This is a genomic window from Bacillus sp. ISL-78 (assembly GCF_018613455.1).
GTDB classification, from domain to species: domain Bacteria; phylum Bacillota; class Bacilli; order Bacillales; family DSM-1321; genus Peribacillus; species Peribacillus frigoritolerans.
In genome coordinates, this window is the sequence record NZ_JAGGQC010000010.1 from 1 (window position 1) to 57,671 (window position 57,671).

The 57,671-nt window shown below is 36.7% G+C and carries 60 protein-coding genes, 2 pseudogenes and 1 riboswitch (1 of these 63 running past the window's edge); of the genes and pseudogenes, 12 read left to right on the forward strand and 50 right to left on the reverse strand.

Annotated features, from left to right (window positions below):
• Window positions 1–211: 211 nt before the first annotated feature.
• The 19 genes and pseudogenes from J7I96_RS12435 to J7I96_RS12520 all read right to left on the reverse strand — a co-directional run bounded on the left by J7I96_RS12435 (window position 212) and on the right by J7I96_RS12520 (window position 16,718).
• Complete coding sequence (locus tag J7I96_RS12435; protein WP_214774819.1) at window positions 212–439, reverse strand: DUF3953 domain-containing protein; 228 nt, start codon at window positions 437–439, stop codon at window positions 212–214.
• A gap of 197 nt (window positions 440–636) precedes the next feature.
• Window positions 637–978: a hypothetical protein gene (locus J7I96_RS12440; protein WP_214774821.1), complete on the reverse strand. Its 342-nt coding sequence runs from the start codon at window positions 976–978 to the stop codon at window positions 637–639.
• Window positions 979–1,109: 131 nt separating this feature from the next.
• On the reverse strand, window positions 1,110–1,247 hold the full coding sequence (locus tag J7I96_RS12445) for a hypothetical protein (protein WP_187049253.1): 138 nt from the start codon (window positions 1,245–1,247) through the stop codon (window positions 1,110–1,112).
• A 181-nt stretch (window positions 1,248–1,428) separates the two neighbouring features.
• Complete coding sequence (locus J7I96_RS12450) at window positions 1,429–2,115, reverse strand: zf-HC2 domain-containing protein (protein ID WP_214925644.1); 687 nt, start codon at window positions 2,113–2,115, stop codon at window positions 1,429–1,431.
• Between the two features lie 2 nt (window positions 2,116–2,117).
• A complete protein-coding gene (locus J7I96_RS12455) occupies window positions 2,118–2,597 on the reverse strand; it encodes an RNA polymerase sigma factor (RefSeq protein WP_098186143.1) in 480 nt (159 codons plus the stop codon).
• A gap of 285 nt (window positions 2,598–2,882) precedes the next feature.
• A complete protein-coding gene (locus J7I96_RS12460) occupies window positions 2,883–3,251 on the reverse strand; it encodes a VOC family protein (RefSeq protein WP_048687544.1) in 369 nt (122 codons plus the stop codon).
• A gap of 245 nt (window positions 3,252–3,496) precedes the next feature.
• On the reverse strand, window positions 3,497–3,808 hold the full coding sequence (locus tag J7I96_RS28020) for a hypothetical protein (protein ID WP_251029158.1): 312 nt from the start codon (window positions 3,806–3,808) through the stop codon (window positions 3,497–3,499).
• A 391-nt stretch (window positions 3,809–4,199) separates the two neighbouring features.
• Window positions 4,200–4,472 carry a hypothetical protein gene (locus J7I96_RS12470; RefSeq protein WP_214925647.1) on the reverse strand — a complete coding sequence of 91 codons (273 nt, stop codon included), beginning with the start codon at window positions 4,470–4,472 and terminating at the stop codon, window positions 4,200–4,202.
• Window positions 4,473–4,618: 146 nt separating this feature from the next.
• Window positions 4,619–5,530 carry a DUF4240 domain-containing protein gene (locus J7I96_RS12475; protein WP_214774826.1) on the reverse strand — a complete coding sequence of 304 codons (912 nt, stop codon included), beginning with the start codon at window positions 5,528–5,530 and terminating at the stop codon, window positions 4,619–4,621.
• A gap of 216 nt (window positions 5,531–5,746) precedes the next feature.
• Window positions 5,747–6,205, reverse strand: coding sequence for a hypothetical protein (locus tag J7I96_RS12480; RefSeq protein ID WP_214925650.1), 459 nt, complete (start codon window positions 6,203–6,205; stop codon window positions 5,747–5,749).
• A 340-nt stretch (window positions 6,206–6,545) separates the two neighbouring features.
• Entirely contained in the window at window positions 6,546–6,659 is a 114-nt protein-coding gene (locus tag J7I96_RS28815; RefSeq protein WP_396020093.1) for a hypothetical protein, read from the reverse strand.
• 208 nt (window positions 6,660–6,867) lie between these two features.
• Entirely contained in the window at window positions 6,868–7,833 is a 966-nt protein-coding gene (locus J7I96_RS12490; protein ID WP_214925653.1) for a carbohydrate kinase family protein, read from the reverse strand.
• 116 nt (window positions 7,834–7,949) lie between these two features.
• Window positions 7,950–9,881, reverse strand: a complete 1,932-nt coding sequence (locus tag J7I96_RS28820; protein ID WP_396020098.1) for a glycoside hydrolase family 32 protein — start codon at window positions 9,879–9,881, stop codon at window positions 7,950–7,952.
• Window positions 9,882–9,959: 78 nt separating this feature from the next.
• Window positions 9,960–10,976, reverse strand: a pseudogene (locus J7I96_RS28825) (glycoside hydrolase family 32 protein); the annotation flags it as partial.
• Between the two features lie 74 nt (window positions 10,977–11,050).
• The gene (locus J7I96_RS12500) at window positions 11,051–11,953 is read right to left on the reverse strand and encodes an ABC transporter permease (RefSeq protein WP_225988884.1); all 903 of its coding nucleotides are present in this window, start codon (window positions 11,951–11,953) and stop codon (window positions 11,051–11,053) included.
• Window positions 11,954–12,033: 80 nt separating this feature from the next.
• Window positions 12,034–13,599 (reverse strand): sugar ABC transporter ATP-binding protein, encoded by a 1,566-nt coding sequence (locus tag J7I96_RS12505; protein ID WP_251025486.1) that lies wholly within the window; start codon window positions 13,597–13,599, stop codon window positions 12,034–12,036.
• 80 nt (window positions 13,600–13,679) lie between these two features.
• Entirely contained in the window at window positions 13,680–14,660 is a 981-nt protein-coding gene (locus J7I96_RS12510; RefSeq protein WP_251029159.1) for a substrate-binding domain-containing protein, read from the reverse strand.
• 555 nt (window positions 14,661–15,215) lie between these two features.
• A complete protein-coding gene (locus J7I96_RS12515; RefSeq protein ID WP_214774838.1) occupies window positions 15,216–15,968 on the reverse strand; it encodes a DeoR/GlpR family DNA-binding transcription regulator in 753 nt (250 codons plus the stop codon).
• A gap of 216 nt (window positions 15,969–16,184) precedes the next feature.
• Window positions 16,185–16,718 carry a DinB family protein gene (locus tag J7I96_RS12520; protein ID WP_214925659.1) on the reverse strand — a complete coding sequence of 178 codons (534 nt, stop codon included), beginning with the start codon at window positions 16,716–16,718 and terminating at the stop codon, window positions 16,185–16,187.
• A 308-nt stretch (window positions 16,719–17,026) separates the two neighbouring features.
• Here J7I96_RS12520 and J7I96_RS12525 point away from each other — a divergent pair, with 308 nt between their 5' ends.
• Genes J7I96_RS12525 through J7I96_RS12535 form a run of 3 tightly spaced genes read left to right on the forward strand, consistent with a single transcriptional unit; the run spans window position 17,027 to window position 19,249 of the window.
• Entirely contained in the window at window positions 17,027–17,569 is a 543-nt protein-coding gene (locus tag J7I96_RS12525; RefSeq protein WP_214774842.1) for a sigma-70 family RNA polymerase sigma factor, read from the forward strand.
• The gene (locus J7I96_RS12530) at window positions 17,559–17,978 is read left to right on the forward strand and encodes a PadR family transcriptional regulator (protein WP_214774844.1); all 420 of its coding nucleotides are present in this window, start codon (window positions 17,559–17,561) and stop codon (window positions 17,976–17,978) included. The genes J7I96_RS12525 and J7I96_RS12530 overlap by 11 nt, the downstream gene beginning before the upstream one ends.
• Window positions 17,975–19,249: an FtsW/RodA/SpoVE family cell cycle protein gene (locus J7I96_RS12535; protein ID WP_214774847.1), complete on the forward strand. Its 1,275-nt coding sequence runs from the start codon at window positions 17,975–17,977 to the stop codon at window positions 19,247–19,249. The genes J7I96_RS12530 and J7I96_RS12535 overlap by 4 nt, the downstream gene beginning before the upstream one ends.
• 343 nt (window positions 19,250–19,592) lie before the next feature.
• On the opposite strand, the gene J7I96_RS12540 is transcribed toward J7I96_RS12535, so the two are convergent.
• Window positions 19,593–20,384, reverse strand: coding sequence for a phosphotransferase (locus J7I96_RS12540; RefSeq protein ID WP_214925661.1), 792 nt, complete (start codon window positions 20,382–20,384; stop codon window positions 19,593–19,595).
• Window positions 20,385–20,584: 200 nt separating this feature from the next.
• Here J7I96_RS12540 and J7I96_RS12545 point away from each other — a divergent pair, with 200 nt between their 5' ends.
• The 3 genes from J7I96_RS12545 (at window position 20,585) to J7I96_RS12555 (ending at window position 23,855) form a co-directional block, all read left to right on the forward strand.
• Window positions 20,585–21,004, forward strand: a complete 420-nt coding sequence (locus tag J7I96_RS12545) for a hypothetical protein (protein ID WP_214774852.1) — start codon at window positions 20,585–20,587, stop codon at window positions 21,002–21,004.
• A gap of 551 nt (window positions 21,005–21,555) precedes the next feature.
• A riboswitch (Lysine riboswitch) is annotated at window positions 21,556–21,734 on the forward strand.
• 134 nt (window positions 21,735–21,868) lie between these two features.
• Window positions 21,869–22,765 carry a 4-hydroxy-tetrahydrodipicolinate synthase gene (dapA, locus tag J7I96_RS12550; protein ID WP_214774854.1) on the forward strand — a complete coding sequence of 299 codons (897 nt, stop codon included), beginning with the start codon at window positions 21,869–21,871 and terminating at the stop codon, window positions 22,763–22,765.
• Window positions 22,766–22,892: 127 nt separating this feature from the next.
• On the forward strand, window positions 22,893–23,855 hold the full coding sequence (locus tag J7I96_RS12555) for a D-2-hydroxyacid dehydrogenase (RefSeq protein WP_214925662.1): 963 nt from the start codon (window positions 22,893–22,895) through the stop codon (window positions 23,853–23,855).
• Between the two features lie 331 nt (window positions 23,856–24,186).
• On the opposite strand, the gene J7I96_RS12560 is transcribed toward J7I96_RS12555, so the two are convergent.
• The 8 genes from J7I96_RS12560 to uraD form a co-directional block, all read right to left on the reverse strand.
• Window positions 24,187–24,945 (reverse strand): carbon-nitrogen hydrolase family protein, encoded by a 759-nt coding sequence (locus J7I96_RS12560; RefSeq protein WP_214925664.1) that lies wholly within the window; start codon window positions 24,943–24,945, stop codon window positions 24,187–24,189.
• A gap of 223 nt (window positions 24,946–25,168) precedes the next feature.
• A complete protein-coding gene (locus J7I96_RS12565) occupies window positions 25,169–26,080 on the reverse strand; it encodes a VanW family protein (RefSeq protein ID WP_214925667.1) in 912 nt (303 codons plus the stop codon).
• A gap of 43 nt (window positions 26,081–26,123) precedes the next feature.
• The gene (locus tag J7I96_RS12570) at window positions 26,124–26,978 is read right to left on the reverse strand and encodes a hypothetical protein (RefSeq protein ID WP_214925670.1); all 855 of its coding nucleotides are present in this window, start codon (window positions 26,976–26,978) and stop codon (window positions 26,124–26,126) included.
• Window positions 26,979–27,255: 277 nt separating this feature from the next.
• Window positions 27,256–27,663 (reverse strand): DUF1259 domain-containing protein, encoded by a 408-nt coding sequence (locus tag J7I96_RS12575; RefSeq protein ID WP_214774862.1) that lies wholly within the window; start codon window positions 27,661–27,663, stop codon window positions 27,256–27,258.
• 769 nt (window positions 27,664–28,432) lie between these two features.
• Window positions 28,433–28,972 carry a thiol peroxidase gene (gene tpx, locus J7I96_RS12580; RefSeq protein ID WP_214774864.1) on the reverse strand — a complete coding sequence of 180 codons (540 nt, stop codon included), beginning with the start codon at window positions 28,970–28,972 and terminating at the stop codon, window positions 28,433–28,435.
• Between the two features lie 30 nt (window positions 28,973–29,002).
• Window positions 29,003–29,362, reverse strand: a complete 360-nt coding sequence (gene uraH, locus J7I96_RS12585) for a hydroxyisourate hydrolase (protein ID WP_214774866.1) — start codon at window positions 29,360–29,362, stop codon at window positions 29,003–29,005.
• Complete coding sequence (gene pucL / locus J7I96_RS12590; RefSeq protein ID WP_214774868.1) at window positions 29,362–30,345, reverse strand: factor-independent urate hydroxylase; 984 nt, start codon at window positions 30,343–30,345, stop codon at window positions 29,362–29,364. The genes uraH and pucL overlap by 1 nt, the downstream gene beginning before the upstream one ends.
• A gap of 1 nt (window position 30,346) precedes the next feature.
• Window positions 30,347–30,856 (reverse strand): 2-oxo-4-hydroxy-4-carboxy-5-ureidoimidazoline decarboxylase, encoded by a 510-nt coding sequence (gene uraD / locus J7I96_RS12595; protein WP_214925673.1) that lies wholly within the window; start codon window positions 30,854–30,856, stop codon window positions 30,347–30,349.
• Window positions 30,857–31,095: 239 nt separating this feature from the next.
• Here uraD and J7I96_RS12600 point away from each other — a divergent pair, with 239 nt between their 5' ends.
• Window positions 31,096–32,280 carry a PucR family transcriptional regulator gene (locus J7I96_RS12600; RefSeq protein WP_214925676.1) on the forward strand — a complete coding sequence of 395 codons (1,185 nt, stop codon included), beginning with the start codon at window positions 31,096–31,098 and terminating at the stop codon, window positions 32,278–32,280.
• A gap of 109 nt (window positions 32,281–32,389) precedes the next feature.
• Here J7I96_RS12600 and J7I96_RS12605 read toward each other — a convergent pair whose 3' ends face one another.
• Window positions 32,390–33,577: a PucR family transcriptional regulator gene (locus tag J7I96_RS12605; RefSeq protein WP_214925678.1), complete on the reverse strand. Its 1,188-nt coding sequence runs from the start codon at window positions 33,575–33,577 to the stop codon at window positions 32,390–32,392.
• A gap of 247 nt (window positions 33,578–33,824) precedes the next feature.
• Between J7I96_RS12605 and J7I96_RS12610 the strand changes: the two genes are divergently transcribed.
• Entirely contained in the window at window positions 33,825–35,165 is a 1,341-nt protein-coding gene (locus tag J7I96_RS12610; protein WP_214774876.1) for a nucleobase:cation symporter-2 family protein, read from the forward strand.
• Between the two features lie 267 nt (window positions 35,166–35,432).
• Here J7I96_RS12610 and J7I96_RS12615 read toward each other — a convergent pair.
• The 3 genes and pseudogenes from J7I96_RS12615 to J7I96_RS12625 form a co-directional block, all read right to left on the reverse strand.
• Window positions 35,433–36,302: pseudogene (locus J7I96_RS12615) on the reverse strand (CotS family spore coat protein); the annotation flags it as partial.
• A gap of 311 nt (window positions 36,303–36,613) precedes the next feature.
• The gene (locus tag J7I96_RS12620; protein ID WP_214925681.1) at window positions 36,614–36,997 is read right to left on the reverse strand and encodes a YkvA family protein; all 384 of its coding nucleotides are present in this window, start codon (window positions 36,995–36,997) and stop codon (window positions 36,614–36,616) included.
• Window positions 36,998–37,174: 177 nt separating this feature from the next.
• Entirely contained in the window at window positions 37,175–37,993 is an 819-nt protein-coding gene (locus tag J7I96_RS12625; RefSeq protein ID WP_214925683.1) for an alpha/beta fold hydrolase, read from the reverse strand.
• 273 nt (window positions 37,994–38,266) lie between these two features.
• Between J7I96_RS12625 and J7I96_RS12630 the strand changes: the two genes are divergently transcribed.
• Entirely contained in the window at window positions 38,267–38,776 is a 510-nt protein-coding gene (locus tag J7I96_RS12630; protein ID WP_214925686.1) for a DoxX family protein, read from the forward strand.
• Between the two features lie 269 nt (window positions 38,777–39,045).
• Here J7I96_RS12630 and J7I96_RS12635 read toward each other — a convergent pair whose 3' ends face one another.
• From J7I96_RS12635 to J7I96_RS28830, 4 genes are all read right to left on the reverse strand, one after another.
• Window positions 39,046–39,531: a DinB family protein gene (locus J7I96_RS12635; RefSeq protein WP_214925691.1), complete on the reverse strand. Its 486-nt coding sequence runs from the start codon at window positions 39,529–39,531 to the stop codon at window positions 39,046–39,048.
• A 407-nt stretch (window positions 39,532–39,938) separates the two neighbouring features.
• Window positions 39,939–41,210, reverse strand: coding sequence for an MFS transporter (locus J7I96_RS12640; protein WP_214925693.1), 1,272 nt, complete (start codon window positions 41,208–41,210; stop codon window positions 39,939–39,941).
• Between the two features lie 85 nt (window positions 41,211–41,295).
• Window positions 41,296–42,051, reverse strand: a complete 756-nt coding sequence (locus J7I96_RS12645) for a class I SAM-dependent methyltransferase (RefSeq protein WP_214925695.1) — start codon at window positions 42,049–42,051, stop codon at window positions 41,296–41,298.
• A gap of 106 nt (window positions 42,052–42,157) precedes the next feature.
• Window positions 42,158–42,454 carry a TIGR04104 family putative zinc finger protein gene (locus J7I96_RS28830; protein ID WP_214925698.1) on the reverse strand — a complete coding sequence of 99 codons (297 nt, stop codon included), beginning with the start codon at window positions 42,452–42,454 and terminating at the stop codon, window positions 42,158–42,160.
• A gap of 468 nt (window positions 42,455–42,922) precedes the next feature.
• On the opposite strand from J7I96_RS28830, the gene proC reads away from it, so the two are divergent.
• Both proC and J7I96_RS12660 read left to right on the forward strand, forming a co-directional pair.
• Window positions 42,923–43,822 carry a pyrroline-5-carboxylate reductase gene (gene proC, locus J7I96_RS12655; protein WP_214925701.1) on the forward strand — a complete coding sequence of 300 codons (900 nt, stop codon included), beginning with the start codon at window positions 42,923–42,925 and terminating at the stop codon, window positions 43,820–43,822.
• 88 nt (window positions 43,823–43,910) lie between these two features.
• Complete coding sequence (locus J7I96_RS12660) at window positions 43,911–44,969, forward strand: YkvI family membrane protein (protein ID WP_214925707.1); 1,059 nt, start codon at window positions 43,911–43,913, stop codon at window positions 44,967–44,969.
• A 132-nt stretch (window positions 44,970–45,101) separates the two neighbouring features.
• Here the strand turns inward: J7I96_RS12660 and J7I96_RS12665 are convergent, their stop codons facing one another.
• From J7I96_RS12665 to J7I96_RS12710, 11 genes are all read right to left on the reverse strand, one after another.
• The gene (locus J7I96_RS12665; RefSeq protein ID WP_214925709.1) at window positions 45,102–46,331 is read right to left on the reverse strand and encodes an NAD(P)/FAD-dependent oxidoreductase; all 1,230 of its coding nucleotides are present in this window, start codon (window positions 46,329–46,331) and stop codon (window positions 45,102–45,104) included.
• Between the two features lie 421 nt (window positions 46,332–46,752).
• Window positions 46,753–47,745 (reverse strand): NADP-dependent oxidoreductase, encoded by a 993-nt coding sequence (locus tag J7I96_RS12670; RefSeq protein ID WP_214925711.1) that lies wholly within the window; start codon window positions 47,743–47,745, stop codon window positions 46,753–46,755.
• Between the two features lie 104 nt (window positions 47,746–47,849).
• Window positions 47,850–48,908, reverse strand: a complete 1,059-nt coding sequence (locus tag J7I96_RS12675) for an alkene reductase (RefSeq protein ID WP_214925714.1) — start codon at window positions 48,906–48,908, stop codon at window positions 47,850–47,852.
• A 14-nt stretch (window positions 48,909–48,922) separates the two neighbouring features.
• Window positions 48,923–49,771 (reverse strand): alpha/beta fold hydrolase, encoded by an 849-nt coding sequence (locus J7I96_RS12680; RefSeq protein ID WP_214925717.1) that lies wholly within the window; start codon window positions 49,769–49,771, stop codon window positions 48,923–48,925.
• Window positions 49,772–49,883: 112 nt separating this feature from the next.
• Window positions 49,884–50,459 carry a TetR/AcrR family transcriptional regulator gene (locus tag J7I96_RS12685; RefSeq protein WP_057279053.1) on the reverse strand — a complete coding sequence of 192 codons (576 nt, stop codon included), beginning with the start codon at window positions 50,457–50,459 and terminating at the stop codon, window positions 49,884–49,886.
• A 445-nt stretch (window positions 50,460–50,904) separates the two neighbouring features.
• A complete protein-coding gene (locus tag J7I96_RS12690; protein ID WP_214925719.1) occupies window positions 50,905–51,393 on the reverse strand; it encodes a GNAT family N-acetyltransferase in 489 nt (162 codons plus the stop codon).
• A 113-nt stretch (window positions 51,394–51,506) separates the two neighbouring features.
• A complete protein-coding gene (locus J7I96_RS12695; RefSeq protein ID WP_214925722.1) occupies window positions 51,507–51,842 on the reverse strand; it encodes a hypothetical protein in 336 nt (111 codons plus the stop codon).
• Window positions 51,843–52,595: 753 nt separating this feature from the next.
• Complete coding sequence (locus tag J7I96_RS28025) at window positions 52,596–52,727, reverse strand: DUF6254 family protein (protein ID WP_251029160.1); 132 nt, start codon at window positions 52,725–52,727, stop codon at window positions 52,596–52,598.
• A gap of 68 nt (window positions 52,728–52,795) precedes the next feature.
• On the reverse strand, window positions 52,796–52,978 hold the full coding sequence (locus tag J7I96_RS12700) for a hypothetical protein (RefSeq protein ID WP_034310968.1): 183 nt from the start codon (window positions 52,976–52,978) through the stop codon (window positions 52,796–52,798).
• Between the two features lie 267 nt (window positions 52,979–53,245).
• Window positions 53,246–53,758 carry a spermidine/spermine N(1)-acetyltransferase gene (gene paiA / locus J7I96_RS12705; protein WP_214925725.1) on the reverse strand — a complete coding sequence of 171 codons (513 nt, stop codon included), beginning with the start codon at window positions 53,756–53,758 and terminating at the stop codon, window positions 53,246–53,248.
• A gap of 25 nt (window positions 53,759–53,783) precedes the next feature.
• On the reverse strand, window positions 53,784–54,236 hold the full coding sequence (locus J7I96_RS12710) for a MarR family winged helix-turn-helix transcriptional regulator (RefSeq protein WP_214925728.1): 453 nt from the start codon (window positions 54,234–54,236) through the stop codon (window positions 53,784–53,786).
• A 106-nt stretch (window positions 54,237–54,342) separates the two neighbouring features.
• Here J7I96_RS12710 and J7I96_RS12715 point away from each other — a divergent pair, with 106 nt between their 5' ends.
• Entirely contained in the window at window positions 54,343–54,990 is a 648-nt protein-coding gene (locus tag J7I96_RS12715; RefSeq protein WP_214925729.1) for a YczE/YyaS/YitT family protein, read from the forward strand.
• 80 nt (window positions 54,991–55,070) lie between these two features.
• On the opposite strand, the gene J7I96_RS12720 is transcribed toward J7I96_RS12715, so the two are convergent.
• The 3 genes in view from J7I96_RS12720 to J7I96_RS12730 are tightly spaced (at most 33 nt apart) and all read right to left on the reverse strand, a layout consistent with a single transcriptional unit that may run on beyond the window.
• Window positions 55,071–55,466, reverse strand: a complete 396-nt coding sequence (locus tag J7I96_RS12720; RefSeq protein WP_214925730.1) for a DUF6262 family protein — start codon at window positions 55,464–55,466, stop codon at window positions 55,071–55,073.
• A complete protein-coding gene (locus tag J7I96_RS12725) occupies window positions 55,459–57,591 on the reverse strand; it encodes a tyrosine-type recombinase/integrase (protein WP_214925731.1) in 2,133 nt (710 codons plus the stop codon). Before J7I96_RS12725 ends, J7I96_RS12720 begins: the two co-directional genes overlap by 8 nt.
• Before the next feature lie 33 nt (window positions 57,592–57,624).
• Window positions 57,625–57,671, reverse strand: the end of a protein-coding gene (locus J7I96_RS12730; RefSeq protein ID WP_214925736.1) for a tyrosine-type recombinase/integrase. It continues 1,132 nt past the right edge of the window; only the last 47 of its 1,179 coding nucleotides appear in the window; its start codon lies beyond the right edge, outside the window; it ends in the stop codon at window positions 57,625–57,627.

Consider the following 57,671-nt stretch of genomic DNA (forward strand, 5'->3'; position numbering starts at 1 on the left):
TGCTATTTACCAAATAGTGAGGTGTGGTTGATTTCCCCTCCAGATGCTCGCTTTCCGCGGGAGTCTCGCACTTCCGCTCCAATCAACCTTAAATCGTTTCGTTTTAAAAACAACAATCTTTACGAAAAGAGCCTAAAATTAAAAACAAGTATAGAGTTACACACGAAATGAGCCATTAACTATGAAGGATATATTTAACTAACCTGCCCCGTTAGTTCAATAAGAAACCCTGTATTGAAACAAAGAAAAGAAATATTGAGACAACTACGCACCCCAAAAATCCTCCTTTTCTATCTTTTTGAAGTTCGACTAATCCTGTTACCAACATAAGTGCCCCCACGATCAACATTAAATACGGCATTACAAAGGTTTCAGTTATTAGCTGATAGGCTGATAAAGCAAGAACAATTATTGCTAAAATAATTCTAACTATTTTCAAGAATATATTTCCCCCTAAAAATCAAGTTCTGTACAATTTTTTATTTAATCATACCATTTAACACCTTTTCATTTGTGTGGAAAATGGAATTCCTCATTCAACTAACCTGTCCCTTTAGTTGCATAAAGAAAAAGCTGCCATAAAGACAGCTCTGATCTTCAGCTAACGCACCCGTTAGTAGAATAAGGAGTTACCTTTTATTCCTCATTTAATTGCTTTAACCACTCTTTAAACCAATCTTGAGGTAACTTTACTTTTGAGAGGTCTAAATTCTGCAATTCTTTTAATGAGTAAGTATTTACCAAAAATAAATCCCATTGACATTCAATATCTCGTGCTATCCCAAAAGCTATTTCACCAAGTTCATTAGATGCTTCAGCTTCAGCTTCCTCAAAAGCCATTGTGAGGTTATCACACCACTTAATAAACTCAAATTGTGAAAATCTGTTTTCTTTTCTGCAAACGGTATTTAACAAGTTCTTTAAGTTTTCGGACGAGAATGGAAAATCTATAGTGGTTTCATTCCAGTTCCAATTCATATATACATCCCCTATTATCAATAGTAATTAATTACTATCCTCCTCACCTTCTATTCTCTAATTTAATGTTTTCTTATTCAACTAAACTGCCCCTTTACTACCATAGGAGAAAACTGTTAGTTAAAGAACGTTTATTTCTTATCTCTAATTTCTTCTAAAATTTCTATTACACGATTGTTTTGTTTTTCTATATTCTTTAATCTTTTTTCAATAATACTTGATGAAAAAAATACAATAAGTATAAGAGCTATTCCAATAAACAATTCCATATTTCCCCTCCGGTGAATTCAGTTTATGTTTAAGAGCATAACATTAATATCCTATATTTCCCAGGTCTGTTATGCAACTATCCTGCCCCTTTAGTTCCATAAAGAAAAAGCTGCCTTAAAGACAGCTCCGATCTTCAGCTAACGCACCCTTTAGTTGAATAAAAAAAAGACAAATTCTATTCTATTCAAATCCAAAGTATTTCTCTACTTCTTCACTTGCCTTTGGCAATTCCATTCCCTTTTCCCAAATTAAAATTTTATCCTTTGGCGTACCATAATAAATTCTCTTTATTTCCTTACCACGAAATTCTTCTTGTACTTTAATATCTATAAAATCATACCCTTTTTCTAATCCGTATGGAGGCTGTGCTTCTTTCTTTATTAAGGGGCGTAGTGGAGTCATATAAAAATTCCCTTCGCTATCCATATCGTATTTTATTGTATTTAAACTATATCCATCGTTTATATCCGCATAATATACGATTTTACCATCCTCCATTTCACTTATATCCCTAATTTTCACTACATCTGTAGAAACACTGTTGATTTCCCATTTAAACAAGCCAACATATCCTAAAATGATTATGCCTATTAATAATGCAGTTATTATTCCACCTTTAATAAAAGACTTTAACCGTAATCTTTTCCACGAAGTAGATATATTTTTTATGACATTACTATCCGTTCTATTTTCAATAATACTTTTTTCTGGAATATGAATTTCATCTTGAATTTTTTTAAATTCCACTTTGCAGTTATTACACACTGATAGATGTTCCTCTACCATTCTTTTGCTATCATCACTACATACACTGTCGTAATACAACGGAAGCATATCTTTAATTATTTCACAAGATACTTTTCTCAATTTCATTCCTCCCTTAACATTTCTTGTATTTTTTGTTTACCTCGGTAAAATGTGACTCTCGCCCAACTCTCCGTCCTCTCAAATAGTTCACTTATTTGTTTAAAGGAAAGTTCACCAAATATTCTAAGTGTAAATACCTCTTTATAAGGTTCGTCTAAGGAATGCAAAACTTTATGAATACGGAAAGTTTCTTCCTTTTTTAAAATCAACGTTTCGATTATATTTTCGCCGGTTATATCTTCTATCTCTTCTGTATCGTATCTTTTTTGTTTATTGAGATAGGTGAAATATGTATTTTTTGCAATTTGGCAAAGCCATACATTTATTTTGCAATACCCTTGAAATTTATCTATACCTTTTAAAGCCTTAAAAAACGTTTCTTGTGTTATTTCTTCTGCAATCTTTTCATTACGGCTTAATTTTAGAACAAATAAATAAACCTCCCGAAAGTATTGATTGTATATACTCTCAAATTCTGTCAATCTTCTACCTCCTTTCATATGTAAGACTATGATAGAAAGATTTCGTTACAAAAAATCAAAAAAATAGCAGCTCGTTAGTCTGCTTTTAAATCAACTATATATTAGCAAAATACAATACCAAAGTTACCTGCTTTACTATCATAAAAATTTATAATACTTGTTTAACTAACCTGCCCCGTTAGTGCCATAAGAAAAGAGCTGCCTTAAAGACAGCTCTGATCTTCAGCTAACGCACATGTTAGTTCTATAAGGCCTTGTATTGTACTCTATGTTTCAAAAAAGAACTTATAAGTTCAAATTTTGAATCATTTCTACCCTATTACCAAATGGGTCTCTAAATTCAAATCGTTCAAAATTTGGAATTGGAACACCATCAAGTATTTGTATATTCTCTTTTGTTAATCTATTTTTCCAATATGAGATGTCTTCTACTTCGTAAGCAATATGTGCTTTAGTTTTCAATCTATCAAAATCATCTTCTGTTCCTATATGTACATCTTTATCACCGACTTTTAACCAAAATCCTCCTCGTCCTTTAAGGGATTCGGGTTTTTCGATTTCTTGTAAACCTAAAATACCACAATAGAAATTTTTAGCCTTTTCTTCAGTCTCCTTTGGAATAGTTATCTGAACGTGATGTAATCCTTTAATCATTTTATCACCCCTATGAATTCAAATTTTTCCAAAAACTTCCCCTTTAACTAAAGGATACTAAACTTCCAAAGTAAATAAAACTTTATATTATTTATAAAAATACATAAGAATCTCTTATGGTTAATGTTTTATACTTATAGTTACATCTTCAATTAACCTGCCCCGATAGTTCTATAAGAAAAAGCTGCCTTAAAGACATCTCTCTAAAGCTAAAGCACCTGATAGTTGAATAATAATGGTTACATTCATGTTTCTTTATTCTGTAATAATAGTTTTTTAACAAAATTACAAAATTTTTCATTACCATGAACTTTAAAAATTATCTCATTCTCGAACTCAATTGATAACATCCATTCTTTATCCTTACCAATAAGTCCAGTATAAGAAGTACCGCCTTCACCAGCTGTGTTTTCAGTCAATAGGTAATACAATGGAAATAATACAGATGTTTTATCCTGTCTCTTTAAACTATAAGTTCCAATGCTTTCAATTACCCTTGAAATATTATCGTGAACATTAACATTAAAATAATTACACCCCTCATTTATCCCAAACATTCTACATCCTTCTAATAAAGATTCATTTAAATCTTCTGGAGAAAATTTTGCAGGTTTTAGATTATGAACAACTGAATGGAAAAGAGTAAGGTGATTATTCAAATCAACCGAATATAAAACTGTACTTGTTAAAAAAATTATCTTCAAGGAAATCGTTTGGAAATATGTATTGTTCTAACCATTTCCTTATTTCTTTAGATTCCTCATTATCTAATGCAGTAGCTAAGCGCACATTACTTCTCTCCTCATGTTAAAGAAAAATAGTCCTTCTTTTGTAATTCCATTATATAGATACATTATTACCTATAAAGTTGTTCAACTATCTGACCCGATAGTTGCATAAGGAACAAGCTGCCTTAAATACAGCTCCGATCTTCAGCTAACGCACCCGTTAGTTCATTAATATGTCTATCCCCATTCCACAAAACAATATCGTTAGGATGAACCAAAATATATATTCTCTTTTTTTAACAATGTAGTTTTCAATTCCTATTAGAAGGGTGATTATTCCTACAATTAGTCTTAAAATTCCAGAGTAAAAGTAATCTATACTGTCATAAGTTTGGAAATATAATATTATTGCAAAGAGTGTCAATACCCACTGTATAAACAGAATAGGTTTATTTCTATCATCCCAAAATTCTTTTCTCAAAAAAGAACGCATTATTTTATCTCCTCAATCCAAATCAAATTCTTCTCATATTATAAACTGTAATGAACTAACCTGCCCCGTTAGTTGCATAAAGAAAAAGCTGCCTTAAAGACAGCTCCGATCTTTAGCAACGCCCTCGTTGGATGAAGCTTGCAACATTATTTCCAACCATCAACATTTGAGAAAGTCTCATAATCACATCCAGTGATATACTGAAACTCTTTTCCTGTAAGCCTTTCATATGCTTCAGTTGCTATGGAAAGCAATGGTTCGAATGTATTCTCCTTAGGCATAAGTGCAGGGTATTCTAGAACCGCATTGAAAAAGCCTTCTCCTTTAGCAATTACTTCACACCGAAGGTATAAAAACACATCAGGTGAGAAGTAATCATCCTTGTTTTTACTGTATGAATATTCGCCTATGTTTTTTGCGTGTTCCTTTGTGTCTAATAAATAAAGTTTGTAGGACATGGCTTCTTCAAATTGCTTAATATTCCTTACTCCCATTTTCTCAAGTTCTCTAACAGCCACTTCTATAACTTCATCCTCATCATTAACTGACTCCCAATCTAGAAGAGATATTATGTACCAAAAGGATTCATCTGTCATCATCTTCCTTGGTTTCTGCGGTTCTTCCATTAGTTGTTCAATCTTTCGCTCTTCCTCTAGTATTTCTTTCTCAAAGTTATCTCTGTCATTGATCCAACGCCACTCATAAAAGGCTTCCATACCTGTTGTTTCATCCCAGGTGCCACCATAATTACTTAGTCTCATTTTTTTAGTCCCTTGAATGTTCCCAATGTAAAAAAAAATTCCAGGAATTTTACCATCAAACCAACAAATTGCAGGGGCGTTTTCAAAATAAAAACGGTTTTGCAGGAGAGTTTTACTTAAAACATTATTTTCAATCATTGGGATGGTCTCCCCTATATATGGGGTGGTAGCAAGAAGATAAGAGTTTCGATCACAGTTAACAATTCTTAATGCTCCATATCTCCCATCAGGGAGTTTTACCGCATATACATCCCCAATTGATACTTTTTGTTTTTTTATCTTTTTTTGATTCTCCAATTACTCTTCCTCCTGATTTACAAAAGATGAATTATATGAAGTAACAAATATTTATAAGAATCTTGATATGTGTATATCCATAGGTATATATTTCACCATTTAATTGGGGAATCCTTGTTGAACTAACCTGCCCCTTTAGTTCAATAAGAAAAAGCTGCCTTAAAGACAGCTCTGATCTTCAGCTAACGCACCCGTTAGTTCAACAAGAAAGGTACACTAATCCTTAAGTAAGATTTTTAAGACGTCTTCAATTTCAGTTTCTAAATTACACTTTGTTAAATTGTATATAGTTCCAAAAGCCTCACCTTTAATAACATCACTAAAATGCCATAACTCAATTGTGTCTGCATAAAAATCCTCATCGTATTGTGGACGATTATAATCTATCGCTATTTGAGAACGATACTCTAGTTCTAAGCATTTTTCAGAAGTAATGTCAGTTATTTCATCACCATCAATGTCCCTGCATATCCAAATCCTTAGATCCTGTTTTCCTTTGCTTTCGAATTTATTTGCATATTTCCTTTGAAGAACTTTACCTAACTCTTCTCCTAACCCTTCTAATTCAATTATATTTCTTTGTAACTCTTCGTTTACTGGAACAAAAACATACCTTTCTTCATCAACCTCATTCAGTTCTTCCTTTTTAAATAACCTTCTGATTTTATCAATCATATTTTCCCCACCCATTTATAGAAAGCATTATTTAATCTTTCGATTACTTCATCAATTATCCTGCCCCTTTAGTTCTATAAGAAAAGGAGCTGCTGATCAGCTCCTGGTAATGAAGTAAAGCACCTGTTAGTTTAAGTACAAGCTTTAACAATCTTTGTAAATTGAAGGAAATATCACTCCATTTAAATTACCTTTTATTATCTAACAATTCCTCCTCATCACATTTTATATTGATGAATTTAATTAAAAACGCAGTTACATACTTACCTTTTCGGTAAATGAATACTGTTTTGACTTTTCCGTATAGATTCGGTATTGAATGTTGTCTAATGATTCCGTTTTATATATGCTTTGTAATCACACTTTGTGGAAGCATACTTATACCCAGACCAGCTGCTACACAACCGATGATTCCATCTATAGTGCCAAATTCCATTATCTTATTGGGTATCATCTTCTCTTGGTATAGCCATTGTTCAAACTTTTCACGATAAGCACACCTGAATGAAATACAAGCAACGTCCTTGTTTGAATTTCTTTGATTGAAGAAGCTTTTGGAGGATGAACTGTATCTGTAATGAGCATCGAATACCTCTAAAAATCGCGATGCACCTAGCCCTCTTACCGCGATTTTTTCACAATGCAAAACAATACGATGTAGACTAAATTTTATATATATCTTCTTCGTTTGGTAGAGAAGAAATCGCTCCTACCTTCGTGCACACGACAGCACCTACTTTATTTGCAAAAAGAATGATCTCTTTAAGTTTACTAAAATCACTAAGAATTGTGTCATAGGACTCAAGATTTGCAAATTGAAATAAAGCAGCACCGACAAATGCATCACCAGCACCAGTTGAGTCAATTGAATTTACTTCGACGCTGTTTATTACACTCATTCCACTTCCATTTGAAAGAAGAGTGCCTTCCCATCCAAGGGTAACAGCCACTATTTTTGCCCCTAAATGATGGAGCATTGCTATTCCTTCATATTTATCCATTTTTCCCGTGATTAGTTCAAGCTCTACTTCGCTTACTTTTACAAAGTCAGCCATTGATATACCCTTTCTGGCTAAACTAATAAATTCAGCCACTCTATTTTTCCATAAATCATGTCGGAAGTTAGGGTCAAACGATAGAAATATCCCCCTATTTTGCGCAAATTCCATTGCTTTTAAATAAGTTGTTTTAAAAGGGTTTTCCAGAAATGCAGTTGCAGATCCAAAGTGAATGATCTTTGCACCACTTAATCTATCTAGGTATAAGTTATCCTCTGTTAAGTTTCGATCCGCTCCTCTATTGAATACAAAATCCCTTTCACCATTTGCTTGTAAAGAAACAAATGCTAAAGTAGTTGGTGCTAAATCATCAGTAACAATCATCGATGTATCAACCCCCACCTCTTTTATCGTTTCTATTAAAAATAATCCAAATGGGTCATTTCCTACTTTTCCAATAAGACTCGCTTCCCCACCTAGCTTTGAAATAGCAGCTGCGACATTCGCTGGTGCACCCCCGGCTTTCTTTAGAAAATGATTACCTTCCATTAAATTAACATCAATATCTGTACAATAAAAATCGATCAAAAGCTCCCCAACGCATATGACTGCGCGGTTTGTTTTATTCATTTACTTTACATCTCCATTCTGATTTAGGTAAAATGAAAGGCTATCGATCATTTTCGACAGCCTTCATAAACTCTTACTATCAACTCATCATTAATAAGATTGAAATTTAGTCTTTATCATTTCCATATACTCTTTAAAGGGTATATTTTCAAAGACTTTAATGTAACTTCTCCACCCTTGCTATAAATTTGTAATCCTTTACTTGATGGGTCCGGGAAAATTTGATCAGAAATAACCGTTTCACCTTTGTTTCCAAACACTTCTACAGCAGATCGGTCAATGAAAATATGCATTTTCACAGTCCCATTTAATGCATTTAACGGTCCGTCATGCTTACCGACTACATTGTTCCCATAATCAAAGCTTCCTGAATTTGAACGGTCTACGAATAATTGTCTGGTGGCAACATCATAGCCAATAGTCGTATATTCAGTTGCTCCTTTACGAACTTGAAAGCCGAATTCAGTTGCTTTTATATCATCTACATCAAACTCAGCTATCATTTCAAATGTATCTTCTGATAGTTTAGATAGGAGATTACTTTCACCAGATATGACTTTATTTTCATATGAAATTTTTTCACTCTTATCTCGAATGGTTTTTAAAGAAACTGGTGTTTGTTTTAAACGTAAACCTTCTTCTGTCTGAGTTAGCTCCATCTTTCTTGGCAATGTCGTTGAACTTCTCCAAGTCGAAGTTGGTGTATGATTTGCATATTGCCAATTACTCATCCAGCCAATCCAATATTTTTCGCCATTCTTCCCTTCAATTCCGCTCCAATCAACTGCGGCATAATAATCTGCCCCGTAGTCAGTCCATAACACTTGATTGGAAGGGTTTTCATTTTTAAACGTTTTCCCGTCAAAGGCACCTACAAAATATTGCATACCTGACCCGCCTGCAGGAGCGCCATCATTAATGCTTACCTGTAGTACCCATTTTGTTTTTGAAGGGTCACCATCAATAGGTAATTCGATGAGAGTAGGACATTCCCAAATCCCTCCGTTACTACCATGAGTAGAAGGTATCCACTCTCCGGAAACAGCAGACCAGTCTGTAAGGATGCCGCTTTCTTTCGAATCGCCTTTCTCAGGCTCTTTGGCAACTTGGTCTACTTCATTTGGCATGGCCCCTTCATTATAAACATTAACATCATCCATGTTTATATGACCCCAACCACCTGTAGCTTGGTCTACAGCTTTAATATATAACACTTCTCCAATGTATTTAGACGCATCCCAGACGTATTTTTGATATTTTTCTTCTTTAAATTTGGTATTGGCTTGTCGAATTAATTCTTGATCATCAGAGGCTCTCACTAACGAAACATAGCGGGTGTTGATATCATTACCACCGCCCAACAGAAAGTTGATTTCTCCAGAGCCACCTAGTTTAAAATATGAGGAGTGCAGTTCACCTGTTGCGTCATCTCCCTTTTGTAGATCAGTAAATCCCCATAAGTGGTAGTTTCCTTGGTGGCCGAAATCCCCTCCCCAGTATGATGGTACATTTGTCACATGATCTTTTGTGAAAGCATTACCTTCGATTGTACTCCACCCAGTTAGATCACCTGTCTCAAAATCATGATTAATAATTTCCTTCTCATCTGTCATGATGTTCTTACCAACTTGAACATTTTGGAATAACGTGGATGAATTCCAAACATTTAAGCCAAAATGCCCTGATGAAAAAGTTGAATCATTTACATCATGAATGAGATTTCCATCTAAAGAAATTTTAATATTTTTTCCATGGGTGCTTGCTTTTAAATGGTACCTTTTATCTGTATCTAGATTTATTGTTTTTTCAGCTAGAATGGATATGTCTCCATTTTCGATTTTCATGATTTTCATTGTATCGTTTAAAGCATCGATATTCGCCATATAACCGTTTGTTGCATTGGGATCTGCACGAAAAACGAGCGAGCCAGCTCCATTGCCGCCTTTTTCCCCAGATATCTCAATGTTTGCTTCATAAAAAAAGTTATCCCCTGTTTGATCGCTCATTACAAAAGCATCCGCCGTAGAGGTTCCACTTTTTCCATCCATCGTGTTCTCCCAGCTACCGTTTACATCTGTCCATTTTGATAAATTGGTTTCAAAGTTAGATGTATTCTTGAACTCCACATTTCGAAAGGCTGCCGTTGAATTCCACGCTGACAATCCATAGTATCCATAATCGAATTCTATATCTGTTACTTTTATAACGGATTGATCGTTTACAGAGACTTGAATTTGATCCCCATCTGTTTCCACCTTCACATGGTAGGTGGTTGAGGTTTTGAGGGTAAAAGGTTTTCTCGCAATTTCCTCGTTTGTTCCATCTACATTCTTACTTAATGTTATGACATCGTTTTTGGCATCCAAGCTAGCAACATAGCCGTTCTTTGCACTCCTGTCTGACCGAAAAACTAACCCGCCTGCCCCTTCTCTCCCATTCTTCTCATTAAGGGTAATATTTCCCTCATAGCTAAATGATTCACCTGTCTGGGATGACATGGTATAAGAAGTTCTGTCTAAGCTATTGGCTTGTATTCCACCATCTTCGCCGAATTCGCTTGCATACTCCCACTCTTTTAAATTAGGTGAGGTATAAAACATGATCTTATCCTTAGCCGCTAACGACATGACCCATTGGTTTGATTCTTCATGCCAAAATACTTTAGGATCGCGCCAATCTTGTAAAGGAGGGTCTGGCATTACGGGATTCCCTTTATACTTTTCCCAAGTTCTACCTTTATCTAAGCTATACGCTATACTTTGGACTTGCTTATCCCCTGAATGCGTAAAGATGGCAACCATTGCTTCTTTTCCAAAGCCAGCTGTATTGTTCCAATCAATAACAGCACTCCCCGAGAAAATCTGACCGTTTTCATCCGGCGATAGAGCAATCGGCAAATGCTCCCAATTAACAAGATCTTTACTGACAGCATGCCCCCAATGCATCGGTCCCCATGTCGTTCCATACGGATGATATTGATAAAACAAATGATATTCACCTTTATAAAAAACCATACCATTCGGATCATTCATCCAGTTAGCTTCAGGAGAAAAATGAAATTGATTACGGTATGGTTCATTATAATACCCAGGGTCCTCTGCATATGCACTATTAAATGGTAAACAAGTGACAGTTGAACATATTAATAGAGTACTAATAATCCTCTTCACCTTTATTTCACATCCCTTTTTTTAAAATATAAAATGACGTGTGATCGTTATGCTGGACTATTTCCGCGCAATCTATCTAATAGAACGGCTGCTACAATGACTCCACCTTTTACAACCAACTGCCAATAATAGTTGACATCCATTAGAGTTAACCCATTACTGATTACCCCCATAATTAAAACCCCAATAATTGTTCCTATTATTTTCCCTTTTCCACCTGTTAAACTTGTTCCTCCTAGAATAACAGCCGCAATTGCGTCTAATTCATACATTTGACCAGCAGTTGGCTGTCCAGAAAACAACCTACCCGCTAAAACGACTCCTCCTAAACCAGCTAGTAAACCACTAATCGAATACACATTGATTAAAGACTTTTCAACCTTAATTCCAGTTAACCGAGCTGCCTCTTCATTGCCACCAATCGCATAAATATGACGACCGAACATCGTATATTTAAGAACAAAAAACATCACGACATATACTAAAGACATGATATAAATAGGAGTGGGGATTCCGAAAATACTTCCGCCACCAATGAATTTAAATGTTTCGTTTTGTAAAACAATTGGATAACCGCCACTAATGACATAAGCGAGTCCACGAACATAGGTGAAGCTGCCCAGTGTAACAATAAATGCTGGTAACTTTGCTTTGGCTGTAAGAAACCCATTAATCAATCCTACTGCATACCCTACTAGTACGCCTGATAACATCGCAATAATAGGATTAACACCTGCAGAAGAGACCATGACTGAGATAACGCCAGATAAAGCAACTGTTGCACCAACTGATAAATCAATACCACCAGTTAAAATAACGATTGTCATCCCAGCAGCTAAAATAGCAATAATGGAAACTTGTTTTAATACATTCAATAAATTGGCTGTATCCAAAAAATTTGGTGCTGTGAATGAAAGTACTACACACAATAATAATAAAATCATGATCATGCCAAGCCTATTCCATAAAGAATAAAGGACATTTCCTATATTTAGGCGTTGTGAATGCGTAATAGTTTGCGTATTCCCTCTCATTTCTCTCTCCCCCCTTTGGTAGCTAAACGCATAATTGTTTCCTGTGTAGCTTCTTCCTTCGAAAGCTCGCCTGTTAACCTTCCTTCACTCATGACAAGTATTCGATCACTTACCCCCAATACTTCAGGAAGTTCAGATGATATCATTAAAACGGCCAATCCTTCATCTGCAAGCTTTGAAACAATCTTGTGGATTTCAGTCTTGGCACCTATATCGACCCCTCGTGTTGGCTCATCAAGTAGTAATACCTTTGGTGCAATTGATAGCCACCTAGCGATCACCACCTTTTGTTGATTCCCACCACTTAAGTTTGATACTTTCTGTTCTGGGGAAGCTATTTTTATATTTAAGTCTTCAATATATTGGTTAGCGCTTTCATTTGCTTGCTTCCAACTAACAATTCCTGCTTTAGCATGTTTTTTCAATTCAGCCATTATGATGTTCTCTTTTACGGACATTGATAAAAATAACCCTTGTTCTTTCCTGCTTTCAGGTACATGTGCAATCCTATTAGCAATAGCATCTATTGAGGATTTGATTCTAACAGATTGACCATCAACCAATATTTCGCCACTTTTCAACTCGGACAAACCGAAAATGGCCCTAACCAGTTCTGTTCTGCCAGCTCCAACAAGCCCCGCTAAGCCAACAATTTCACCTGGGTAAATTTTTAAAGATACATTCTTTACAATTGTGTTATCGGAAACATTTTTCAATTCAAGTACAGGTGCAACTTCCTTTGGACTTTTTGTGACAAAAGCTTTTGACCGATTAAACAAGTCCTTTAAATCCCTTCCTACCATCAGCTTTACGAGATGATCAGGATTTGTCTCTTCAATCGGCCCACTTGCAATCCATTCGCCGTCACGTAATACAGTGAACCTATTAGAAATTTTAAAGATTTCTTCCATTCTATGAGATATATATACAATAGCAACTCCCTGCTTTTTCAAACCATCAATAATTTCAAACAGCTTTTTTATTTCTTTATCTGTTAAAGAGGCGGTTGGTTCATCCATTATGAGTACCTCTGCATTAAAGGATAATGCTCGGGCGATCTCGACCATTTGTTGTTGAGCAACACTTAAGGTGGAAACCAATTGGCGTGGATTTAGATTCGACCCCATTGAATCTAACACCTCTTGGGCACGTTCATGGACCTTATCCCATTTCACCATTCCTAAACCATTTCTAGGAAAGGTGGAGCCCATTAAGATATTTTCACTTATTGTTAAATTAGGAGAAAGGTTTAACTCCTGATGAATAACACTAATTCCTTTGTTCCTTGCATCAGTAGGGTCCTTCCATAAAATTGGTTGACCTTTCAAGCAGATTTTCCCACCATTGTCATCAGGTGTATGGATGCCTGCGAGGATTTTCATGAAAGTTGACTTTCCAGCGCCATTCTCTCCCATTAATGCATGTACTTCACCTGGATAAAGTTCAATTCTCACATTGTTCAATACGGTTACACTCGAGAACGTCTTACTAATCCCTTCCATATTCAACAATGGCTTTTTTAGACTTTGTTGGCCTTTAAGGGACATTTGATTCATAGCCATATCTTTATCTCACCCCTTTTATTGATTTGAATAGGCTGATTAAAGGAGGAATCCTTATCAGCCTATTTATTGTAAGATTCTTACCAACCTTGGTAAGAATCTAATGTATCTTGAGTCACAATCTCAACTGGAACTTTAATAAGCTCCTCAACTTCTTCGCCAGTTTTCACTTTCATTCCGATTTCAACAGCTTTTTTGATCATGTTACTAGGTGACTGAGCTGAAGTTGCGGCAATTGTACTTCCTTCCTTTGCCATTGCTTCTGTGGCTTCAGGAGCACCGTCCACTCCGACAATGAAAAATTCATCTTTACGATTCGCTTGCTCTTGAGCAATTTCAACACCAATTGCTTCTGGATCATTAATCGCAAATACAGCGTCAATAGAGCCTGATGAATTAGCTTGTAAAATACTTTCCATCACCGTTAATGCCTTTTCGCGATTCCCTTCTCCATTTTGCTTCGCGATAACTTTAATTTCGGAATCCTTTATTGCATCTTCAAATCCTTGAATGCGATCAGATACAGCCGAAACAGGAGGTCCATCAATAATAACTATTTTTCCTTTTCCATCCAATTTTTCAATCACATATTCTCCGGCCAGTTTACCAGCTTGATAGTTGTCTGAAGTAACAGTGGCATCGACACCACCTTCAGCATTGGTATCTACAGCAACTACTGGAATATCAGCCGCTTTGGCCTGTTGAACAGCTGCCGCAATTCCTTTTGTATCAACAGCATTTAAAAGAATGATATCTACCTTTTTCGTAATGAAGTTTTCAATTTGAGCTGCTTGTTTGGCTAAATCATATTCAGCGCTTTCAACTAGAACTTCAGCACCTAATTCTTTTCCTGCTTCTTCAGCACCTTTAGCCATGGAGACGAAGAAAGGGTTTGCTAAACTACCCACCGCTACACCGATCGTTAATTGTTTGTTACCTTTTTGTCCTTCGTTACCGTCTGTTGATCCATTTGATGATTCACTAGCCCCGCTACATGCCGTCATCGTGGCAATTACAAACGCCAAAACTAGCATTCCTATTGCTTTTACATATTTCACCATATTAGTTAGTCCCCCTAGTTTTTGAAGATGAAAATAATTAGCTACAGAACGAGAAATTGTTACCGCTCTCAATCTCTTAAACTAGATCACCTCCTTAAATTTAAATGAATACTTTTGGTTGAAATAATGGAAGTATGGTTGATTTTGATAGTTTTTTCACATCGACTATTTATTGATAACGCTTTCATTCCTTGTAAAACAATATGATCACCCTTCACACATAAGAATTATAATTGATTGATTTTGGTTGTTTTTGATTGATTTTGATTATATTAAAGCTGTTTGTAATTGTCAACAGTTCCAATTATTACAAAAAATATATTGATAACATAAAATATTAAACGTTTCAAATGGAATGTTTAATACATGGAGCAGATTTTCCTTCATTGTTAATTGCCATATTACAATAAATCAAGCATTCTTTATTATATTGATAAAACAAAGGGGAAAATTCTCAATAAAACAATTTCAGAATTTTCAAAAAGCTGGTATTCAAACTGTCTGAATCAGACAGTTTGAATACCAGCTTTCCTTCAACGATAGCAAATTTAGTTTTTAGTCCCTCACAATAATTATCTCCGTTTTCTCCTTATATTTTCCTAACGTAATTGTACCTTCTTCATTCGTAATAACTTTTGTCTGGTATAAATCTGCAAACTTGGAAAATGAAACTTCTCCAAATTTTGTATGATCTGCCAATACAAAGGCCTCACGTGACAAAAAAATGGCTCTTTCTTTTATTTGCGCCTCTTCTGGATCTGGGGTAGTCAATCCAAAATTATAATGAATAGCGTTCGCACCCATGAAACACTTATCAAATCTGTATTTTTTTATACTTTCGTATGCATAACGTCCAACTGTTGCTTTGGTAATTCTTTTAACAAATCCACCAATAAAATATGTACAAATTTCATTTTCAAGTAATGCATCTAAATGATCAATTCCGTTTGTAATGACAACGATATCTTTTTGTCTTAAATGTTTGATCATCTGATACGTTGTTGTTCCAGCATCAAGATAAACACAGTCGCCGTCCAAAATTAGTTCTGCCGCATATTTTGCTATCTTAGCTTTTTCCTCAAGGTTCTGCGTTATTTTCTCAAACACACTTGGTTCGTCTCGTTTACTATGTAAAAGTGAAGCTCCACCATGTACACGTTTTAAGTAGTTCTGTTTTTCTAATTGATCTAGATCACGACGCAAAGTAGATTCTGAAGTATTTGTTAATTCTACTAGCTCATGAATCTTAACATTACCCTTTTCTTTTAACAGCTTTAAAATTAATTGATGCCGCTCCGTAATAAGCATGATATGATCCTCCTCGTATAACACTTCTATTTAAAGTTTCTTCGTGTATTCTAGTTTAATTAATTTTAGTATATAGAATTTTGCAGTGACATGTGAGAACTATAGGGTATCCCCATAAGAAAAAGGAGCTGTTGATCAGCTCCTGGTAATGAATTACGCACCTGTTTGTTGAATAAACAATTTAAAACCGGTCAATAAATGCTTCAACAATAAAGTTTACTTACTTACTTTTAAAAGAAACTGATCGATACGTTCTTTTTGCCGGAAGTGGTGACGGAAGTGCATTTCGATTAGCTGAAAATATTCCTTTGCATTTAAATATCCCATTCTCCGGTGCTGAACTTTCTGGCTGGCCGGAATGTCAGAGAGCTTTCTTTCTATCTCTTGCATTTTCTCAACGATTTGAAGCAGTCCTTCCTTTACTTCTTCTTTTCCTGTAGGATTTGGCGGTGTGAAATCCGGTGTATCCGGACTTTTTAACCTGATTGGAGGAAACGTCCCTTCTTTGAAAATCGATTCGCCTATTTCTGTTTTTTCACCGCCATCGGAAGTAGTGCCATTAACACATTGCTCAATGGCTTTCAAATGGAGACTAAGGGTACTCTTTATTAAATGATTGTACATTTGTCCTAATGACCATTCATCCTCAGAAGGCTTTCTCGTAAACTCATCCAGCGAATATTTACTTAACTCTTCAATATAGTATGCAACTACCTGTTCGAATCGCTTCAATACCTCTTTTGTATCCAATGGATCTCCCACTTTCTTTATAATTTTTCTTTCTCCTCAATGTTATTAACTTCGACTCACTTACAAATAATCCCTTCTCTCCCATTCAAGAAAGTAGTGATTTCGGTTTATCATGTTTATAAACGGTTTAACTTTTCTGATTGGCTGTGTCAGGCAAGGATATATTCTACTATTCCTGTTCTGATTCTTAAAATGTTTTCAAGATATTCATTTGTACTCTATAGTAAAAAAGGGATAATTTTAAAAAAAAGAAAACCTTCATATAAGTACTATCGTCTATATATCTAGGGAAGGAAGTGTGAACTGTTTTGGAGGAGTTTGTGTTGAAATGGTCTCAAATGAAAGATGACGAATCCTTACTTGATGAAATGATGTCCCTTTATGGACAGGATATTCTGCAATTGGTCTATTCCTATGTAAAAGATGCAGTTGTTGCAGAGGACCTGACACAGGAGATTTTCATCAAATGCTTTAAGGCTCTGCCCACGTATAACCAACAATCAAATATAAGGACGTGGCTTTGGAGAATTGCTATTAACCATTGTAAGGATTATAGGAAAAGCTGGTACTTCCGAAAAGTTTCAACTGCGGAAGAAGAGCAGGAATGGACTTCTTCCTATAATGTGGAAGAAGAGGTCATTCAGCAGGATGAAGACAGGCAGCTTGCTGTTGCAGTTATGGAGCTGCCCATCCAGTATCGCGAGCTTATTTATCTCCATTATTTTCAGGAAATGAAGCTCAAGGAAATTTCTGAAATTACCGGAGTCAAACTTGGAACGGTTAAGACCAGGATGCGCCAGGCGAAAAGAAGGTTAAAAACCTATTGGGAGGAATCCACCGATGGAAGATAAATTAGCGCGCTTGAAATCGGCTATGAAAAAGCATACATTTCGTGATTTAAAATTCACGGAAAACCATAGACACTCCATCCATACTGCTATAGAAAAGCAGGATGTGAGTAGGGAAGACATTTTGATGGGTATTTTCAGATCATTGGATGAGGAGAAAAGTGGTTATCAGATTAACGAATCTCTTTACCAGAAAGGCATCCGGAAATTTGAAAATAACGAAGGCTCCTTATATGCTGTCTTGCATGAGCTTGAGAAGGAAGGCTGGATCCAGTCTTTTTGGGAAACGGAAGAAAGAAAGCTCTATTCCTTGGATGAACGTGCGAAAAAGTGGCTAAAGAAAAAGGAGTCTAAAAGAGGTTCCGAATCTGCTCGTTGGCGGACAGCGTTTGAAGGAGGAGGAACCGATTGAGAAGCAATCATTTTTTAGATGAGGTTTCATCATATATTCGATCAAAAGAAGCAAAAAAATATATAGAAGCTGAATTAAAAGCCCATTTGCATCAAGCTAAAACTGAACTGGTCAAAAAAGGGTATACAGAAGATGAAGCAGAGGAACTGGCTGTCCGGGGTATGGGTAGCCCCTCTGATATCGGGCTGAGGATGGACAAGCTGCACAGGCCGAAGATTGATTGGAAGCTAATAAGCGTGTTTCTATTCATGTCAGCTACTGGTCTGTTTTTGTTTTGGTTCTTATTTAAGAATGGTAATTCCTTTTCCGTACTGAAACAGGTATATTCTGTCACAGGAAGTTTCATTTTGGCCTGTGTCCTTCTTTTTTTCGACTATCGCAAACTTCAAAGATGGGGCTGGGGTTTCTTTTCGATAGGATGTCTAATTCTTGTTAAGTTCCAATTTTCCAATATATTCGTGCATGGCAGTCCTCGAATTAATATTATGGGTCTTTTATCGGTCGATTCTATTGTGGTTCTGCCACTTTTTCTCCTAGCCTGGGCCGGAATGCTGCAATCAAAAAAGATGAATGTTTATTTGGCTGCCATTTTATACATTTGTTCTGCCTTTTTGTTTATGGTTACAGTCAACTTGCAGGCGGTGGCGCTTTATTCATTGATGGTCGCTGTCATGGTCTGGAAGAGCGGACTAAATAAAAGGAAAATCATTATCACTGCAGCCGTCCTGCTTAGTGCATGTGTTTCACTTCTGCTTATATCCTTGAAAGATATAAGGGCCTATCAATTTGAAAGGCTTTATGCGTTCGTTACGCCTGAAAGATTCGTTGAGACATCGGGGTATATGTATTTGAAACTAGAAAAGCTAATTGCGGATGCTGGTTGGATTGGCCATTTAAGTTCCCACAGGGAGATTGATTTTTCTAATGAAATGATGACGGATTTTATCTTTGTAACCATTACCTATACGCTTGGCTGGGCCGGGGCATTGCTCATTGGTATGCTGTTTTTATGGATAATCTGGCGAATTTCCCATATATTCCAAACAGTGAAAGACCCATTTGGGAAAATGCTTGTTTCCGGCATTTTTGCTATATTCACTGCACAGGTAACTGTCAGTATCGGAATGTCTCTCGGCTTATTACCAATAATAAGCATATCCCTGCCATTTATGAGTTATGGTGCTTTATCAGCAATGATCAACGCCTTCTTGTTTGGTCTGGTTTTAAGTGTGTATCACAAAAAAGATATTATACTGATGAAGAAAATATGAGAATATGGTTCTGTAGCTCATACTCTCTTTTCTAAAGAACCCAGGAAAGGACAAAGACATGAAGTTTTGAAAGATACGATGAATCATGAGGATAATTATCACGTGAAAAATATCCCCTAATAGTTGAATATATAGGAACTGATAAATGATCAGTAAGTCCATTTATAAAAAAAATAGAACTAATTAAGATCTAGAATCAAGACTAATCAAAATTCTCTCCAGAACCCCATATTAGCGTAAATAAAAAGAATCCATTTTGAAAAAAGTTTGATTGAAATGGATTCTTTTCTTGTGATTAAAACCATTCTTGAAGTAAATCATCCGTAAATTCAAAAAAACCACCTTACACCCAATCCTTTCCATGTTCCCGAATGAAGTTAATATCGCTTTGATAATGTTCAAGATGCCCTTCCTCTATCATCTTTTGAAAAGCAATGTCCCCTTCACTGGCTTTTCTTGTAATTGTTTTACATAACCCTTCTAACCGCAGCAATACCATTTCCAAATAATTTGTTTCTATTTCCCCACCGTAAGATTCAAAAAACAATCTGACTCTTTGTTTTATACGGCTACCATGCTGTAATGAATGGTAATAAACTTTCTCACCTGTTTCAGAAAGATGAAATCTGCTTAAGGGGACGCAAGTATAAAGAGTGTAAGCTATGTCCCAAAGTCTTGGACCAGGTCCAGCAACATCAAAATCAATAATACCCATTGGTTTTTTATGATTAAAAATAATGTTGTACATCGCAAAATCATTATGGCACAGCACCTCAGGTTGTTTTGGGGTGTTATCTATCGGTTGCCAGCTGTCATCAAATGAAAAATCACTGATAGAATCATGATAAAGACGGAGTATCTTCGCTATTTCCATTAAGACATCATCTGACCACATGTATTCCTTTAAAGGATAATTACCAGCTTCTCCTTCAATAAATGATAATATTTCTCTTCTATTATCATCAATACCTAAAAACTTTGGTGCATAATTGAAACCTTTATTCTCCAAATGCTTTAATAGCTTATGAATCTTGGGACTATCAGGCTTTAATTCCCGTCGCACAGTAGCTCCTGAACGATAAACATCGGAAACATTCCCTCCTGTTAGCATTTCTTCATTATCAAAGTTTGACATCCATGGATCCCTCCCTAATATGACTTTCTATAACACATAAAACAATTCCTGTTTGTAACTGCCTTATAGACAGTTACGATTCACGAAACATTACGTAGAAATATTCAAGGACGGATACGATAAAGGCAGGGAATTTAGTAAATTTGTACAAGCATGTTTTGTTTTATCTCATATATATAGTAGAAAAAGGAGTGATATTTATGAATTTAAGTAATGATATATTATGCCGTCATAATCCATTCTGCGGTCATAATTCATCCAGCCATGATAAATCATCCTGCTGTGATAAGTCATCCTGCTGCGATAAGTCATCCTGCTGTGATAAAGCAAAGCACAAGGGGCATAAACAAAGAATATTACCGTCATTCGGACAAGCATGTCAGACCCGACAACAAATAAGTGAGTTTTTAAGGAATTCTACCATAGGTTCAATCATTGGATTCACTACAACCGCTGAACCTTTTAAACCTATATTTGTAGAGTTACGAAGTTTTGATCCTGTTACCGGACAAGTGATAGTTACTGACAGAGCACTGGGTAATTTCACGATTAGCCTTTCATCTATTTGTTCCGTTAAAACGATTTGCCCTGTTACAACACAACCAATGTTTAATGCCTAAGACTTTATAAAGGATTGGGAAAAAAATTAAAAGCTCCCCTAAGGGAGACGGGGGGTCAGGAAGTTCTGAATGACTCCTTCATACTCTTCTCCATTCCAAGCAGAATAAAAAAGGCAATTAATTGAATAATTAATTGTCTACAGTTTTTTTGGTTTGTATACTTTGAATGTTGCCTCCAGGCACTCGCTTTCCCGGGCTGTCCGGGTGTGTGCGCCTGCGGGGTCTCTCCCCTGGACACACTTTCCCCGCAGGAGTCCCGCCCACCTGCTACCCATTTAACGACCAGCAGTATCAAACTCAATTAAGCCTTTGTCACCAAGTTCGCAACCGCGGAGCCTCAATGGCAAAACCTTTCAGGAATCAGGCCTATGGATCCCCACTTTATAGCTCATTCGGATTCCTTGAATAAAAGGATTCCTCTAGGATTTTCCTTGATACCAAAGCCAGTCCACAAGAAAAGGTTACATATAAAACAAATTGTCCTTGCAACAGAATGGATTCCCTGTTATATTACAATCAATTAAATATTTTCTTACTTCGAAATTTTTTGAAGTGAGGATAGAGGAGCAAAGACCATCAGTACACATTTTGAGGAGAATGAGATCCTATGACTATTGTGGAAAGGGGAATTTGCCGAAGCGGAAAGAATCTCATGTTCTTGAAGCTGGTTCTGCTATTGAATAAATACAGGACTGTCATATAGGAAACTATATGGAGGGCTATCTTATGCGCGGAAACATTTTTTTGGTAAATATTGTTTCTACTGCAGCAGCGAATCCTCGTTGTTGCTTTTTTGCGTTTACTCCTGAATGGCCCTAACCACCTCTGAATATTTTTAAAAATTATACTAAAGGGTGTGAAGTTATGAATTTTGGCCAAGTTTTAACCGCAATGGTTACCCCGTTCAATCATAATGATGAGGTTGATTTTAATGCTACAAGAACTCTAGTAAATTATTTGATTGCTAATGGTTCCGATGGATTAGTAATAGCTGGTACAACTGGAGAGTCCCCTACATTAACTCAAGAAGAGAAAGTGGAATTATTCAAATTTGTTGTTGAAGTTGTTGATGGAAGAGTTCCAGTCATAGCAGGAACCGGCTCAAATAACACGAGGGCTTCCATCAGCTTGACAAGGCAAGCGGAGGCAGCAGGAGTCGACGGAATCATGCTCGTCACCCCCTACTATAACAAACCTTCTCAAGAAGGATTATTTCAGCACTTTAGCGCTATTGCCCATTCAACCTCATTACCGGTAATGCTTTATAATATTCCAGGGCGAAGTGTTGTAAACATGTCAGTGGAGACGATTGTCAGCCTCTCAAAAATCAACAATATCGTGGCAGTAAAAGAAGCAAGCGGTGACTTGGATGCCATGGCACAAATCATAAGCAAAACAACTAGTGATTTTACTTTGTACAGCGGCGATGATGGGTTGACATTACCGGTTTTAGCCATCGGTGGAACAGGCGTTGTTTCGGTTTCTTCACACATAATTGGTAATGAAATGCAAGAAATGATCAATAGCTTTAAAAATGGTGATGTCCTTGGCGCTGCCGCTGCACATCGTACACTTCTTCCAATCATGAAAGCACTATTTGCTGCACCAAGCCCGGGACCAGTAAAATCAGCATTAAATATGCGGGGGTTACATGTTGGAGGTGTCCGCTTACCAATGGTCCCTTTAAACGAAGAAGAAAAAAGAGAACTGCAAATCGCTCTGCATCCTAGTGACGCAGAAGCCATTTTGTTAAATAAATAAAACTAATGATTCTGGAGAAATTTTAAAAAGCAGTGCATACTGAAAGAAATGCACTGCTTTTTTATCCATGTACGACTCAGGAGAAAGAATTTATACTATAAATAAAGAATAAATAAGGAGAGAGCCAATGGGGGGTACACACAAACCAAACATTCTTGTATTCAGTCCTATTCAGTCAGAGGTCGATGCTTATGCTGACCATATCCGCAATAGTGGGTTTATATCAGTAAAGACAGCGAAAACTTTGGAGGAAGCAGAAAAATATTTACCAGGCACTGAAGTTATTTTGGGATGGAAATTCCCGACACAATTACTATGTAAACCAATTGCCTCATCCGTTAGCTGGTTTCAATCAATGGGAGCCGGAGTCAATGATTTGATTGCAGACAAATCGATACCTCAAAACATTACCTTAACTCGAATTATTGACCAATTTGGTGCTTACATCTCTGAATATGTATTTTCGTTTCTCTTGGACATAGTGAAAGACGGTCCTCGGATGAGACAATCACAATTGGAGCGGAGATGGGATCCTTTTATTTCTGAAACTCTAAAGGGGAAAACAATCGGGGTGGCTGGACTTGGATCGATTGGCGCTGAACTTGTACGTAAAGCCCGGGCATTTGATATGAATGTGCATGGGTTAAGCTTTAGTGGAAAACAAGCAGCACTCGTGGATCTCCACTTTACTCCAGATCAATGGGGTGAATTTGTAAAAGATCTGGATTATTTGGTCCTGACCCTTCCTTTAACGGATTCCACTTACCATATCATTAACCAGGAACTTCTTTTAGCGATGAAACCCAACGCTTACCTTATCAACGTTGGCCGTGGAGCATTGATAGATGAAAGGGATTTACTATCTGTCATGCGGGAAGGACATCTTCAGGGAGCAGTCCTCGATGTATTTGAGACAGAACCGTTGCCAAAAGAACATGCCTTCTGGTCCATGCCCAATGTGTTTGTCACTTCCCACCTGTCAGGGCCAAGTACGATTAACGAAGTGAGCAACTTTTTCATAGAAAATTTAAAGCGATTTTCAAGTGAACAACCATTAAGTGGAATGGTAGATCGGAACCGAGGGTATTAAACCCGATTAGAATTGTTGTTATTTGCTTGCAATTATTTATTGAAAAGGCCGCATTTTTCAACGGAGGAATTCGGCCTGCAAACTAAAAGTGAATAATTTGATTTTTTTCAAGGATTATTGAAAGTGGATTTTCATTTGTTTAGTTTTATCTCCCTCTTACAAATCAAGAACCCTCACAAGAGATAGGCTTTTTTTGATGGAGTTACCGTGTGGCAATGTACCACCATCCATTTGTCATCTCCTCATGTATCGTAAGAAAAAGCTGCCCTAATGACAGCTCCGTTTCTTCAGCTGGTGCATCCTTTGTCAACAAGAGCTGATGTAGTTCTCATTATATGTAATCGATGTCGAAATGAGGGGATAGTAATTCCATGCTTTGTAAATCCCATTCAAAGGTAAGTATGGCTGATTGTTTTGATTTATGAGTCAGGAGGGGTGCACCATTTTTTATGATCATGCTTTCTGCATCCCAAAAACGGACCGTTTCGTCTTCGCCAGTACGATTACAGACTATTACGGGCAGCCCTGTTTCTAGTGACCTTTGTTCCCATTCTCCCTCCGGACCATGTAATCCGGGACCCCAAGAAGACGGTGCAAGTAATATTTCTGCTCCTTTTTCAGATAAGGTGCAAGCAATATCTTTGTTATATGCGTCTGCACAAATCATAATACCAACCTCAACATTGTCTGTTTTTATTGGCTCCAATACTTCCCCTGAAGTTGACCAATCATCAATAACACTGATTTTTCTCTGTTTACCTATTAAATGACCTTTTTTATCAATGACAAACACAGAATTATACAACTCTCCGTCACTGCCTTTTTCAGGGCAGCCCAAAAATACAGTGCTTTTCAAATTCTTTAGTTTACTGCCCAAATTATTCATCCAATCATCAGGTTGCTTGTTAATCCACCCAGTCCCAACCTTATGATTGAATTGAAGTCCGCTGACACATAGTTCGGGTGTTATAATCCATTCGGCATTTTTATTTGATGCAATATGAATGGCTTGTTCAATTAGTTTTTGATTATGCTCCACATCACCAGCGATAGGCAATAGGTGCAGTAAAGCTATTTTTATTTTTCCCATAGTGTTCTCCCAAACATCAACTTATATTAATGGCTATGCTTGTAATGATTGTAGCATGGACATGGATTGGCTTGTTCAAGTAATCTGTTCCGAAAAAGAAAAAGCTGTTTCCTCCCCCATCTCTAAACAAGCCCTTGCTCTAGTGAGCAAAGGCCGTTTTTACGAGTTTCTTCTATATATACACCAAATTTGCCAAAGGTGCCTTCATTCGTAACGTGTACTTTTACGAACGAATAATTTGTTCTTTGGATATCTGCTTTGAAGCATCGGGAATCTTTCGTATTTTATAATTAATCATATCTGAAGAGTAAACCATGATACTCACCATTCCTCCTTGGATTGTAGCCCGGATCAGGATCGGTTGATTGTACTTGTTTTTAAAACTAAAATCAGGCCCATACCAGCTTACTGTAGCATCGCGGCCAGATGGAACATAAGGAACGCTCCTTGTATGGGAATAGCGTTGAACCGTTTGCAACCCTGCATTGTCGATAGCATTAAACAAGGTGGATGAAACCTGGCAAATTCCTCCGCCAATCCCTTCAGAAAACTCCCCTTTAACGATAACCCGAGCGAGTAAATATCCTTTTTCCACCGACCTCTTGCCAACAACTTGGTTAAAAGAAAAGACCTCTCCTGGAAATACGACATAATTATTAATGGCTTCTGCAGCAAGTATGATATTATTTGAACGATTTTTATTGTTCACATTAAAATAGGTTCTATATTCACCGATCTTTTTTTCACGAATTTCCGCAAGTATTTCGCTGTCAACCTTTGGATGAATAGCAAGCAAAGGTGCTTCTAGTTTGTATGATCTACTATTGTACAAAAAGGAATGAAATTGTTCTATAAAGGCTTGATGATATAGCTTGTAACCTACCCGCCCAGGTAAAATATTACCTTGTTTGTCAATTGTGGCATTTACAGGTTTTTGGTAAACTTGCCGGTCTATTTTTTCTACAAATTGATTGTATTTATCCACGTCCAACATAGGAACATCCAGGTAGGGCATCGTAATATCAGCATGGTTGACACTGGCAATCGTTTGTCCTTGGTGGGTTACCATTAAGCTTTCTGAAATATTCACTGGTTGAACGAATAACAAAAGTCCGGCAATCCATGTTAATCTCATTGACTGCACCTCCTGGGTTGGTTTCCTTGAACATTCACAATTTTCACCTCAAGTCTTCATAAATTGCATCTTGATCAATAAACCAACGGTCAGGCAAACTCTCCTTACGGATCATAAAATGCATAACCTTTATTTCTTTGCCTTCTTTCTTCTTATAAATAGCTACTTGAACGGGTACATCCACGAGAAATAGACCATTTAGCTGTTCAGGCGGTTGTCTTAAAGGGGCAACCACTCCAAAGTATGTAATATCGTTAACAAGTTTAGTGACATCGTTGGCTTGACTCGGATTAGATAAGGTCATTGCTAATAATTCCTGATTTCCTTGATTAATGGCAATCGTAAAAATACGTATAAGTTCATAAGGATTTACCGTTTGTATATAATCATCAAGCTTACCAGCCGCTTTCAATACCATTAATTTATGAGAAAGATCTTCGTTTTTCAAACGATGCGTAATACTTCCAGAGAAATGAACACAAAAATGACCTGAAAAACCATTTGGGAGAGCACCAGCACCATGTGGCATTCCGTGCATGGATGCAGCAATCATTTGATTATTGATTAATACAATAATGGCTCTTCTATTCCAACTCCATTTATTATTATAAATTTTCTTCATGATTTGAGTATCTTCTTTGGTTAATGGCTGTACATCGGCATGATGGCTGCCTGCCCTTCGTTGTACCTTAAATGATAAACCAGTTTCAATATCGATTATGGTGAAATTTGTTTTATCAGGAATAATGTTATTTACAATCTCCCAAGGTAACATCTCAATTTTAAAACTTATAGGTCCTTCTTCATCTTCCCATTCCATTGCATAGACCGACTGATCGACCATTAAGACAAATATAAAAATAGCGATAATTACTTGATATAATTTATTGTTTTTCATTTGGCCTCTCCTGCATTTTTTCTTATTATTTCAGGACATAATAAATTCAATACCTTTGAAAATTTGGAAATTCTTCGAATTAAGCTAAAAAGGCTCAGGCATGATAGTCATGATGTTATAATATGTACTTTTGATATCCCTAATCCGGTAACTTAGAAACTACACAAGATGCCATGCGGCCTGCTCCAAGGAAAAATAAAAGACATGATATACAAAAAAGAAAACATCAGTGGGATTGATAATCTCACTGATGTAAGGCTTGCCTCTTATAGTCTGACTACACTTTTAATACTCTAAATGCATCTCTAACTTTTTTAGCAAAATCCAGTGGTGGTTCAATCGATTCAAAGTGCATATACATTGCCCGAGGTTCTTCAAATAACCAGTGATTATGAATAGAAGTAACTAAAAGGTCCCTTTTTCTAAGTTCAGTTAATAATGGGTTAACTTCTTCTTGTAAAAGAACTGTTTCCCCTAAATTTAACGCATTCCCCCTACTATCAATATTCTCAAACGTAAAAAATTGCGGATTGACTAGTGGAGATTGCGTTCTGCGATCAAGTATTGTAAATCTAATATTACGAAACTTTTGCACCAAGCATACTCCTTCTGGAGTAATCATTCCGTCTCCGCCTAAAATTCTTGCATATTCCTGACATAATCTTCTTCTTTTTTCCGAACTCATGAAGTATCCCCTTTCAAAAAAAAATTTTCCACATGTTAAAATTCACGATTATTATATTCATCTGTTGATGAGGATATTAGTTTAAAATCCTCAACTTCTAATAATCTAGGTTATATGAACATGAAAATCCCTTCAGATTTTGTTGAAGGGATTTTTGTAGAGTATCATGATACACGTACTAAAAATGATTACATTGATAAATTAATATGGGAACAAGGAAAGGCTCTCACCTTCAACAAGAAATAAAAGAAGGCAAGGGCTTTTTAACTGATCATTCTTACGTGGGAATGGATATGACCAGAAGAGTTGTTTTAAAAAGGAAATAGTACCCTCGATAGATTTTGCCATTTGCTGATGTAGAAAATATCATTGCAGGGGCTGTTTGTTGTATCATCAAGAAATTGGAGCAGAGATGACGGATTTCAGGAGTTTACCCGGATACTTATTTCTATTTCCAATGTTTCTAGCATTGTTATGTTAATTAGTAAGTTAAAACATAAAAAAGGCACTCCCTCGGATAAGGAAGCGCTTCCATATTATATAAAGCTATTGGGCTTTCATTATAGCATGACTGCGGTTCAAATAAAAGGTATTTATGTTTAATTTTAGCATTTATATTTTGACATTAGAAAGAGATCTGGATAAGTCACTGGAAAACTACTAATTTAATTCAGTATCAACAAAAGACAAGACCGTCCAGCTTTTTGTAAATCGGACGGTCTTGCAGAAAATAGAGTGTACTTTTACTATCCTTGGTGAGGGAAAATGTTTATGTAGCTGCACCAGCTTTATTTATCACTTCCTTCGCTACCTGCAATGCGGATTCATAATCTGCGTGATCCGTGACTTCCGGTACATATTCCACATACTTAATGGTTCCTTCTTGATTTATTACAAATACTGCCCTGCATTCCAATCGTTGTTCTTTCATATACGTTCCATATGCTGTGCCAAAAGACAAATCAAAGTGATCGGAGAGAATGGTTATAGCCTCCACATTACTTTCTTTACACCATCTTGCTTGAGCAAAGGGAAGGTCTGCGCTGATAGCCAATACCGCTACATCATCACCCATTTTGCTTGCTTCTTCATTTAAGAGCCTTGTTTGTAAATCACATACACCGGTATCAAGCGAAGGAACAGTCGTGATGATGCATGTCTTATTTTTATAGTCTGTTAAATGTGCTTTACGGCGGTCATTTGTTAATAGTTCGAAGTCAGGGGCCTTATCCCCTACTCTTAGTTCAGGACCAATCAAGGTCACTGGATTCCCGCCTAAAGTCACTGCACCAGTACGCTCATGTGCCAAATTGAACCCTCCAACTCTCTTACTGATTTACTAGCTTCCTCGGTAGGTGCTATATCCACCCGGAGCAACTAGCAGAGGAACATGATAATGTTCTTCATTACTTCTTATTCCAAAACGAAGTGGGACCTTATTTAAAAATGGCCTTATATTTGGATCATTCGCTCCATCATTGAAATATTCCCCAACATAAAAGACAAGCTCATACTCACCTGGTTTGAGATCATCCCCTTGAAGAAGCGGATCATCCACTCTTCCATCTTTGTTTGTACAGACCTCTTTAATGAAAGAATGGTCTCCCTGTTCTGCTATGGCCCAAAGTTCTATCCTCATCCCTTTTGCCGGCAGACCTTTAGACAGGTCCAATACATGTGTGGTCAGCTTACCGTCCATTATCGGGAAGCCCCTACAGTTGAATCAGCTGCCTTTTTTTGTTTAACGTCTTCTTGTGTAACGACAAAGCCTTGGAAGCCGTACGGAGGACGTGGTTCCTGATAAACACTTCCTTCTGAATTCGGAATGGTTTCCACAACGGTTTCCCAGGTACGATTATTGGTTTTAAATTGAACATTCGCCAGCTGAGGGAAACGTTCCAGAATCCTAATTCCAATATGATAAATGAGCTGCTGAATCGAACGGTTATTCAGTTCATGGAATACTGTGTTTGCAATATCACAAATTTGTTCCGCTGCTACATATTTTTCTGGATCCGCACCAGTGCCATCCTCCCAGCGGCTATATTCCCAATCGAAATCCAAGTAGATAAATAGTGGACGATCCTGAGCTTCTGGCAGTGTGGTGTATTCATCTTGAATAAATCCATAAAAAGAGCTTCCTTTAACCTTGATTAAATGGACATCAACTATTCCACTTGAATGCTTAACGATTTTGCTTCCGGTAGGTGTCCTTTTGACTTCGATTGTAGTGGTAGCCCTTTCATTTCTGGAACATCGATAGACAACATCACTATTTTCATGTCCTTCCCCTTTTGGAACGAGTACATGATCGAAGGGAACTTCAGTTGCAGTCAGTTCCACTGCATCTATGTGGCTATACTTATCAAGGAAAACTTCACATATGAACTTTAAAAATCCTTCCGCCGTATTTCCTTGATAATTGGCCGCCTGGCGATGAATGATATTTTTCATGGAATCCGTTGCAACCACCAAGCTATTATCCCCTTCCGTAAAAGAAGATAAAAAAGCTTCCCCTTTCAGAGAAATCTGGCAATTGAATCCGAAAATAGTATTATCTCTTTCTGTGAAACTTGATTCCGGTATTTTCCGCAAACCTGTAAGCGGCTGCACAAAAGTCCTGTATACAAATACATCCCCTTTACCGTAAAACATCGTTCTGTTTTCATTTTGAACTGTCATATTATTCCTCCTCCTGCTTTATAAAATCAGATAACCTGTGGCTGGCAATTAAGTGGATTTGCTTGATCGCTTCCTTACGTTCATTTGCCTGATCCAGACCAATCCTTCTTTTCATCTCTGCCTTGATCACCGTTTTATCGCTGCCACGGACAGCAAATATGAACGGAAATCCAAACTTTTCTTTATACTGATTATTTAACGCATGAAATTCTTCATATTCATCCGGAGAAAGCGAATTCAAACCGGCTGCGGATTGTTCTTTAACTGATGCTTCAGCCATATCAATCCGGGCTGCTAGGTCCGGGTGAGACTTGATTAATTGGAGCTGTTCCGATAATGAGGCATTCTGCACAACTACTTCCATTTTCTGTTTTAGGTCCTCTAAGGAAATGAATGGCTTGTACTCCCATGAACGCTCTGCTATCCATGGAGAATGTTCATATACCCAACCTAACTTTTCGATGAATTCCACCTTGTTCAACTCATTAATGCTATTAAGGTCAGATATCAATACGGGCCCTCCCTTCTTCCGACTATTTTTATAATTCTAAACATTCTTAACTTAATTGAATTATATACGTGCGTTCATTTATAGGTCATTAGCTGAAAAAGCTAATATTTTTCCAACCCCTTTGTGCTTACCGCACTCACCTTTTAAAGAACAGGCTATCCTAATGGCTTAGTTTTATTTGCCAATATTCAAAAAATTAGTTAAATTAGAGAAAAAAGGCACAGCGAAGGGGACCTATCATGCATTTAACGATGACTGATGCATTAAAATTACCACAAATCAAACAATGCCAAGTGGCAGCTGGCATGCAGGGACTTAATAGAGAAATAGAATCCATCAATAGCTTTGATGCTCCTGATGTGCTTTCCTGGTTGAAGCCAAATGAATTGATTCTAACAACCGGATACTTATTTCAAGATAATCCGCAACAATTAGACCAATTCGTAATCGAATTGGCAAAAATGAATTGTTCAGGATTGTTCATCAAACTGGATGAAATTCCGCAAACTACCATCAGCATTGCCAATATGGCCAATTTGCCTATTCTCAAAATCCCCCCTGAGTTTTCGCTATCAGATATCATGTCTCCCCTGCTTCGTGAAATAGTTACGAGACAGAATGAACAAAAAGAGCAAAGTTATAGCAAGGATGATATTTCCCAAGTTGGTGCCGAAAGTTACGGGATTTTAAGTATGACGGAAGACAAATCCAGCTTCCAACAAATTACTGGGGGCTTCATATGTACGGTTTTACCTTTAACGTTGCAATGGAATCAGAGGAATGATTCCATTACTTATAAACAGCTTATCAAGACAATTGAAACATTAACCGAGCAATATAAAATCGATAAGCTCATAAGGAATATCAAGGGCAGTCTAGTTATCATTTATCTGGATACCATCCCCTTAGGGAACACCCGCTTTTATTCACAAGTCACCCAGATAAGCCAACAAATTATCTCTACTTTATCTAAACACCTGCCAATGGAACTTACGCTGGGAGTCGGTAACTATCATACAGGTATTAATAACCTCGCCAATAGCCTACAGGAAGCTTTACAATCGATTGATTTGGGAAAACGATCGAACCCAGGAAAGGAAGTTTACAGCTACAAAGAATTAATAACATTTAAAATTTTGCAGTATGCTCCAAAAAATGTGCTCATGGATATTGTTACAGATAATTTAGCACCGCTGAAGGAGCATGACGATGAAACCCAGTCTGATCTGATCAAAACCTTGGAGGCCTATTTGCAATGCAATCTTCGACCTGCTGAAACGGCCAGAATAATGGGCGTACACCGAAACACTATCCATTTTCGAATTAAAAGCATAAAAAAACTACTAGGAATGGAACTAAGCAATGATGATCTGTTCACTTTAAAACTTGCCCTATATGCCAAGCGTCTGCTGGATAACCGATAAGAAAATGGCCCATACAAATAAAAAAACTGCCAGGGACCCTTCATTCCCTGGCAGTTTTTCATGTGCAGTAACACTGATTCCCTATTCCTTCAAATCATGCTTCCTTTACCTAGTCAGGTAATAATAACTTCGCAGCTTTTATACTAAACTGCAATTTAAAAGCAATATCCCTCGATTTTAAATCAACTCCTAATAAGTCTTCAATTCTAGACAAACGGAACTTTACAGTATTTCGATGAACAAACAAAGCCCGTGCCGCGTCTTCTATTCTCCCTCTTGAAAATAGATAGGTTTCCAGCGTTTTTAATAACTCCCCCTCATTTTCCCTATCATATGCAATAATCGGCTGAATCATGGATTGCACGTATTGAGTTATGGCATCCTTAGGGATTTGATTTATTAGATCTTCAACTTCAACGCTTGCGTAATCATTGATATTAGTCGGGTTGACCCTCGAGCCCAGTTGAATGGCCTTTTTAGCTTCAATAAACCCTTCTTTCATATTGTAGAATTCTTTTTTCACCTTGCTTAACCCCATCGATAGTGAAATGCCAGGATTATCTTTGGATATAAGACCTTCCAAAAGGATGGCAATTCTTTGAGCCTGGATAAGCAGGTGTTCATCAGTCACCATCCCTTTCCCTTGCAGGATAATCAATTGACCATCGAAGTCGATATTCCAATACTTAAAATCTTCCCTTTCCGTTTGGTTTAATTTCTCCAACATTCTGCCAATTGGAAAGAATGAATCCCCGTCTTCTTTCGTTCCGTTTATTAAGAGCAGAATATATGGCCTATCGGGATTAAAGCCAAATTCCTGTAATTGGGGGATAAAAGATGAACTCCTATTTTCCCCATTCAAAAGAGAATGAAAAACTTCAACACTTCCTTTACCATTGTTTTTCACTTTCTCCTTATTAACAAGTTCATATGTAAAGCTGAATAATAAGTCGGATAAAGGCATTTCATAAGGAATCTCCAGCAATGGGAAATTGTACTTGTTCGCTTCTTCCACCATTCCAGGAGGAATCGTAGAAAGAAACCGCTTAATCTTGATAGCTAATCCAGCACTTCCTCTTTTCGACAATTCCCTAACAAGATTGATTTGAGCATTCAGGTCATCCTTAAACACATAACCGGTTGTCAGCAGGAGTTCCCCTCGTTTAATCCATGATATATCCGGATGATCCATTATACTTACTGAATTAATTACCCGAGTTAACCCTTGACTTCCTCCAATAACTTCCACTTGGTTTAGGGCAGGAAGTTTCAAAGCTTTTTCAATCGTTAAGTACATATTTCTCCCCCTATTCTTCTTAATTATATACAGAATGAACTTGAATGAATATTCATATTTTTCCAAAAAATAGTCTTGATTTAGCATTATGGCGGTGATAATATAAAAATACACCGATTTTGTAAATGGCGTTTCTTAATAAGCAACATAAAAACCATCCATAAGGATGTTTTTACAAAATCACAAGGAGGCGATTTCGTTACATTCATATAATTGGAAAGTCGTGACTAATTAAAAGGGGGCAAACATGGAAAAATTAAGCAAACTAAACACGTTATTGTTAGGTTTACAGCATGTTTGTGTAATGTATGGAGGAGCGGTAGCTGTTCCACTAATCGTCGGTCCTGCAATCGGCTTGACACAAGAACAGGTCATATACCTGATCTCGTTTGATTTACTCGCCTGCGGGATAGTCACCTTGCTTCAAGTTATTGGCGGTAAAGGGTTTGGTATAAGATTACCTGCTTTAATGGCTGTTTCTTTCATAGTCGTCGAGCCAGTAATAGCCATAGGATCGGTCCATAGTATAACCGGGGTTTTAGGCGCAGTTATGGTATCCGGAATAATTGTTGCCATTTTATCAGGAGTAATCGGTAAATTAATACCCTATTTCCCACCAATTGTTGCAGGGTCCGTCATATTAATCATAGGCGTGTCATTAATGCCAGTTGCCATGAAAAATGCAGCGGGCGGAGTCGGTTCCCCCACCTTTGGAGATCCTATGAATCTAATGCTAGCCTGTTTTACACTAGTGAGTTTCCTTTTATTGAATACACTTACTAAAGGTTTCTTGAAAGCGGTTTCAGTTCTTTTCGCCATGATTCTAGGCACTATATTGGCTGGTTTTTTAGGTATGGTCGATACGTCTGGCTTTATAGAGGCCAGCTGGTTTACAATGGTGACTCCTTTTTATTTTGGGGTACCTACCTTTGACCTTTCATCTATTATCACTATGACAATCATATCTTTAATCATAGCTGTGGAAAGTATAGGCGTCTTTTTGACACTCGGGGAAGTATGCGGGAAGGAAATAACCGAAAAAGATGTGGAAAAGGGCCTCCGTGCAGAAGGAATAGGGAGCTTCATAAGCGGTATCTTCAACTCTTTCAACCATTCTACCTTCTCACAAAATGTTGGCTTGGTCTTGCTGACAAAGGTAACTCAGCGCTCGGTAGTAGTCACGGCAGGCTGTATCCTAATCTTTCTAGCTTTTGTGCCTAAGGTTGCCGGTCTTACGACCATGATCCCTTTACCCGTTCTCGGCGGAGCCATGATACCAATGTTCGGCATGCTTCTATCTGCAGCTTTGGGGATGATAGCCAAAGCTGATCTAAGCAAACCTTCCAATCAATTGACGATTGCACTTGGAATAGGAGTCGGTCTGGCAGTCAAGGGGGTCCCGGAAGCATTTGATAAATTCCCGGAAACAGTCCAATTAATATGTGGAAATGGAGTAGTGATGGGTACAATAACGCTGGTTGTTTTAAATGCCATCCTGAATGGAAAAACAAATCCATCCATTACACACCATCATTCCATACCTGAAATTCAACCAAGCATGAGCCAGAATATTAATATCCACCCTTAGAAAGTAGCGGACAAGGCAATTCTCTAAGGGTGTCTAGTTGGCTAGGATCTCCAACACTTTTAATTATAACCTTATTCAGGGAATTTTCAATCAAATAATACAAGCACCTTGCAACAGCCTATTTAATAGGTAAGCAAGGTGCTTTTTTTTACTCCATTATGGCTCTTCAACTTGTTTCATTAGAAAAGAGAGCGATATAACCCTCCAAAAATTTGGAGTCACTCCCGAAATTCCCTACCTTTTTCGAGTCTATATTCAAGGGGTCCCTAATTCAGGTTCATATACTACTTCTTTAACATTAAAATTCATTTGGTGCAGATAAGTCGATCATTAAGATATCATATAGTTGAGATGAAATTGGATTTGCCTCGTGATAGGACTTGATCATTTCCCTTACCCAAGTTGCATCCCATCTATATAAATCTGCCATTGTGCCAGTAATCAGTTTTCTCAAATCACGAATAGGAAGGTCGTAAGCGACACCGTTAAGGTCAATAATCCACATTCCATTAGATCCCATTTGACCAGCCATAATCTTGATGCACTAATCCCCAATATTCATTTCCTTGTTGCGCTAGCTCTAGATAGCTTGATTCATTTAATCTTTCTAAATTCTTTTTGCTTGTTCTTCAAATTCATTTAGAACATTCAGCAAATAAGAGCTTGCAGGCATTTCTTCATATGCATTAGCAATGTTTCGAAACCAATCCATCTTATTGATGACTTTTTCATAAGTCGCTGGCCATTTATATAACCAGGATGAAACTTCAGCTTGTTTTAGGCGGAACATACCCTTTGCTTAAAAGGTGGAATTCGCCGAGAGCATTACAAAGATGTTTGGCTCCTTTCAAACCTTTTGATACAGGTGCCAATAACTAAATATTCTTGAGCTCCTAAGCTAAACATGCTTCTTGTAGGTCTTCTGTGTAAAAGTTTTAAACTCTTTGGCCCTGAACTTGTTTCCATTTTCCATATAGAGCCGCCTTTATCTGGTTTTGTTGTAGCAACTTGAATGTCCTGAACGGAGAAACCGTAATGTTCAAGAACTTCAAGTGCCATTTTTTCAATATATTCAGGAACAAAAAACTCATGAGTGAGCTCATCCTCTTCCCAAGGCACAATTATTTCTTTCTCCATGAAAACCCCTCCTTTGATATATATAAAAGTATTTTCCGCCAAAATAAGGGCAAGGTTACGACAGATTCATTATGTTCTAATATCAGGTTGTATCCATATACAAGCATAATTTTCTAATGTTGAATAATGTTCCTTTATTAAATACGCATCAGCCTCAGAGAATCCGATTCTTGTAGAATAATTCCATTGATAATATTAAGATCGCTTTTTAACCATGGCTTTGTTAAAGATTAATGTTGATTTTTGAAACAAATAAAAAGAGACCACCTATAAGTGGTCTTCTTGTGCATCCTAGTGAAGTAAAGCACCCGTTAGTTCATTAAACCATTAATATATATAATAGCCCATATTATAATTAAGACCCAAATCATTACTATTAGTGAGCCGACTATCCAATTCTTCGGCTTACCATTTTTCATCATTTCTTCTGCCTTAACTTCACAATCGGTTAATACAATCTTTGGTATCATCTTTAATGCGATCATTATCCCTATTGGAACGAGAATTACATCGTCTAAGTAGCCAAGAATGGGTATAAAATCAGGTATTATGTCTATCGGACTGAATGCATAAGCCACCACACAAGCCGTAAATACCTTTGCATGCCAAGGCACCCGTTCATCTTTACAGGCAAAGTAAAGGATAAAAATTTGCCGTTTTAGACTCCTCGCCCAATTCTTAATTTTATCAAACATTTTTATCTCCTATAATAATTAAGGTTTTATTTCCATTATAACAATATAAGATTTACAAAGGATTGTATCTTCACTAACCTCCCCGTTCCATAAGAAATAGCTGCCTTCGATCCTAAGCTAAAGCAACCGTTAGTTTAAGTACTATTATTTCACAATCTTCAATTACTGCGTTAAGTATTAGTTTTGGAACTCTTCAATTCTATCCAACCATTCATTTAATAGAGTGCTAAAAAGTTGCGGTTGTTCAATTTGTAAATTGTGACCTGCCATATCCAATACAGCAAATGTTCCTCGCGGATACTTGTTTGCTATGTCAAGAGCATCTTTATATCCAACCGAAGAGTCTTGTCTTCCTAACAGGAATACACTGGGTTTAATAAAATCAGACTGGTCAATCTTAAAAGAAAACCCATATTTATTCTTAACCTTATTTAGAAACTTTTCATCTGCAATTTTACAACCACTTAGAATTTCTTTGTTGTACCTTAACCATGTGTACTCATCAAGTACAATGTTGTTATTTCTAAAATCCTCTAATTCACCCTTTGATAAATTTTCAATGAACTTCTCATCCGTTCTCATTATTTCATGTATCTCAACTGTTCTATTTTCTGGAAGAGGAATAATAAGAGGACATATAAATGCTGCACCAAGTATTTGTTCTTGATGCTTTTCAATAATGCCCCTAGCTATATAGCCACCGTAAGATTCCCCAGCAATTACGTACTCTTGGTCAGGAATTACAGCTTGAATAAACTCTAAAACAGCATCCAGCATTTCATCAGAACTACTTATTTCGTTATATTCTTTTGTTAATCCCATCCCAGGCAGGTCGATATAAATACGTCGCCACCCTTCCCTCTTAGTAAATATTGGTTCCATACAACCACTCATTAATCGATGGTCCGGAGAATAACCGTGTATCATTAAAATTGGTTTCCCTTCCCCTAAATCTTCATAATAAATTTCTGCTTTGCGAACTTTGCAATATGCCATATTAATCCTTCTTTCTATAAAAATCATTTTAACTAACAGTACCTATTCTCTTTTTGTTTCTTTAATTCCTTCTTCAACTATCCTCCCTCTATAAACATTGATGTATCAACGATTTGCACCACTCGGTATATTAGGGAATTTATTTTTTTAATCATATTCCATAGTTGTTTGGGCCTTGTTTTACATATTCGTCACAAGATGATAATGAAAATCATTTTCAATTATGTTATTATATTTCTTAGTACTTTTTATTTTAACTATTGGGGGAAAAACATGATGATTGATGCTCTAAGACAAAACAAAAACATTTCTATACTCTTAGCTGTATTACGTGTATATATCGGATATACGTGGATTATGGCTGGTTGGGGGAAAATAGCAAGTGGACAGTTTGATGCTTCTGGCTTTTTACAGGGTGCGTTGGCCAACGCAACAGGAGAACATCCGGCAGTTCAAGAATGGTGGGTGGTATTACTAAAAAATATAGCGATTCCTAATATAGATGTATTTAACCTCTTAGTACCTTGGGGAGAACTATTTGTAGGTCTAGGTCTATTAATCGGTTGTTTTACAAAAACAGCAGTGTTTTTTGGAATGGCGATGAACTTTTCTTATATGTTTAGTGGTACTACAAGTACAAACCCACAACTTGTTTTATTGTCAATGTTTATCTTAGTTTCTGCTATGAATGCAGGAAGATATGGGGTAGATGGTATGATTATGCCAACTCTTAAAGAAAAACTATTTGCTAACAAAACAAGAGAGATAAAAGATGCTGCTTAGTTTTTTAATACATAGATTCGAAAGATCGCCAGTATAGGCGGTCTTTTTTGCAATCTTCTTGTTGAATTATCCTGCCCCGTTAGTTCCGTAAGAAAAGGCTGCCTTAAAGACAGCCTTTTTCAGCTAACGCACCCGTTACTTTAAATACAATTCTTCACAAACTGATTTTGCTTAACAAAACTGACCTGCAGCAGAACATCGAAAAGGCGATTTCTAATTGAAGGATTACACATATATATAGAAACCGACTAAATTAATATCTATTTGAATTATTTATTGGAAAGAGAGGAAAGGCCCCGACCTATAAGATTTGCAGAAACAGGCTTTTTCCCTAATTCCCTTGCCCAAATTGATAATTGCCCTATATGGTGAATTTCGTGAGCAATAGTATGCCGCATTATTTCACCCCAAGTATCCGTCACAATTCTTCCATCTTGCAAGGTATCATAAAATAATTGTTTTTCCATACTAGCATCCCAGTTGTTCACAAATTTTTCCACTTCTAAATGAAATTCAGCGTCCAATTTTCGAACTTTGTTTAAGCTTTTATAACTATCGAAACTATCCTGAAAGTCCGTTTTACCTTGTAAGAGACGTATCCAGCTCCATTCGACATCTACAATATGGAAAAGTGTATGCAATATACTTCCCATTCCACCCGTTCGGTTCCGCAGAAGTTCTTCTTCACTTAACTCTTCACACCAACGATACCAGTCTTCTCTTACCATCCAGTTATATCTAAAAAAAGTTTGCAAAAATTCCCCTCCCCAGTTAGAAAATAAAATACCATTAGAGCAATGCCAACATTGTTAATATTACTATTTATACAAACATAGGTTGAATTCCTTTTTCAACAATCCCTGCCCCGTTAGTCCCATAAGAAAAAGCTGCCTTAAAGACAGCTCCGATCTTCAGCTAACGCACCCGTTAGTTCATTAAGAAAAGATTGTAGTTAGGATTCAATAGTTGCCATTGATGTAATTCGTATATAATATCCATCTGGATCAATTAATCTAAAATCCTCTAATCCCCACGATTTTTTTGTTAACTTAGTCTGTATAGAGTACCCTTTTTCAACGTTTCAAACGTTCCAAAATGACCTTCAAAAGCCGTTTCCTGTACGATAGGAAACGGCTTTTTTTACTTATTATATGGCTTCTTTTTATTTTTTACTTCCCCGAGACCAGATGACCACTGGAATCAATAATAAAGATAATAACCCTCCGATGAATGATAATGCTGTATAACTTGAGCCGGCCACAATCATTCCAGATAAGGCTCCGCCAGAGGCTCCTGATAATGCAATTAAAACATCCACCGTACCTTGGGTTTTAGCCCGATTTGAAGTGTCGGTTGAATCAACAATAAGAGCCGTCCCACTTATTAAACCGAAATTCCATCCTAATCCAAGTAAAGAAAGGGCAATAACTAAGAGAATCATAGAATCGCCTGGTGCAATCGCCGATATTAAACCGGCCAGAAGCAGCGTAGCTCCAGAGGCAATAGCCATGGCAGTACGGCCAAACTTATCAACAAGGACACCTGTGACCAGTGAAGGAAGATACATGGCAGCTATATGAAATCCTATAACGAGACCTATTTCTCCCAGATCATGTCCATGATGTCTCATATGAACTGGCGTCATGGTCATAATGGCCACCATTACAATTTGAGTAAGAACCATAATTGCCGCACCAACAATGATTCCTCTTTTGTTTACGATTTGTTCAGTATCAGCCGAATATCCTAATCGATTACTTTCTTGTTTGGACGCTTCTATTGTTCTTGCTATAACTAATGGGTCTGGGCGAAGCAAAACGAAAAGGACAAGACCTGCCAAGATAAATGCTGCCGCTGATAAAATGAAAGGGCCAGCGAGTGAAGGAACGCCAATAGAAAGAGCAAAATCCCCCATTACATTCACTAAATTCGGACCGGCAACTGCACCAAATGTTGTAAACACCATGGTAATACTGATGGCAGTGGCTCGCTGTTTATTGTTTGCCAAGTCCGTACCAGCGTATCGAGCTTGTAAATTTGTCGCTGTTCCTGCACCATAGATCAGCAGGGAAGCAAATAAAAGGAAAACGCTATTTATGATGGCTGCCATTATGACACCTATCGCTCCAAGCCCACCTATCAAAAACCCAGCTGTTAGACCTGTACGGCGACCGTAACGTTGAGAAAGTCTCCCTACGATTAAAGCAGCCCCGGCTGATCCTAAAGTAAATAAACCCGATGGCACTCCAGCAAATGCATCTGTGCCAAGCATTTGTTGCGCAAGAAGTGCCCCCACCGTAACTCCAGCCGCTAACCCGGCACCGCCAAAAATTTGTGAAATGCTTATAATAATTAATGTACGTTTGTATAACATCTTTTGTTTTTCCTGAGAGTCTACATAACTCTGGTTCATTTGATATGTTTTACTGGACATTTGTTAAGACCTCATTCATCATTCTGTAATTTCCCCCCACCATGTACACCTTCCTCTAGTTGATTTTATAATATTTTTATAACCTTTACTTTTTTAGTTTAAAAACTATAAAATCAGCACATCTGAAATCTTCTTCAAATGAAGGATATTTTTCTAACATCTCTTTTGATGGCTTAGGTTCTATTATGCTTTCTAAAATAAAACCTGTTTTGATTAAAGTGTTTATATAACTTGTTAATGTTCTATGATAGAATAGCATTTTTTCTTTATCACCTAAACCTTGTTCATACACCCCTTCATAAAAATACTTATCTACGTTCCAATGCAGTTTTTTACCGCCCTTTGTTTTTTCCCAACCACTTTCTGGAGTAACAAAACAAGGATGTAAAATCGAAAATATAAAACAGCCTCCATCCACTAAAAGACGATACATTTCCTGAAATGCTTTTTCGTAATCTGCTAGATCTTGAATGACCATATTGGATACTATTAAATCAAAACTTTTGTCCTCTAAAGAATTCAAGTCCTCACAATTAGCCTGCCTATAATCAACCAACAAATCATTCGGGGTTTTTTCTTTAGCAATTTCTATCATCCGTGATGAATAATCCACAGCCGTTACAGTCGCTTCGGACCTCGCTAACATTCGACTTAAATACCCTTCGCCACATCCGGCATCTAAAACGTTTTTATTCCTTACCGTTTCCATAAGTGATAATAAAGTTGGATTTAAAAAAACTTCTTTATGAAGATCTCCTTGCTCAGTATGATTTGCAGAATATGTATCCGCGAAACGATCCCACCTTTTAATCGCTTCTTCTGTACCAATATTCTGATTCATGTTGACTCCTCCCTGTTCTTTTGCTTTGAATTCATTCCCCTGCCCTGATAGTTGCATTAATAAAAAGCTGCCTTAAAGACAGCTCCGACCTTTTGTTAATGCATGACTACCACATCTGTTCGTCCTTGTTACTTAGCTTATATATAAAAGGCATCAAAATAATCACTAAAGCATACGCAGCTATTTCAAAAGCTAAGACATAACCTTTAGGTACTCCATATGATATGAACGGTACAATTAATAAAGATATAAATATAAAAAGGCTTAATAGCATTCTTGTTTTCATGGAAACGTATTGGGATGAATCACAGGATGAACATCTTAACTTCTTTTTAAAGGTAAACATTTTAAAAAAGGCCTCTATCCAACCCCATTTATAGCCATATTGCTGACAGGTTGGCATATGCAACAAACTCCTTTCAATTAAATCAATATTACAAATTATATCATTTATTCCTAAACTATCCTGACTAGTTTGTTGTATAAAGAAAAAACCACCTTAAAGACAGCTCCGATCTTTTGCTAACACACCCGTTAGTTTAAATACAATCCTTCACAAAATAACTTTGGAATAGGAAAAAGAGGTGCCGCAGTTACCTGCATTGTTCAACTCAGCTCCATATCTTTCAATAGTAGTTTTATTACGTTTTTCTTGCTAATATATCCGCAAATACCCCGATTACAGCCGATTATGCTTGATTAAATGACCTGACTGGCATGTAAGCCCCAAATGATAACGCTTCCCTTCACTATCTCGGCCTTTTCCTTGTGAATGTCCTCTCTTCCCTTGAATCTAAATCTGAGCATGTTACGATAACAAGGTTAAAAAATACGAACGGAATTACGAACAATGAACTTTTAGGAGGGCATAATGTTGAGAGATAAAACTGTTGCATTTTTAGGGTCCGGTTCGATGGCAGAGTCAATGATTTCAGGAATTGTGCAGATTGGGAGCATACCGGCAGAGAGAATTTATGTGACAAATCGCAGCAATCAATTACGACTCGAGGAAATGAATCATGTGTATGGAGTTCATGCGGTCCATCAGGATGCATTGCCATATGAAGAAGTCGATTTCTTCATTTTGGCAATGAAGCCCCAGGGAGCTGCAGCTGCTCTTGATGCACTCAAAGATAAAATAAGAGTGGATCAAGTTGTGATTTCTGTTTTAGCGGGCATTTCCACTGAATTCATGGAAAATCACCTACAGCTTGGACAGCAGGTTGTGCGGTTGATGCCGAATACGTCGAGCATGATCCGGGAGTCGGCAACTGCCTTATGTCCGGGAAGACATGCAGCGATGGACAATGTGCTAGCAGTGAAAGAACTGTTAGGCTGTATGGGAAAAGTGTTCTTAATTGAAGAAGAGCATATGGATATTTTTACAGGAATCGCAGGAAGCGGACCTGCTTACTTCTATTATTTAATGGAGCATATGGAACACGCTGGCGTTAAAAAGGGTATGGATGAAGCGATGGTCCGTGAGATTGTCGCCCAAACGATTTTAGGTGCAGCCAAGATGATTATGGTGAACGACGAGACACCGGCAAGTCTCAGAGAGAAAGTCACTTCACCAAATGGAACGACGGCATCCGGACTTGATGCGTTACGGAAAAATAATGGCGGCAGAGCCATTTCACAGGCGATTCATCATGCAGCGAAACGTTCGAAAGAACTGAATGATGAGATGGCAGTAGCGTACGGGAAATCGACTAATCCCCCGAGAGTAATGGGGAACTTCAGTACCATAAAAGGACGGTGTCTAAGTTAATCATCTTCCGAAAAGATGTGGTTATCAAATAACAATCCTATCAAATAGTTAAGAAAAAAATATAAACGTAAGAAAAACGGAGGACAACATGAAGAGAATCCTTAAGATCGCTAGCGCTTTTATCGGAATTCTGATCGGAGCAGGGTTCGCCTCAGGACAAGAAACCATGCTTTATTTTGTAAGCTTCGGGAACTTGGGCACAATTGGAGCTATCATTTCAGTCGCTATTTTTGCATACCTTGGAATGATTCTGATGAAGCTTGGCAGTCGTACACAAACAGATTCGCATCAGGAAGTAATTTATAAGATTTGTGGTCGCTTTCTCGGCTGTATCATTGATTATGTTCTGAACGCCATCCTATTTGGTATAGGAATTGTCATGATTGCGGGGTCAGGCTCGATCTTTGATCAGCAATTCGGATTACCTTCCTTTATAGGAACCATTCTCATGACTGTTCTTGTTATGATAACAGTTATGCTGAAAGTTGACCGTGTGATTAAGGTAATTGCATCCGTCACACCATTTCTGATTCTTGTCGTACTTATTCTATTCATTTATAGTATGTTTACAATGAATTCATCGTTTACGTCACTTGAACCACATGCGCTGGAACAAAATTCGGCTGCGGGACATTGGCTTATATCTGCAATAAACTATATTTCAATAACTATTGCAATGGGGACTTCCATGACACTTGTTATGGGTGGAAATGAACCTGATGAAAGGATATCATCCATTGGAGGGCTTACAGGAGGGATCGCTTTAGGTCTACTCCTTATAATTAGTCACCTCACTATTTTCTCAAATATTAATACTGTATCGGGCTTGGATATGCCAATGCTGGGAATCGCCAACAGTGTTTCACCTCTCTTAGGTATTCTGTACTCTCTCGTTCTGTTCGCCATGATTTTCAATACGGCAGTCAGCATGTTCTACTCATTTGGAACACGCTTTTCAGATCCGCAGACCACAAAATTTAAAGTAATCGTCATTTCATCACTGTTGATAGGATTTATAGCAAGCTTCTTTGGCTTCACTAAACTTGTTTCCTCGCTCTATCCAATCTTTGGCTATATGGGAATGGTCCTTATTACCGTTCTCATCATTACTCCATTCCGAATGAGTCGATTAACGAAAGAAAATTAAATGGAGGATTGTTTAACGAACCTTTCTACTATTGTGTAGAAAGGTTTTTTTGAGGAAATTCTGGTATTACCTCTCCACCTATTTGTCATATTATTTTTGTACTTGAATCACTTAATTTCTAAAAAATCATTGCTAGAACGACTGCATAATTCGTGCGATTTCTTTTTCTAAAACAACGGGCTCGTTTGCGTAATTGTAAATCCCTAAAAACTTCTCAATAGCCTCTGGATGGGAACTGATTAGCTTGTTGACAGCATCCTGTTGTTCAGATATGCGTTCATTCTTCGAAATTTGGCATCCCATGTGAAACCGAACCATAAACTCATCTTCTATTGCCTTTTGATATTCTTCAGACATTTGATTTGATTGATTGGATTGTCCCTTATACTTTAATAGAATATTGGATAATAAACGTGCTCCACATATAGCATCATGGATACCCTGTGCCATGCCAGGATCTTTAAAACAAACTGCATCCCCAACCAACGCCCATCCTTTTCCCATTCCTTTATACCAGTAATTATCATATCCTAGAATGCCTTTGACCGGTTCTACTAGGTCTGCATTTTTCAAGCGTGCCCCAATTGTTGTATTCGGAAAGTTATCTGTTAAGAAATTGCGTAGACAGCTTTCCGGATTTAATTTCAACCGTTTTATCAATTCCTTATTTTCTAATGGGAAAATGCCGACAATAACATATAAATCATCATTCGTCGGAAAGAGAATGGCTGTGTTATCTTTTATCTTATATACTTCAAATTTAGGGATACTATCGTGGCGAAATCCAGAGAAATACCCGAAATAGATTCCGACTGTTGCCGGAATACTTATTTTGAGTTCACTTTTTACCAGCTTGCGAATAATAGAAGAACGGCCGTCTGCTCCGACTACCAGGCGAGCTAAAAATTCTTGTTTCTCGTTGTTGCCGCCTAAACCTTTCACGCCTATTACTGTTTCGTCATCACGAATGACATCCGTCACACGAAATCCTTCTAAAACGGTTACATTCATTTGAGATTTTGCTTTTTCAAGTAGGATATGATCGAGATAAGTTCTTCTAATACAATAACAACTGTCCTCTCCGTAAACCTCGGGGATGAGACCTTCTATCACGGTATCCTCAAATTGAAATTTAATATCCCGTACCGGTGGTGCTTTTGTTTCCAATAACTTGTCCAGGACACCTATTTCTCGAAGAAGAGCGACAGTATTATTGAAAAAGGTATGGGTTGATAATGTGTCCCTTGGAAAAGTCGATCGGTCCACTAACAACACATGGAAACCTGACTTAGCAAGATAGATTGCCAGGGTAGAGCCGGCACATCTAGCACCGGTAATGATGACATCATACTTCTTATTCATCGTATCACTCCATTTTTAAGTACAATTATTAACTTGCTTATTCTTTAGCAGACTTCTAAAGTTAATGCTCCTATGAATTAAAGTAATGAGGGAAATTGATAAGAATATACTACATACATAAATTATGGAAGTTAAAACCAAATAAGTAAAGAGAATTCCAACTTGAAAAGTCGATCTCCTCTACGTTAAGGAATCGACTTTTTTTACTTCTTCTTATAGAACTCCCTCAGTTAATTAAATATTTCTTACGATTGCTCGCTTATTCTTTTTTCTTCTTATCCCTCTCACTAGAGAATCAAAAGGAAAGTAGTGAAATTATTGCATGTCTTATTCAACCTGCCCCGTTAGTTCTATTAGGAACCTCGATAAGTTAAAAAAATAAACCTTTCTACCTAAGGAAAGGTTTGTTAGATAAGACTGGTTATTTTAATTTAAGTATTATTTTTCCTTTTGCTCTTCCCGTCTCTGCATACTCCAATGCTTTTTGGGCATCTTCGAAAAGAAAAATTTTATCAAGTGTAGGCTTAATTACTTCTGACTCTAACATTTCTGTTAAAATTTTTAACTGCTCTCCACTATGCTTAATAAAAAGAAACGTGTATTGGACATTATGTTTTTTTTCTAGCTTCGTAAGCTTATAACTTGCAATGGAAAATAAGGTTTTTTTTAATGAACTAAATCCGTTTTCTTTAGCAAAGCGACCATTCGGGATTCCAGATATAGAAACAATCTTTCCTCCTTTTTTTAATGTTACAAATGATTTCTCTAATGTCGCCCCCCCAATGGTATCAAGAACTGCGTTGTAGTCACGAATCGAATGTTCGAACTTTTCTTTCTTGTAATTAATAACTTCGTCAGCGCCAAGAGATTTCACTAAATCAGTACCATCACTAGCTGTAGTTGCGACAAAAGCACCCATATGTTTTGCAAGTTGGATAGCAAATGTTCCTACTCCCCCTGAACCTGCATGTATTAATATTTTATGTCCTTTTTCAATTTCCAGAATATCATGTAAAGCTTGGTAGGATGTCAATCCGACTAGAGGGATGGAGGCGGCTTCTTCAAAACTTAAATTTTTAGGTTTTAATGCAATATCTTCTTGGTTAACAGAGAGATATTCAGTAAAAGTTCCCATTTTATTTGCTCTAGGCCGACCATATACCTCATCACCGATTTTAAACTTCGTGACACTAGTACCTACTTCAACAATTTTTCCAGAAAAATCGTTTCCTAAAATTAAAGGCATCTTGTATTTCAATAATAATTTTAATTCACCCTTACGAACTTTTGTATCAAGAGGATTTATACTTGCCGCATATATCTCAACTAAGACCTCGTCATTATTTATTTTGGGCATAGGGAAGTCTAAAAAGTTTGGATTTTTACCGTAGTTTTCAATTGCTAAAGCTTTCATTACAATCCTCCACTTTTTTATTTAACGCACTTGTATCTTTTCATAACGAACCCTAAGAAAAAAGATTATGAATATCCCTGGATGGGATATTCATATTAAATAAATTATTTTAAGAAAGGATAATCTGAATAACCTTCTTTTCCCCCTGCATAGAGCGTGTTTTTATCAGGTTCGTTTAGGGGAGCACCTGATTGAATCCGTTCTGCAAAGTCTGGATTAGCTAGTACCCAAGTTCCAACTGTGACAACATCAGCAAAATTATTATCTACATCAGACGAAAGTTGATCTAGAGGACGGCCTGGACGGTTAACAAGAAGCGATTGATCCCAAAGTTGACGCATATCTTTTAGGAATTGCTCGTTTCCGAAGTGCATTAAATGCAGATATGCAAGGTTAAGCTTATTTAATTCACTTATTAAATAGCTATACATCTCAAGGCTATTTTCCCCCTCATCAATGCCTTGCAGTGTTCCTTGAGGAGAAAAACGGATGCCTGTTCTTTCTGCTCCTATTTCATCAACAACAGCTTTAGCTACTTCAATAGCGAATCTAGAACGCCCCTCAATCGTACCACCGTATGCATCTTGACGATGATTGGAGTTTTCACTAAGGAATTGTTGGATCAGATAACCATTCGCTCCGTGAATTTCAACTCCGTCTGCACCAGCTTCAATTGCCGAACGTGCTGCTATACGAAACTCATTGATAACACCTTTTATCTCAAGCTCACTCAATTCTCTTGGTGCTGGAATTTCTTTCATTCCTTCTGCCGTGAATATTTCTACACCAGGTGCAATAGCTGACGGTGCAACTGCTTGGCGGTGGTGAGGTGTGTTATCAGGGTGTGATACACGTCCCACATGCATAAGCTGAACAAAAATATGACCGCCTTCACCATGAACTTTAGAAGTTACTTTTTTCCACCCTTTAATATGATTTTCTGTATAAATTCCAGGTGTATTAGTGTAACCTTGCCCATCATCTGAAGGTTGGGTTCCTTCACTTATAATTAAACCGACTGAAGCACGCTGACCATAGTACTCTGCTATTAAATCGCTCGGTGTACCATCTGGTAAAGCTCTGTTTCTAGTCATCGGAGCCATTCCTATACGATTTTTCAAGTCAATGTTTCCGATACGAACTGCTTCAAATAATCTGCTCATATGAATACTCCTTTTTAATAAGAATTAGAATCAAGGAATGAATTTACGTGTTCTGCAAATAGTTCTGGAAATTGAAACAGGTGCCCGTGACCAGAATCAGGATATATGATCAGCTGTGCTTTGGGTAATTTCTCTGTTAAGATATAACTGTTTTTAGTCGGTACCATCACATCATTAACACCATTAGTAACAAGTACAGGGTGTTTGATGTTTTGTAACCATTCATAATCATGATTGGATTTTTGTTTAGCCCATTTTGCAATGGCTTGTAATTGTGCCTCTTTTACTTGTTCTGAACTGTTTACTAATTTCTGATTAAAAATTCTTTGTAGTGAAGCCATTCCTGCAGATTTACTTGTTTCGGTTTGTCCGTAGAAAAAGAACATAAAATCCTTTATTCCATCTTCTTCCGTTCCTCCGTGACGATTCATTCTTTCCAAAATTTCTGGATTTGGATTAATACCAGATTCAGGCGAAGTACCTGCCAAAATAATTTTTCTTACTAAATCTCCCTCTTGTAAAGCTAGCTCTTGTGCAACCATGCCACCAATGGAAAAACCAAGAATGTCAACTTGTTCTAATCCAAGAGTTTTTATAAATGTTGCTGTATCTTTTGCCATATCAGCAATTGTAGTAGGCGTTAGTCCATCGGTCTCACCAACCCCTTTATTGTCAAACAAGATTACTGGGCGTGTATTTGCAATAGGTTCAAGCATGTTTGGATCCCAGTTTTCCATCGTTCCTCTAAAGTGAACAAGAAATACTACTGGTATACCTTCTTGTGTACCAAATTTTCTATATGCGTAACGAGTTCCATCTGCTTCAATAAATTCTGATTCTGTTGGTATTTTAAAGTTAGTCATTATTGTGTTCCTCCTTAGAAATTAAAAAACGGTTTTATAAGCATTCATTATGATGGTTTGTTTCATGTTCGTTTTTAGAATGAACGTTCTAAAAAGGGTAAAAAAAAGAAAGCTAGTCCAACACTGAAAGTGCTAGAGTGATGATGCCTTCTAATTCTTTTTTATTGTAATTAGTTTTTATTAGTACTCTTATACCTACCAAATTGTTGTGTAAGAAACGAGATGTGTTATCAGAATCGATTTCTTTTGATAGCTCTCCACTAGTCTGGCCCCGTTTTATAAGGTTATTAAACATATCTTCAGTACGGTTAAACATTTTTGTGACTATGCGTCCAATTTCTTTGTCCAGCAAAGATAATTCTATGGCTGCATTTACTGATAGACAACCTTTTGGGTATTGTTCAATGGAATTCAGTACGAAAATAAAAACATCACGTATTGTCTGTTTAATGGATGAAGTGCTACTAATTATCCTTTCCATCTCATTGACGATGAGCTCTTCATAGTGATTAAGGGAAGCTAAAAACAATGAACGCTTGTCACCAAATGTATCATATATACTCCTGCGGTGTATTCCCATATGATCCACCAAATCTTGCATGGATGTTTTTTCATAACCCTGTTCCCAGAAAAGCTCCATTGCTTTTCTTAATACTGCTTTTTCGTCAAACTCTTTACTTCTAGCCATTTTATTTCTCCTTTAAAAAATCCATGAACCAATACTAACAAAAACAAACGTCATAATCCATTATAGAATGAACGTTCTAAAATAAACACAAGAATTTCAAACCATGATTAAATAATACCCTTTTTAGAACGATTAGTAAAGAATTATAACTATCCAATAATCCCCAACACATTTGCTGCATACCACAATGTTATCCTTTAACTTTCACCTAGGGGTACCGCCAAGCATTTCTTTATCCGTTTAGTTTCTTCAGGATTGTTTTCTTCCACTGTACAATTAATGGATCAAACTCTTTCACATGCACTCATACCAAATAAACAAGAAACAGCAATTAGAAAAAACATCTGAGCCCTTACTCAACCAAACTGCCCCGATAGTTGCCATAAGAAAAAGCTGCCTTAAAGACAGCTCCGATCTTCAGCTAACGTACCCGTTGTTTATCTGTTTAGATTTGAAAGGATTGAACGAGACATTCTTCATTATCGACAATTTTCTTTTTTTCTTCAAAATCTATACTTAGCTCACTGAAAATCCTTCTCCAAAATTTAACAGCAGGGATATTACTGGCTAATTGAACAACAAAGTAACTACCTTTTTTTTGTTTAAACATTTCCTTTAATAATGCAATAGCAGTACCTTTTCTTCTATATTTTTTCAAAATGAAAATATCATTAATGCTGTAATCATAGTCCTTATTTAAAAATGGCCTTTCTAACAGTAATACAAACCCTGCAATTTTCTTATCTTTTTTCAAAAAGTATGGGGTTACTCCTTCCTCCTTCCAAATTAATTCAAATGAATCAAATTCAAATGAACCATCTGTTGATATGTCTAAACCCTCGGTAAACTCCGAGAGGTCATGTAAATAAAGGGAATATAAATTCTGAAGAATATGCTTATCATCTTTGGAAACGGGGTTGAATGAAACAGTCATTGTTATCCCTCTTTTACCATTAATTTACTCTTAATTCATTAATTTCTACATAAAGTTCCATTTGTCCTTCATGAACTCCCCATCCCTGATAGTTGCATTAAGAAAAAGCTGCCTTAATTTGCATACATTCTTGACATTGTCGAAGGTAAAAATTTAATTCTATATTTCCCTTCAAGTTCTTTCTTAATTTTTCCCGTTAAATTTAATCCTTGTTTATTGTGTTCTTCTTCGAGTTCAATCCCATTAGGAAGCAATTTATCATCATCCCAATCAATCCATTCACCATACCTTTTTGCCCATTCAACCAATTCATTTGTTAACGTATTTGAAATCGGGATGTCCTCTATATCCAAGTTACAACCACATTGATTGCACCATATAGGGTCCGCCCCAACATCCCCTTCAACTTTCAACTCATATGTTTCTTTTTGTTCACAAAAACATTCCATATTATTTTCTGGCTCCTCTTCTATACGCCTTTTTATTATAGTTACATGACTTTTTGTTAAAGTAACCTGTCCTGTTCAATAAAAAAAAGCGATTGTTAGAATCGCTGAGCTTGTAGACAAATATCATCCGAGAAATTGAGGGAAGCTCATGACTTTCCCCTTATCCCTTTTCGTTCATGTAAAATTTCTTGAATGATTTCAATATGAACAAACGACCATGATCTTTCATGAAAGTGAAGAAACACACTTATGGAAAGAATGGAAATATATATTATACTGAAGACGACCCAAAGCAAACTCCCATCTTTAAAAAGGAAATCTTGCAATTGATTTGAAAACAAAAGAAAAAGCCAAGGCCCAGAAGATATTATAATAGGAATGATCCCCGATCCGTTTTTCTCTTTTATCATACAATAATAAACTTTTTTTAACGTATCACTATCAAGCGAACTATAAAAATTTTGTATTTCTTCCACTTCAATCAGTTTCTTCATCCCATTGAAAGATCGGTCTTTGTATGAGGCTTTTTTTAATTGAAGATAAATTTTATGAGCATCTCCCCGTAATGAAAACATATATCTGATCTTTTCCCCCTTCCAAAAAACTCCTTTCTAAAAGGTTTTGTAATAAGCCGTATTTTTATGTAGTCTTTGTCTTTTACAGTATGTACTTAAGGGGATCACAAAGCATGTATATAAAAAGACCATAATCATCGATGATTATGGCCTTCCAGGTAACGGAAAGAGAACCGTTTTACTTAGGTTTAGATTCATTTTTTCCTGTATCTTCAGCTAATTGTTCAAATGAATGCACCTTACCATGTGGATTCTGAGATTGTTTACGATCTTTCCATTGGCGTTCTTGTTGTCGCTTAGATTGAGTCATCTAAATAAGCTCCTTTACATAAAGTTAAGTAAAAAGTTTGAAGCACGATAAGCGTACTCGAGCCGGCATCAATGCATGCCTTTCCACTCACCTTGATTTTTAGATGCTTTTTCTTTTTTTGCTTTATTTTTATGTGCTTGATTGGCATTTGCACTGCCGAATTCTTTAGAGAATTCAGAATCAGTTTTGCTTGAATCAAACCCTTGTTTGTTTTTTTGATCTGCATCATTTTTCTTTGTTCGTTTTGCCATGTATACCCCTCCTTCTTATCTTTAGTATGAGATCTGAAAGAAGAAATATACTCCGAATAAAACCGGCTGTAGCATGAATCCGTCATGTAATTCGGGTAAATAATAAAGTGAATAATGAGTTCCAATTCGTATTTAACCGTTCGTGCAGTACCATCCCAAATTATTGAATCTGAAGGTTAATAAAAGTGGGCTTTAATCTCTTTTCCATCAGTTCTGCCATTTGTTTGAATTTGGATTCACTTCATTATTTATTCCTTTCAAAATAAGTTATATGAGTGTTTTGGTCATTATAAAGTCCGTTTGTTCTTCATCACCCATATAAAAAGAATGGGCTCCAGTTTGAACAAACCCAATTTTCTTATAAAAACCAATGGCATTTTCATTTTTTTCCCATACGCCCAGCCAGATTTTCCTTTTATTACGTTCCATCGCCATGTCCATTGCTTTATTTAGCAGATATTTACCTAGCCCATGTTTTTGAAATTTGTTCTTTATATAAATCCGCTCGACTTCAAGTGAATCAGCACCCATTTCTTCAGTCTGAGCATCATTGGTATTGACCTTTAAATATCCAGCGACTTCATTATTAAAATAAACAAAAAAGAATTGCGAAGAAATATTGGATAATTCTTTTTCTATTTGGTTTAAGTTAAATGCCCTTTCCAAATAGGCACTCATATTTTCGGGCGAATTCTGATGCTTAAATGTCTCATCAAATGTTTCATAACTAATCTCTTGAAGAATGCGTGAATCGTCTAGGGTACACTTTTTAATATACATTAATTTATGCCGCTCCTTTATATAATCAATAATTTCTCTTGTTTCCCTTTTTTACAAATTCCCAGTCTTTCTCTACATTTTTTCTTACTCTTTGAAGAAGATCGGAAATGGTTTCTACTTCTCTTTCCGAAAGTCCCTCTAATGCAACGGTATTGGAATAATCATTTTCTCTTTTTATAAAAGGATAAATACTTTTTCCTTTCTCCGTTGGAAGGAGCTTTTTAATTTTTTTGTTGTGTTTATCTTCTTTCTTTTCAATAAAGCCATGGATTTCAAGTTTTTTTATAGCACGAGCTGCTGTTGTTCGATCTACTTTTATCATCTCAGCTAACTTTTCCTGAATGATTCCTGGATTTTCACATATTCGCACAAGGTACAAATACTGCCCTTTTGTAAGGTCATGTTCTTTAAATTCGATATTGCTTATGGAATCCAATGCCCTTGCTATCATTCCAATTTCACGAAGAATTTCCTTCATAATGAACTCCTTAACACATATTTTTGTTGCAAATGCAATAAAAATGACCTATATTAAATTTAACGTAATTTTGTTACGTTTGCAACAAAAAAAAGGAGGCGGTATAGTGAAATATGTTTTTTATGTATTAGGAATTTTAATATTAACCCTTGGTATTTCTTTCACTATACAATCAGATCTTGGGACTTCACCTTTTGATGCACTTTTGGTGGGACTATCCATAAATGCGGGGCTTACTGTGGGAAGTTGGGAAATCATAATAGCTTTGATCTTGATATGTTTTAATTCATTTTTAAAAAGGCAAAGGCCAGAAGTTTTGGGTTTGTTAACAGCATTTATAACGGGTATCGCGATTGATATGTGGCTTTTTTTATTGCACAATTTGATAACACCTGAACTATGGTACAGCAAAGTCATTTGTTTTGGAATCGGCTTGGTTGTTATAGGATTAGGAACGGCAACATATTTACACACAAATTTTGCACCGATTCCAGTTGACCGATTAACATTAATCATACAAGAATTAACGAAAACGAATATCTTTTTTTCGAGAACAGCCATTTACCTCGCATTCTTGATAATGGCACTGATATCAAATGGACCGATCGGGGTTGGAACTTTATTAACCGTTTGTTTAGGGGGGCTGATACTCAATTACTTTATGCCATTGACTGAAAAAGTATTAGACAGCATATTAACAGACTCTGGTACATCGCCGAATTATGAAAAAGATAAAAAACATTCAAAAATTTAAATTTAGGTAATGCACTTCAAAGACAATAAAATCAAAGGCACAAACATATTATACATGTACAATATGTTTGTGCCTTTTTATTATAATTTGTTAAAATAATCGGTAAGCTTTTCGCTTTCTTTTTCGCGCAATCGTTTATTTTCGTTTTCCAACTGTTTATTCTTTTGCTCTAACTTTTCAATCCTTCTTTTGAGAGAAGCGATTACTGCGTTTTGATTGTTTTCGTCTCGTTTAATTCTAGAGTCTACAAACCCTTTTTCTTGTTGATTTCGTAAGAAATTAATGCGTGCTTTAAGCTCTGTATGATTGTATAGGGTGGCTTTACTTATTCCAGCCTCTTCTGCTACACTATTAAAATTAATTGCCTTAGAACTCTTCGTAAGGCGTTTAATGGCTGCTTCCACTTTTTCTATTGTTTTACGCTTACGCTCGGCATGTAACTGCCTTATTTGCTCTTCGCGGTCAAAATTAGCCACGGCTACCACCTTTCCTTTTCTTACCTTCTAATTGTCTCTTCATACGGTCAAAACGCCCAAAAATGACATTTCCATTCTTGATTGTCTCGTATATATTTTGGTATCTCTCTAAATTCTTTTCATTTGCTTTTACCATATCTTCTCGACCATATTCTTTTGATGCTTTAATCCATTTGGTCGTTGTATCAATAAGGAGTTCGTACTTCTTTGCATCAAAGCTAGTCATACCAACGGCTAGGTCAAAACAAGGTTTCCCATCATTAGCTGTAAGACAAGGAGGTTCTGCTGCTAATGGGCAATTGCCATTCACTCTTGCACGACAAGTCCCGTAAGGGTTGTCCAGTGCATTTAATTTCTCATCTTTCCACATCATCTCTAAAATGTCTTCAGGAATATCTTCAGATTCTGCTACTTGATGCATTTCTCCATTTAGGTCAAAAGAGAATACACCTTGTTTAACAACCTTCTCAAACTCCTTGCGTTTCGTATCATCTAATAAACGGGCATATCTCATCGTCATTTCAGGGGATGCATGAGCTAATAATTCCTGTACGGTTAAAATATCGGCTCCGCCATTTAGCATCTTGACCGCATAGGTGTGTCTAAATTGATGTGCTTTGAAGTGAAAGACATTGCCGATTTCGTCTTTAATGTTCTTTTTAATTGCCAAATCGTTAAGTTGTTTTTGCACCCAATGCTGTGAAAAAGGTTTCCCCTTACGGGAACCACTGTATCGGACGAAAATATATTTTTCAGGGTTGTTATCATCATTGCTGGATTCCTTGGATTTATGGATTAAAACGGCTAGAATATCAGCTAGTTGGTCATCAATCGGTATTTTATGCCCTTTTACATATGTTTTTTCAATATCTGTTTGGATGGAGTATTTACCATTTAATCGAATCAAAGAATCGTGTGTCAATCCCAATGTATCACTTATACGCATCCCGCATTTGAAAGAAACCCATACGATTGGCTGTATATCAGGATGAAGGTCATTAAGGTTCTCAAATAATTGTTCCAACACATAATCAGGGATATAATCAATGTCATCATCTGATTTCTTATCAACCGTTGGGTAATCCTCAGAATATAGGAGTTTGGAACTTGATTTCTCAGGTGCTATGATGTATTCAAAACGTTGAGTATCTTGTAAAAAAGTGTAAACACGAGTTACATTATCCAAAACATGTTGTTTTGGATTACTACCTTTTCTTACTATGTTTTTTGCATGTCGATGAAGATGTTCCAAATATTTTTCAATATGATTTCTAGTAAGACCCTTTAAATCATTCCAATCGGGTTCAAATTTTGAAATGAAATTTAGAAACAGTGGGACTACCTTAAGATAATTTAACGCTGTTGACCAAGAGAAATTCTTCCCACCTAGTAATCTAGTTTTTATATATTTCTTAAAATAGTTTCTAAATACAACATTTTCTATCTTTGTAAAATTAAGATGATAGTCTGTTCTCGAAAGATTATAAATTAATCCATACTTTTCATTCAAAACTCTTACATCCCATCTATCTTTTTCCCATTCTATGCGAGTGTCTGTTAGATTGAATAACTTTTCATAAACTTGACGAAAGAAGTTTGCTGTATTTGTTTTGTTTTCGTACTCACCGTACTTGAGATTTATAAATTTAGTGATAGTTTTGACACCTGTATCATTTAACCACCAAATCCAATCCTTTTCAGCTCGCTCAATATCCAAATCAAGGAGAGAGTGGAGGCGAGGGTGCTTTTTATCTAAAAATTGAATTAGTTTATTTGATTTTGGTGCATATGCAGTAAACAGTGAAGCCAAACTCACTTCATCGCTGAACAATTTATGATAGAACACAAATTTCAATTCTAAGGCAAGTGAATGATTCTCCGTTTGGAACTTTATATTTTGATTTGTTCCTTTGTATTTCATGTATTGTTCTTGAAAGTTTGGGATTTGACCAATATTATCTATATTCCAAACATCATTGACGAAAAAGTAATCATCATTCACAAGCCGCTTTGTTACTGTCCCGTCATCGGCTATATCTTTAACCTCGTAAGAGGAGAGAGTGGAAGTAATCAAATCCCAATATTCACTTTGCTGTGGCAACTTATTTTTTATGTTTTCTTCCAAGGAATTTCCTCCTAAAATTACTATTCGTTTGAATTAAAAAGGGACCACTTTATCAGGGACACCTGATTCAAAGTTTTCCT

Coding starts and splice junctions, on each gene's coding strand:
- paiA (WP_214925725.1), bottom strand. CDS start 53,758: ATGTATATTAAAAAGTGTACCCTAGACGATTCACGCATTCTTCAAGAG.
- J7I96_RS12620 (WP_214925681.1), bottom strand. CDS start 36,997: ATGTTTGATAAAATTAAGAATTGGGCGAGGAGTCTAAAACGGCAAATT.
- J7I96_RS28815 (WP_396020093.1), bottom strand. CDS start 6,659: ATGATACCCAATAAGATAATGGAATTTGGCACTATAGATGGAATCATC.
- J7I96_RS12670 (WP_214925711.1), bottom strand. CDS start 47,745: ATGAAAGCTTTAGCAATTGAAAACTACGGTAAAAATCCAAACTTTTTA.
- J7I96_RS12605 (WP_214925678.1), bottom strand. CDS start 33,577: ATGTACTTAACGATTGAAAAAGCTTTGAAACTTCCTGCCCTAAACCAA.
- J7I96_RS12555 (WP_214925662.1), top strand. CDS start 22,893: ATGGGGGGTACACACAAACCAAACATTCTTGTATTCAGTCCTATTCAG.
- J7I96_RS12630 (WP_214925686.1), top strand. CDS start 38,267: ATGATGATTGATGCTCTAAGACAAAACAAAAACATTTCTATACTCTTA.
- J7I96_RS12530 (WP_214774844.1), top strand. CDS start 17,559: ATGGAAGATAAATTAGCGCGCTTGAAATCGGCTATGAAAAAGCATACA.
- J7I96_RS12640 (WP_214925693.1), bottom strand. CDS start 41,210: ATGTCCAGTAAAACATATCAAATGAACCAGAGTTATGTAGACTCTCAG.
- J7I96_RS12710 (WP_214925728.1), bottom strand. CDS start 54,236: ATGAAGGAAATTCTTCGTGAAATTGGAATGATAGCAAGGGCATTGGAT.
- J7I96_RS12610 (WP_214774876.1), top strand. CDS start 33,825: ATGGAAAAATTAAGCAAACTAAACACGTTATTGTTAGGTTTACAGCAT.
- J7I96_RS12460 (WP_048687544.1), bottom strand. CDS start 3,251: ATGATTAAAGGATTACATCACGTTCAGATAACTATTCCAAAGGAGACT.
- J7I96_RS12480 (WP_214925650.1), bottom strand. CDS start 6,205: ATGATTGATAAAATCAGAAGGTTATTTAAAAAGGAAGAACTGAATGAG.
- J7I96_RS28820 (WP_396020098.1), bottom strand. CDS start 9,881: ATGGATGGAAAAAGTGGAACCTCTACGGCGGATGCTTTTGTAATGAGC.
- J7I96_RS12625 (WP_214925683.1), bottom strand. CDS start 37,993: ATGGCATATTGCAAAGTTCGCAAAGCAGAAATTTATTATGAAGATTTA.
- J7I96_RS12445 (WP_187049253.1), bottom strand. CDS start 1,247: ATGGAATTGTTTATTGGAATAGCTCTTATACTTATTGTATTTTTTTCA.
- J7I96_RS12440 (WP_214774821.1), bottom strand. CDS start 978: ATGAATTGGAACTGGAATGAAACCACTATAGATTTTCCATTCTCGTCC.
- J7I96_RS12570 (WP_214925670.1), bottom strand. CDS start 26,978: ATGAAAAACAATAAATTATATCAAGTAATTATCGCTATTTTTATATTT.
- J7I96_RS12645 (WP_214925695.1), bottom strand. CDS start 42,051: ATGAATCAGAATATTGGTACAGAAGAAGCGATTAAAAGGTGGGATCGT.
- J7I96_RS12675 (WP_214925714.1), bottom strand. CDS start 48,908: ATGAGCAGATTATTTGAAGCAGTTCGTATCGGAAACATTGACTTGAAA.
- J7I96_RS12505 (WP_251025486.1), bottom strand. CDS start 13,599: ATGGCTATGAATCAAATGTCCCTTAAAGGCCAACAAAGTCTAAAAAAG.
- J7I96_RS12575 (WP_214774862.1), bottom strand. CDS start 27,663: ATGAGTTCGGAAAAAAGAAGAAGATTATGTCAGGAATATGCAAGAATT.
- proC (WP_214925701.1), top strand. CDS start 42,923: ATGTTGAGAGATAAAACTGTTGCATTTTTAGGGTCCGGTTCGATGGCA.
- J7I96_RS12700 (WP_034310968.1), bottom strand. CDS start 52,978: ATGGCAAAACGAACAAAGAAAAATGATGCAGATCAAAAAAACAAACAA.
- pucL (WP_214774868.1), bottom strand. CDS start 30,345: ATGACAGTTCAAAATGAAAACAGAACGATGTTTTACGGTAAAGGGGAT.
- J7I96_RS12470 (WP_214925647.1), bottom strand. CDS start 4,472: ATGCGTTCTTTTTTGAGAAAAGAATTTTGGGATGATAGAAATAAACCT.
- J7I96_RS12680 (WP_214925717.1), bottom strand. CDS start 49,771: ATGACTAACTTTAAAATACCAACAGAATCAGAATTTATTGAAGCAGAT.
- J7I96_RS12500 (WP_225988884.1), bottom strand. CDS start 11,953: ATGATCATGATTTTATTATTATTGTGTGTAGTACTTTCATTCACAGCA.
- J7I96_RS28020 (WP_251029158.1), bottom strand. CDS start 3,808: ATGTTTGGGATAAATGAGGGGTGTAATTATTTTAATGTTAATGTTCAC.
- J7I96_RS12665 (WP_214925709.1), bottom strand. CDS start 46,331: ATGAATAAGAAGTATGATGTCATCATTACCGGTGCTAGATGTGCCGGC.
- uraH (WP_214774866.1), bottom strand. CDS start 29,362: ATGGACGGTAAGCTGACCACACATGTATTGGACCTGTCTAAAGGTCTG.
- J7I96_RS12690 (WP_214925719.1), bottom strand. CDS start 51,393: ATGACTGTTTCATTCAACCCCGTTTCCAAAGATGATAAGCATATTCTT.
- J7I96_RS12685 (WP_057279053.1), bottom strand. CDS start 50,459: ATGGCTAGAAGTAAAGAGTTTGACGAAAAAGCAGTATTAAGAAAAGCA.
- J7I96_RS12490 (WP_214925653.1), bottom strand. CDS start 7,833: ATGAATAAAACAAACCGCGCAGTCATATGCGTTGGGGAGCTTTTGATC.
- J7I96_RS12660 (WP_214925707.1), top strand. CDS start 43,911: ATGAAGAGAATCCTTAAGATCGCTAGCGCTTTTATCGGAATTCTGATC.
- J7I96_RS28830 (WP_214925698.1), bottom strand. CDS start 42,454: ATGCCAACCTGTCAGCAATATGGCTATAAATGGGGTTGGATAGAGGCC.
- J7I96_RS12545 (WP_214774852.1), top strand. CDS start 20,585: ATGAATTTAAGTAATGATATATTATGCCGTCATAATCCATTCTGCGGT.
- J7I96_RS12560 (WP_214925664.1), bottom strand. CDS start 24,945: ATGGGAAAAATAAAAATAGCTTTACTGCACCTATTGCCTATCGCTGGT.
- dapA (WP_214774854.1), top strand. CDS start 21,869: ATGAATTTTGGCCAAGTTTTAACCGCAATGGTTACCCCGTTCAATCAT.
- J7I96_RS12540 (WP_214925661.1), bottom strand. CDS start 20,384: ATGTCAAACTTTGATAATGAAGAAATGCTAACAGGAGGGAATGTTTCC.
- J7I96_RS12565 (WP_214925667.1), bottom strand. CDS start 26,080: ATGAGATTAACATGGATTGCCGGACTTTTGTTATTCGTTCAACCAGTG.
- J7I96_RS12510 (WP_251029159.1), bottom strand. CDS start 14,660: ATGGTGAAATATGTAAAAGCAATAGGAATGCTAGTTTTGGCGTTTGTA.
- J7I96_RS12695 (WP_214925722.1), bottom strand. CDS start 51,842: ATGGAATGTTTTTGTGAACAAAAAGAAACATATGAGTTGAAAGTTGAA.
- J7I96_RS12600 (WP_214925676.1), top strand. CDS start 31,096: ATGCATTTAACGATGACTGATGCATTAAAATTACCACAAATCAAACAA.
- J7I96_RS28025 (WP_251029160.1), bottom strand. CDS start 52,727: ATGACTCAATCTAAGCGACAACAAGAACGCCAATGGAAAGATCGTAAA.
- J7I96_RS12515 (WP_214774838.1), bottom strand. CDS start 15,968: ATGCTTATTACGGAGCGGCATCAATTAATTTTAAAGCTGTTAAAAGAA.